General features: G+C 63.5%; 54 protein-coding genes, 1 tRNA gene and 1 pseudogene (1 of these 56 only partly in view). 30 read left to right on the top strand and 26 right to left on the bottom strand.

The window, feature by feature from the left end; genetic code table 11:
* Positions 1-166 precede the first annotated feature (166 nt).
* A pseudogene (locus ACN2XU_RS06995) lies at positions 167-876 on the bottom strand (IS5 family transposase); the annotation flags it as partial.
* 291 nt (positions 877-1,167) lie between these two features.
* On the opposite strand from ACN2XU_RS06995, the gene ACN2XU_RS07000 reads away from it, so the two are divergent.
* From ACN2XU_RS07000 to ACN2XU_RS07025, 6 genes are all read left to right on the top strand, one after another.
* Positions 1,168-2,091 (top strand): LysR family transcriptional regulator, encoded by a 924-nt coding sequence (locus ACN2XU_RS07000; RefSeq protein ID WP_419409703.1) that lies wholly within the window; start codon positions 1,168-1,170, stop codon positions 2,089-2,091.
* 106 nt (positions 2,092-2,197) lie between these two features.
* A complete protein-coding gene (gene arfA, locus ACN2XU_RS07005; RefSeq protein WP_419409704.1) occupies positions 2,198-3,718 on the top strand; it encodes an arabinosylfuranosidase ArfA in 1,521 nt (506 codons plus the stop codon).
* Positions 3,719-3,745: 27 nt separating this feature from the next.
* Complete coding sequence (locus tag ACN2XU_RS07010; RefSeq protein WP_419409705.1) at positions 3,746-4,831, top strand: ABC transporter ATP-binding protein; 1,086 nt, start codon at positions 3,746-3,748, stop codon at positions 4,829-4,831.
* A 29-nt stretch (positions 4,832-4,860) separates the two neighbouring features.
* The gene (locus tag ACN2XU_RS07015; RefSeq protein ID WP_419409706.1) at positions 4,861-6,138 is read left to right on the top strand and encodes an extracellular solute-binding protein; all 1,278 of its coding nucleotides are present in this window, start codon (positions 4,861-4,863) and stop codon (positions 6,136-6,138) included.
* 65 nt (positions 6,139-6,203) lie between these two features.
* Positions 6,204-7,091 carry a carbohydrate ABC transporter permease gene (locus tag ACN2XU_RS07020; protein ID WP_419409707.1) on the top strand — a complete coding sequence of 296 codons (888 nt, stop codon included), beginning with the start codon at positions 6,204-6,206 and terminating at the stop codon, positions 7,089-7,091.
* Positions 7,088-7,912, top strand: coding sequence for a carbohydrate ABC transporter permease (locus ACN2XU_RS07025; protein ID WP_419409708.1), 825 nt, complete (start codon positions 7,088-7,090; stop codon positions 7,910-7,912). The genes ACN2XU_RS07020 and ACN2XU_RS07025 overlap by 4 nt, the downstream gene beginning before the upstream one ends.
* 334 nt (positions 7,913-8,246) lie before the next feature.
* Here the strand turns inward: ACN2XU_RS07025 and ACN2XU_RS07030 are convergent, their stop codons facing one another.
* From ACN2XU_RS07030 to araD, 4 genes are read right to left on the bottom strand one after another with little or no spacing between them, the layout of a single operon-like run.
* The gene (locus ACN2XU_RS07030; protein WP_419409709.1) at positions 8,247-9,761 is read right to left on the bottom strand and encodes an aldehyde dehydrogenase (NADP(+)); all 1,515 of its coding nucleotides are present in this window, start codon (positions 9,759-9,761) and stop codon (positions 8,247-8,249) included.
* Positions 9,762-9,784: 23 nt separating this feature from the next.
* Entirely contained in the window at positions 9,785-10,702 is a 918-nt protein-coding gene (locus ACN2XU_RS07035) for a dihydrodipicolinate synthase family protein (protein ID WP_419409710.1), read from the bottom strand.
* 10 nt (positions 10,703-10,712) lie between these two features.
* Positions 10,713-11,627, bottom strand: a complete 915-nt coding sequence (locus ACN2XU_RS07040) for a Gfo/Idh/MocA family protein (RefSeq protein WP_419409711.1) — start codon at positions 11,625-11,627, stop codon at positions 10,713-10,715.
* Entirely contained in the window at positions 11,627-13,369 is a 1,743-nt protein-coding gene (gene araD, locus ACN2XU_RS07045; RefSeq protein WP_419409712.1) for an L-arabinonate dehydratase, read from the bottom strand. The genes ACN2XU_RS07040 and araD overlap by 1 nt, the downstream gene beginning before the upstream one ends.
* A 147-nt stretch (positions 13,370-13,516) precedes the next feature.
* Here araD and ACN2XU_RS07050 point away from each other — a divergent pair, with 147 nt between their 5' ends.
* From ACN2XU_RS07050 to ACN2XU_RS07060, 3 genes are all read left to right on the top strand, one after another.
* Positions 13,517-14,428 (top strand): RHS repeat domain-containing protein, encoded by a 912-nt coding sequence (locus tag ACN2XU_RS07050; protein WP_419409713.1) that lies wholly within the window; start codon positions 13,517-13,519, stop codon positions 14,426-14,428.
* Complete coding sequence (locus tag ACN2XU_RS07055; protein ID WP_419409714.1) at positions 14,429-15,082, top strand: hypothetical protein; 654 nt, start codon at positions 14,429-14,431, stop codon at positions 15,080-15,082.
* Positions 15,083-15,381: 299 nt separating this feature from the next.
* Complete coding sequence (locus ACN2XU_RS07060; RefSeq protein WP_419409715.1) at positions 15,382-15,579, top strand: hypothetical protein; 198 nt, start codon at positions 15,382-15,384, stop codon at positions 15,577-15,579.
* 126 nt (positions 15,580-15,705) lie between these two features.
* On the opposite strand, the gene ACN2XU_RS07065 is transcribed toward ACN2XU_RS07060, so the two are convergent.
* From ACN2XU_RS07065 to ACN2XU_RS07090, 6 genes are all read right to left on the bottom strand, one after another.
* On the bottom strand, positions 15,706-16,392 hold the full coding sequence (locus ACN2XU_RS07065) for an ABC transporter ATP-binding protein (RefSeq protein ID WP_419409716.1): 687 nt from the start codon (positions 16,390-16,392) through the stop codon (positions 15,706-15,708).
* Entirely contained in the window at positions 16,389-17,138 is a 750-nt protein-coding gene (locus ACN2XU_RS07070; RefSeq protein ID WP_419409717.1) for an ABC transporter ATP-binding protein, read from the bottom strand. The genes ACN2XU_RS07065 and ACN2XU_RS07070 overlap by 4 nt, the downstream gene beginning before the upstream one ends.
* Positions 17,131-18,114, bottom strand: a complete 984-nt coding sequence (locus tag ACN2XU_RS07075) for a branched-chain amino acid ABC transporter permease (protein WP_419409718.1) — start codon at positions 18,112-18,114, stop codon at positions 17,131-17,133. Before ACN2XU_RS07075 ends, ACN2XU_RS07070 begins: the two co-directional genes overlap by 8 nt.
* Positions 18,115-18,187: 73 nt before the next feature.
* Positions 18,188-19,108 carry a branched-chain amino acid ABC transporter permease gene (locus ACN2XU_RS07080; protein WP_419409719.1) on the bottom strand — a complete coding sequence of 307 codons (921 nt, stop codon included), beginning with the start codon at positions 19,106-19,108 and terminating at the stop codon, positions 18,188-18,190.
* Between the two features lie 125 nt (positions 19,109-19,233).
* Positions 19,234-20,367, bottom strand: coding sequence for an ABC transporter substrate-binding protein (locus ACN2XU_RS07085; RefSeq protein ID WP_419409720.1), 1,134 nt, complete (start codon positions 20,365-20,367; stop codon positions 19,234-19,236).
* A 37-nt stretch (positions 20,368-20,404) separates the two neighbouring features.
* Complete coding sequence (locus ACN2XU_RS07090) at positions 20,405-20,641, bottom strand: Lrp/AsnC ligand binding domain-containing protein (protein WP_419409721.1); 237 nt, start codon at positions 20,639-20,641, stop codon at positions 20,405-20,407.
* 162 nt (positions 20,642-20,803) lie between these two features.
* Here ACN2XU_RS07090 and ACN2XU_RS07095 point away from each other — a divergent pair, with 162 nt between their 5' ends.
* From ACN2XU_RS07095 to ACN2XU_RS07155, 13 genes are all read left to right on the top strand, one after another.
* On the top strand, positions 20,804-21,652 hold the full coding sequence (locus ACN2XU_RS07095) for an SMP-30/gluconolactonase/LRE family protein (RefSeq protein ID WP_419409722.1): 849 nt from the start codon (positions 20,804-20,806) through the stop codon (positions 21,650-21,652).
* A gap of 50 nt (positions 21,653-21,702) precedes the next feature.
* Complete coding sequence (gene tsaA / locus ACN2XU_RS07100; RefSeq protein ID WP_419409723.1) at positions 21,703-22,143, top strand: tRNA (N6-threonylcarbamoyladenosine(37)-N6)-methyltransferase TrmO; 441 nt, start codon at positions 21,703-21,705, stop codon at positions 22,141-22,143.
* A gap of 85 nt (positions 22,144-22,228) precedes the next feature.
* On the top strand, positions 22,229-23,149 hold the full coding sequence (locus ACN2XU_RS07105; protein ID WP_419409724.1) for an urease accessory protein UreD: 921 nt from the start codon (positions 22,229-22,231) through the stop codon (positions 23,147-23,149).
* Positions 23,150-23,163: 14 nt separating this feature from the next.
* Positions 23,164-23,466 carry an urease subunit gamma gene (locus ACN2XU_RS07110; protein ID WP_419409725.1) on the top strand — a complete coding sequence of 101 codons (303 nt, stop codon included), beginning with the start codon at positions 23,164-23,166 and terminating at the stop codon, positions 23,464-23,466.
* A gap of 43 nt (positions 23,467-23,509) precedes the next feature.
* Complete coding sequence (locus ACN2XU_RS07115) at positions 23,510-23,686, top strand: hypothetical protein (RefSeq protein ID WP_419409726.1); 177 nt, start codon at positions 23,510-23,512, stop codon at positions 23,684-23,686.
* Positions 23,683-23,988 carry an urease subunit beta gene (locus tag ACN2XU_RS07120; protein WP_419409727.1) on the top strand — a complete coding sequence of 102 codons (306 nt, stop codon included), beginning with the start codon at positions 23,683-23,685 and terminating at the stop codon, positions 23,986-23,988. Before ACN2XU_RS07115 ends, ACN2XU_RS07120 begins: the two co-directional genes overlap by 4 nt.
* Before the next feature lie 59 nt (positions 23,989-24,047).
* Positions 24,048-24,365, top strand: a complete 318-nt coding sequence (locus ACN2XU_RS07125; RefSeq protein WP_419409728.1) for an antifreeze protein — start codon at positions 24,048-24,050, stop codon at positions 24,363-24,365.
* A gap of 23 nt (positions 24,366-24,388) precedes the next feature.
* Positions 24,389-26,149, top strand: a complete 1,761-nt coding sequence (gene ureC / locus ACN2XU_RS07130; RefSeq protein WP_419409729.1) for an urease subunit alpha — start codon at positions 24,389-24,391, stop codon at positions 26,147-26,149.
* A 71-nt stretch (positions 26,150-26,220) separates the two neighbouring features.
* Complete coding sequence (locus tag ACN2XU_RS07135) at positions 26,221-26,805, top strand: hypothetical protein (protein ID WP_419409730.1); 585 nt, start codon at positions 26,221-26,223, stop codon at positions 26,803-26,805.
* Between the two features lie 31 nt (positions 26,806-26,836).
* Positions 26,837-27,328 carry an urease accessory protein UreE gene (locus ACN2XU_RS07140; protein WP_419409731.1) on the top strand — a complete coding sequence of 164 codons (492 nt, stop codon included), beginning with the start codon at positions 26,837-26,839 and terminating at the stop codon, positions 27,326-27,328.
* Complete coding sequence (locus ACN2XU_RS07145; protein ID WP_419409991.1) at positions 27,318-27,965, top strand: urease accessory protein UreF; 648 nt, start codon at positions 27,318-27,320, stop codon at positions 27,963-27,965. The genes ACN2XU_RS07140 and ACN2XU_RS07145 overlap by 11 nt, the downstream gene beginning before the upstream one ends.
* Before the next feature lie 13 nt (positions 27,966-27,978).
* Positions 27,979-28,614, top strand: coding sequence for an urease accessory protein UreG (gene ureG, locus ACN2XU_RS07150; protein WP_419409732.1), 636 nt, complete (start codon positions 27,979-27,981; stop codon positions 28,612-28,614).
* 1,000 nt (positions 28,615-29,614) lie between these two features.
* The gene (locus ACN2XU_RS07155; protein WP_419409733.1) at positions 29,615-30,196 is read left to right on the top strand and encodes a VPLPA-CTERM sorting domain-containing protein; all 582 of its coding nucleotides are present in this window, start codon (positions 29,615-29,617) and stop codon (positions 30,194-30,196) included.
* A 387-nt stretch (positions 30,197-30,583) separates the two neighbouring features.
* Here the strand turns inward: ACN2XU_RS07155 and ACN2XU_RS07160 are convergent, their stop codons facing one another.
* From ACN2XU_RS07160 to ectA, 4 genes are all read right to left on the bottom strand, one after another.
* Positions 30,584-32,008: an aspartate kinase gene (locus ACN2XU_RS07160; protein ID WP_419409734.1), complete on the bottom strand. Its 1,425-nt coding sequence runs from the start codon at positions 32,006-32,008 to the stop codon at positions 30,584-30,586.
* A gap of 61 nt (positions 32,009-32,069) precedes the next feature.
* Positions 32,070-32,474: an ectoine synthase gene (locus tag ACN2XU_RS07165; RefSeq protein ID WP_419409735.1), complete on the bottom strand. Its 405-nt coding sequence runs from the start codon at positions 32,472-32,474 to the stop codon at positions 32,070-32,072.
* A 6-nt stretch (positions 32,475-32,480) separates the two neighbouring features.
* Entirely contained in the window at positions 32,481-33,749 is a 1,269-nt protein-coding gene (gene ectB / locus ACN2XU_RS07170) for a diaminobutyrate--2-oxoglutarate transaminase (protein WP_419409736.1), read from the bottom strand.
* A gap of 78 nt (positions 33,750-33,827) precedes the next feature.
* On the bottom strand, positions 33,828-34,358 hold the full coding sequence (ectA, locus tag ACN2XU_RS07175) for a diaminobutyrate acetyltransferase (RefSeq protein WP_419409737.1): 531 nt from the start codon (positions 34,356-34,358) through the stop codon (positions 33,828-33,830).
* A gap of 279 nt (positions 34,359-34,637) precedes the next feature.
* On the opposite strand from ectA, the gene ACN2XU_RS07180 reads away from it, so the two are divergent.
* Positions 34,638-35,144: a MarR family winged helix-turn-helix transcriptional regulator gene (locus ACN2XU_RS07180; protein WP_419409738.1), complete on the top strand. Its 507-nt coding sequence runs from the start codon at positions 34,638-34,640 to the stop codon at positions 35,142-35,144.
* An 81-nt stretch (positions 35,145-35,225) separates the two neighbouring features.
* Here ACN2XU_RS07180 and ACN2XU_RS07185 read toward each other — a convergent pair whose 3' ends face one another.
* Entirely contained in the window at positions 35,226-37,829 is a 2,604-nt protein-coding gene (locus ACN2XU_RS07185) for a hybrid sensor histidine kinase/response regulator (RefSeq protein ID WP_419409739.1), read from the bottom strand.
* A gap of 335 nt (positions 37,830-38,164) precedes the next feature.
* Here ACN2XU_RS07185 and ACN2XU_RS07190 point away from each other — a divergent pair, with 335 nt between their 5' ends.
* Positions 38,165-38,764 (top strand): response regulator transcription factor, encoded by a 600-nt coding sequence (locus tag ACN2XU_RS07190; protein WP_419409740.1) that lies wholly within the window; start codon positions 38,165-38,167, stop codon positions 38,762-38,764.
* A 722-nt stretch (positions 38,765-39,486) separates the two neighbouring features.
* Positions 39,487-40,449, top strand: coding sequence for an aldo/keto reductase (locus ACN2XU_RS07195; RefSeq protein ID WP_419409741.1), 963 nt, complete (start codon positions 39,487-39,489; stop codon positions 40,447-40,449).
* A gap of 142 nt (positions 40,450-40,591) precedes the next feature.
* Here ACN2XU_RS07195 and ACN2XU_RS07200 read toward each other — a convergent pair whose 3' ends face one another.
* Entirely contained in the window at positions 40,592-40,975 is a 384-nt protein-coding gene (locus tag ACN2XU_RS07200) for a 5-carboxymethyl-2-hydroxymuconate isomerase (protein ID WP_419409742.1), read from the bottom strand.
* Between the two features lie 87 nt (positions 40,976-41,062).
* On the opposite strand from ACN2XU_RS07200, the gene ACN2XU_RS07205 reads away from it, so the two are divergent.
* Positions 41,063-41,527, top strand: a complete 465-nt coding sequence (locus ACN2XU_RS07205) for a MarR family transcriptional regulator (RefSeq protein ID WP_419409743.1) — start codon at positions 41,063-41,065, stop codon at positions 41,525-41,527.
* Positions 41,528-41,563: 36 nt separating this feature from the next.
* Here ACN2XU_RS07205 and oiaX read toward each other — a convergent pair whose 3' ends face one another.
* On the bottom strand, positions 41,564-42,808 hold the full coding sequence (oiaX, locus tag ACN2XU_RS07210; RefSeq protein WP_419409744.1) for a 3-oxo-isoapionate-4-phosphate decarboxylase OiaX: 1,245 nt from the start codon (positions 42,806-42,808) through the stop codon (positions 41,564-41,566).
* Positions 42,809-42,911: 103 nt separating this feature from the next.
* On the opposite strand from oiaX, the gene ACN2XU_RS07215 reads away from it, so the two are divergent.
* The 3 genes from ACN2XU_RS07215 to nanR are packed head-to-tail and all read left to right on the top strand — an operon-like array spanning position 42,912 to position 46,359.
* Positions 42,912-43,931, top strand: a complete 1,020-nt coding sequence (locus ACN2XU_RS07215; protein WP_419409745.1) for a Gfo/Idh/MocA family protein — start codon at positions 42,912-42,914, stop codon at positions 43,929-43,931.
* Positions 43,928-45,643, top strand: a complete 1,716-nt coding sequence (locus ACN2XU_RS07220; protein ID WP_419409746.1) for a D-apionate lactonase family protein — start codon at positions 43,928-43,930, stop codon at positions 45,641-45,643. The genes ACN2XU_RS07215 and ACN2XU_RS07220 overlap by 4 nt, the downstream gene beginning before the upstream one ends.
* Positions 45,640-46,359 (top strand): transcriptional regulator NanR, encoded by a 720-nt coding sequence (gene nanR, locus ACN2XU_RS07225; protein WP_419409747.1) that lies wholly within the window; start codon positions 45,640-45,642, stop codon positions 46,357-46,359. The genes ACN2XU_RS07220 and nanR overlap by 4 nt, the downstream gene beginning before the upstream one ends.
* A 15-nt stretch (positions 46,360-46,374) precedes the next feature.
* Here the strand turns inward: nanR and ACN2XU_RS07230 are convergent, their stop codons facing one another.
* Complete coding sequence (locus ACN2XU_RS07230; protein WP_419409748.1) at positions 46,375-47,724, bottom strand: four-carbon acid sugar kinase family protein; 1,350 nt, start codon at positions 47,722-47,724, stop codon at positions 46,375-46,377.
* On the opposite strand from ACN2XU_RS07230, the gene ACN2XU_RS07235 reads away from it, so the two are divergent.
* The gene (locus ACN2XU_RS07235; protein ID WP_419409749.1) at positions 47,723-48,664 is read left to right on the top strand and encodes a phosphogluconate dehydrogenase C-terminal domain-containing protein; all 942 of its coding nucleotides are present in this window, start codon (positions 47,723-47,725) and stop codon (positions 48,662-48,664) included. The genes ACN2XU_RS07230 and ACN2XU_RS07235 overlap by 2 nt on opposite strands.
* A gap of 241 nt (positions 48,665-48,905) precedes the next feature.
* Here ACN2XU_RS07235 and ACN2XU_RS07240 read toward each other — a convergent pair.
* The 7 genes from ACN2XU_RS07240 to ACN2XU_RS07270 form a co-directional block, all read right to left on the bottom strand.
* Positions 48,906-48,982, bottom strand: a tRNA-Met gene (locus tag ACN2XU_RS07240).
* Positions 48,983-49,148: 166 nt separating this feature from the next.
* Positions 49,149-50,462: a DUF8689 domain-containing protein gene (locus ACN2XU_RS07245; protein ID WP_419409750.1), complete on the bottom strand. Its 1,314-nt coding sequence runs from the start codon at positions 50,460-50,462 to the stop codon at positions 49,149-49,151.
* 189 nt (positions 50,463-50,651) lie between these two features.
* A complete protein-coding gene (locus ACN2XU_RS07250; protein WP_419409751.1) occupies positions 50,652-51,968 on the bottom strand; it encodes a M16 family metallopeptidase in 1,317 nt (438 codons plus the stop codon).
* A complete protein-coding gene (locus ACN2XU_RS07255) occupies positions 51,965-53,335 on the bottom strand; it encodes a M16 family metallopeptidase (protein WP_419409752.1) in 1,371 nt (456 codons plus the stop codon). Before ACN2XU_RS07255 ends, ACN2XU_RS07250 begins: the two co-directional genes overlap by 4 nt.
* Before the next feature lie 123 nt (positions 53,336-53,458).
* Positions 53,459-53,980, bottom strand: coding sequence for a DUF3035 domain-containing protein (locus tag ACN2XU_RS07260; protein ID WP_419409753.1), 522 nt, complete (start codon positions 53,978-53,980; stop codon positions 53,459-53,461).
* Between the two features lie 53 nt (positions 53,981-54,033).
* Positions 54,034-54,513, bottom strand: a complete 480-nt coding sequence (lspA, locus tag ACN2XU_RS07265; RefSeq protein WP_419409992.1) for a signal peptidase II — start codon at positions 54,511-54,513, stop codon at positions 54,034-54,036.
* Positions 54,514-54,628: 115 nt separating this feature from the next.
* Positions 54,629-55,716, bottom strand: partial view of a serine hydrolase gene (locus ACN2XU_RS07270; RefSeq protein ID WP_419409754.1) — the 3' portion only. It continues 67 nt past the right edge of the window; only the last 1,088 of its 1,155 coding nucleotides appear in the window; its start codon lies off the right edge, out of view; the stop codon is at positions 54,629-54,631.

Consider the following 55,716-nt stretch of genomic DNA (forward strand, 5'->3'; position numbering starts at 1 on the left):
ATCACGCCAATTTGCGCGATCCGCGTGATGGCTCCCATCATGCATCGGAAGCTGTCGAAATCATAAGACAAGAGGGGTGCTTGATGGGCGTCTTTCGGCTTTTTCGGCCCGGGGTGAAGGGCGTCGAGATTTGATCCGGGGGATCAGATCAGCCCTGAACGGCCGTTATCTTCTTGTCCTGTAACATTTCTCTGAACCAGTCACCGTCATAGCCTCGGTCGGCCAGAAGCCAGTTTGCCGATGGCAACGTGTCCGACAATGCCTGCGCGCCGCGGTAGTCGCTGACCTGCCCGGCAGTCAGAAACACTCGTATTGGGCGAGTCACGGCGCCGCAGATCGCGTATAGCTTGGTCCCTCCCGGGACATTTCCGGCGGACATGCTCTGCCGGGCAGTGGTTCATCCCGCTCTTGGTTCGACCGATCGCGCGACCACGCCCCCGTTCGTCGGGAAATTGATCCCCCAGATCAATTCCTGACCCTCCTTACTTGCCCGCAGGCTGGAGGCCGTGCGGTGCGCCTTGAGAGGGCTTGCGTCCAGTGCCCGGCAGGGCATCACGGAGAGGGGATCATGACGGTGCTCGTCTCGGTGCCCCTCATCGGCCAGTTCGACCAGGATCCTGGCGAAGACGCCCATCTCGCTCCACCTGCGCCAGCGGTTGTAGAGCGTCTTGTGCGGGCCGTATTCCCCGTTCGGGTCGGCCTCGAACCGGTGGCGGCTCGACCCTCACCATCAAGCCAGCGCAAACCATTGCGATTAATGAAGATAATCCCGCCAAGCACGCGCCTGTCATCCACCCTCGGGCGACCACGGCTCTTGGGAAAGAAGGGACGCAGACGCACCATCTGCGCCTCCGTCAGCCAGAACAAATCGCTCATGATGCAGGTCTCCACGACACCCCGGCATCACCTTTTCTGTCAAATCTCAATGAAGCCGGAGCCTAATGTCCCGCGCGCCATAGGCCGGGCATGGGGTTGGCGGCCGCGGATGGAACGCGTGGAACGCGAAGGAAAGGCCGATACGTTCGGCATGTCTGGCATTTCCGGCGGCATCAACGCGGCGACGGAACTGAGGTTGCAGCAAACATTTCTTGCCGCACGTCTCGACAAACCAACGGCGTGGGCCGACGGTGAAGGCCTGAAACACCAAGAGAGAGAAGCACCGCCGATATGTATCTACGTTCGCTCAGGCCAGTCCAGTTGCGGCTGCTCGCGTCGCTTGCACAATTGGGAAAACTGCGGCTGGCGGCGGATGCCTGTGGCATGACCACCCCCGCAGCCTCGCGCATGCTGAACGAGATCGAAACCCAGCTCGAAACCGAGCTGTTTGAACGGCGACCCAAAGGGATGGTCGTGACCCCCGCGGGCGAGGTGTTGGTGCGCCATGCAGCGAAACTGGTGCATGACATTGATCAGATGGCGGCGGAATTCGACGCCCATCTGGCGGGGAAGGGGGGCGCGGTGCGCGTCGGCGCGGTTACGGGCGGTGCGCTGGCGATCATGATTCCCGCCATTCTTGAGATGAAGCGCACCGCGCCGCTGGTGGATGTCTCACTGGACGTGTCGTCGACCGCGCAGCTCATGCATGGGCTGGAACGCGGCGAATTCGATTTCACGCTGAGCCGGGTCGGGTCCAACGACTATTCGCGCGATTTCGACATCATCCCGGCGCAGACCGAATCCGTTCTACTGATGGTGCGGCGTGGCCATCGTTTTGCAGGAGCCGGGCCAGTCACGCTGGCCGATCTGAAGGATGAGCTCTGGACTATGCAGGATCGGGGCGCGCCGATCCGTCATGCGCTGGAAATCGCCTTTCACGACGAAGGGATAGACCTGCCCGAAAACCTGATCAAGACCGCCTCGGTGGTCGCGATCATGGCACTGCTGCGCGATTCTGATGTCATCGCCGTGATCACCCAGGAGGTGGCCGATCTGCTGCTCTCGCCGCCCTACAGTGCCGATCTGGTGCTGCTGGAGACGAAAAAACCGATCGCGATCGAGCCTTACTACGTGCTGTGTCCCCGCGACAGGATGATGTCGCGGGCCGCAAGGGATCTGCTTGACCGTGTCCGGGCGCGGGTCGGTCAGGGCTAGTCCGTGTATTACCAATGCTGTCAACGCGAGTGAAGAAAATGTAAATTTATGTTAACGATGAAGGCGCGTAGGGTCTCGGTAAGCAAGATTCGTACCGGGAGGGGACATGAAAGGCCGCGCAACACTTCACCGCGATTTTACCATCGCGCGCATCGACGACCGGCTCTATTCGGCGTTCATCGAACACATGGGCAGAGCCATCTACAGCGGGATCTACGAGCCGGGCCACCCCACCGCGAATGCGCAGGGGTTTCGCAAGGACGTGATGGATCTGGTGCGTGGACTGGAAATTCCCGCGATCCGTTATCCCGGCGGCAACTTCGTGTCGGCCTACAAATGGGAAGACGGCATTGGCCCCCAGGAAGACCGACCCGTGCGGCTGGACCTTGCCTGGCGGTCCAAGGAAAGCAATCAGGTCGGGATCAACGAATTCGCCGGATGGGCCAAGGACGTGGGCATCGAGATGATGCTGGCGGTCAACCTGGGCACACGCGGCATCGAAGACGCCCGGAACTTCGTCGAATACTGCAATCATCCCTCGGGCACCTATTGGAGCGATCTGCGCCGCAGCCACGGTGTCGCCGACCCCTACGACGTGAAAATGTGGTGTCTGGGCAATGAAATGGACGGTCCCTGGCAGATCGGCCACATGGAAGCCAAGGAATACGGCCGGTTGGCCGACGAGACATCCAAGGCGGTCAAGGCTTTTGGCGGCGGCATAGAAACCGTGGTCTGCGGGTCCTCGAACGACGAAATGCCGACCTATCCCGATTGGGAACGGCAGGTGCTGGAGGAATGCTACGAGAACGTCGACTACATCTCGCTGCACAAGTATTTCGGAAACTCCAGCCACAACACGCTGAACTACTTTGCCAAGATCGAGGAAACCGGGCGCTACATCCAGTCCATCGCCGGGGTCATCGACTATGTGAAGGCCAAGAAACGCGCCAAGAACGATGTCTTCATCTGCTTTGATGAATGGAACGTCTGGTATCACAACCGCGAGCAGGACAGCAAAAACTGGCACAGCTGGGATTGGCCCGAAGCGCCCGCGCTGCTCGAAGAAGACTACAACCTCGAAGACGCGATCTTTGTGGGCGGGCTGCTGAACGAGTTCATTCGCCGCTCCGACCGGGTCAAGATCGCCTGTATCGCGCAACTAGTGAACGTCATCGCCCCGATCCGCGCAGAGCGGGGCGGCAGGGCCTGGGCCACGACGATCTACTATCCTTACCAATTCGCCAGCCTGTACGGGCGTGGGACGGCATTGAACGTGTCGGTTGACGGTCCGCGCTATGATGCCGATGCGGCGCAGGATGTGAACTATCTCGACGTGGCGGCGGTGCTGGCACCAGACGGTCGGTCGATCACCGTGTTCGCGATCAACCGCAGCCTGGATGAGAGCATGGACCTGGACTTGTCCCTGCTCGGTTTCGACGGTCTCGACCTGCTCGACCATCAGGTCATGGGCGGCAACAGCGGCGATGCGCGCGTCGCCAACACCAGCGAGCAGCCAGACCGGATCACGCCGCGCAAGGGCGAGGCACTGGGCGTCGTGGACGGGGCGGTCAAGGGCACATTGCCCGCCTTTTCCTACAACGTCATCCGGCTGTCGGTTGGCGCGTAAGGCAGGGCAAAACGGGGAGGAGCCGCAATGGAGGACAAGGGCGTACACCTGAGAGAGGTCAAGAAGAACTTTGGCGGGCTCGACGTCATTCGGGGTGTCGACATGGACATTCAGCGCGGGCAGTTTGCCGTGTTCGTCGGGCCGTCGGGCTGCGGCAAGTCTACCCTCTTGCGGATGATTGCCGGGCTGGAAGACACCAGCGCCGGCCAGATCGTGATCGGCGAGCGTGACGTGACTGATGTCGACCCGGCAAACCGCGGTGTTGCGATGGTGTTCCAGTCCTACGCGCTCTATCCGCATCTGTCGGTGTTCGAGAACATGGCATTCAGCCTGCGTCTGGCGAAACGGCCCAAGGCGGAGGTCACCGAAAAGGTCCACGCGGTCGCCCAGATCCTGCAAATGACCGAACAGTTGGACAAGAAGCCTTCGCAACTGTCGGGCGGGCAGCGTCAGCGCGTCGCCATTGGCCGTGCCATCGTGCGCGACCCGGATGTGTTCCTGTTCGACGAGCCGCTGTCCAACCTTGACGCCGAGTTGCGCGTGCAGATGCGTCTGGAACTGGCGCGCCTGCATCAAAAGCTGGGCGCGACGATGATCTACGTCACCCATGACCAGGTCGAGGCGATGACACTGGCGGATGTGATCTTTGTCCTGCAGGGCGGATACGTTCAGCAATCCGGCGCGCCGCTGGACTTGTACGACGATCCCGGCAACCGTTTCGTCGCGGGCTTCATCGGCTCGCCTTCGATGAATTTCTTCAATGGCACGGTCGAGGCGCGGACGGACACCGGATTCCGGGCGCGGCTGGACAGTCAGCCCGATGCGGTGTTTGACGTGCCGCTGTCCTCACCGCCCGACGCCGGGACGCCCGTGGTGCTGGGTATGCGCCCGGAACACCTGATCGTCACCGAGGGCGATGGCATGCGTGTCACCGTCGACGTGGCCGAGGAACTGGGCGGTGTGTCCTACCAGCACGGCAGTCTGGAAGGCGGCGAGCCGGTGATCTTTCAGCAGACCGGCGCACGCCACAACATGCACGGCACGGTGCAGACTGTTACCGCGCAACCGGGCCGGATTTTTGCGTTCACCCCGGAGGGAGACCGCATTCGCTGACACGACTGAAAACAAGGAGGAGGACTGAGATGAAATATAGAATGTCCAAGCTGGCGGCCACCACCGCCCTGATCACCGGCCTGTGCAGCCCCGCGTGGGCGCAGGTCGAAGTCGAATGGTGGGATTTCCTCGCCGGGGGCGACGGCGTCCGGATGAAGGCGCTGATCAGCCAGTTCAACGAGGAGCACCCCGACATCCAGATCGAAGGCACGACGCTGGAATGGGGGCTGCCCTTCTACACCAAGGTGCGGACTTCGGTTGCCGTGGGCGAAGGTCCCGACATCATGACCTATCACCTCTCGCGCCTGCCGCTGGCGCTGGAAGAGGACGTGCTGTCGCCAATTTCAGACGCCGACATGGAAACGGCGGGTCTGTCCAAGGATGACTTCTTTGAAGCGTCGATCACCGCCGCGTCCACTGATGACGGGCAATTGATGGCGGTTCCTTTCGATATCCATGCGGTCGTCGTGCACTACAACCGCACCGCGCTGGAAGGGACGGAATGGCTGGATGACGACGGCAACCTGACCAACATCAACTCCATCGAGGACATGACCAACCTGCTGACATGGGCCAAGGAGCAGGGCTTTTCCGATCCGCTCAGCTTTCAGTCCGAAGGCGGCGGCGGCACCTGGCGGATGTTCTACACATTGTTCAGCCAGCAGGGCGGCGAGATCCTGACCGATGGCGAAGTGCTGGCCGGCGACAACATGGACAAGGCCGTCAAGTCGATCCAGACGCTGGCCGACTGGCGGGCCGCTGGCCTGATCCCGGAACAGGCCGCCTACGAGGCGTCGGTCGCGCTGTTCTCGGGCAAGAAGTCCGTGCTGCACATCAATGGCGTCTGGGAGGTTCCGACCTTCAAGGACCAGACCGAAGACGGGTCCCTGGGCTTTGAATGGTTCGCCAACGAGGTGCCGCAGATGATGGACATGCCCGCCACATGGGCGGACAGCCACGCCTTTGCCATCCCCAACGATCCGGAGATGACGCAGGAAAAGCGTGACGCGGTCTTGACCGTGATCGGCTGGATGCAGGAGCATTCGCTGGCTTGGGCGGGCGCGGGTCATATCCCGGCCTACAAGCCCACGGTCGACAGCGAGGAATATGCAGCGCTGCAACCCAATGCCACATATGTGTCGCTGGCGGACAACGCGGCCTTTGACCCCCGGTCCAAGATCGCCGGAGTCGCCTCGCCGATCTATGACGCGGTGGACAACCTGATCGCACCCGCGGTGCACGGTTTCCTCAGCGCCGAGGACGCTGCCGCCCAGATGAAGGAGCAGCTTCAGGGTCTTCTGGACTGATCCGACACGACCGGGGGCGCGTCCTGTGCCCCCGGCCACGCCCGAAGAGACAAAGAGAGCTGAACATGTCCATCGCCACGCGCCGCCGCCGGGAAGTGCGGGATGCGATCCTGCTGGTCGCCCCCTTCGTGATCATCTTTGGCGTCTTCTTCCTGTATCCGACATACAAGGTCATCGCGCTCAGCTTTACCGACGCGCCGCTGATCGGTGAAGGCAACTGGATCGGGCTCGACAACTATATCAAGCTGTTCAACGACCGGCTGTTCTATACCTCGGTCTGGAACAACTTCTACTTCGTGCTGCTGACGGTCATCCCGACCACCATCATCGCGCTTTTGATCGCGCTGGCGGTGGGCAAGCTGCAGGGCCGGATGCAGGCGCTGGTGCTGACGCTGTTTTTCCTGCCTTACGTGCTGCCGGTGTCGGTTGTAACGATGATCTGGGCGTGGATGCTGGATTTCCAGTTCGGCATTCTGCAACCGCTGATCGAGGCGGTGACGGGCAAGCCGGTGCCCGTATTCAAGAATCCTTATTGGGTCATGCCGATGATCGCGGTCGTGACGATCTGGTGGACCAACGGCTTCAACGTGCTGCTGTTCATCGCCGGGCTGCGCAACATCCCCGACGACCTGTACGAAGCCGCGGCATTGGACGGAGCAACCGTATGGCAGCGGTTCTGGCGGGTGACATGGCCGCTCTTGTGGCCGATCACGGCGCTGGTGCTGACGCTGCAGCTGATCCTGCAACTCAAACTGTTTGACCAGGTCTACCTGCTGTCGAACGGGGGTCCGTTCAACTCGTCCTACGTGGTCCTGATGCAGATGTACCGCGAGGCCTTCCAGTTGAATAACGGCGGCTATGCCTCTGCCATCGCGATGGTACTGTTCGGTATAATCATCGTCGTCTCCGTTCTTCAATTCCAGCTGCTTCGCATCGGGGGAGGCCGCAAATGACCGCCAGACAGGGCCGCAACATCGCCTTTACCGCGCTTGTGCTGATCGCTGCCGCGATCTGGATCTTTCCGCTGTATTGGGCGCTGACCACGTCGCTGCGCAGCGAAAACAGGATCGTGGCCGACGCGGGCGTCTGGATGGACGAGCTGAATTTCTCGGCCTATATTGACGTGCTGTCCACATCCAAGCTGCCGATGTGGTATCTCAACTCCGTGGGCACCTCGGTGATCATCACCGTGATCGTCCTGATCACCGGCATGATGTGCGCCTATGCCCTGTCGCAACTTCGCTTTCCGGGCCGCAGGCTGCTGTACCTGGTCGTTGTCGCGAGCTTCATGGTGCCGGTGCCCGCACTCTACGTCGCGCAGTTCGTGTTGATGAGCGATCTTGGGCTGATCAATTCGTGGTGGGGGATCATCCTGCCGCAGTTGATCGTTCCGGTTGTGGTGATCGTCTACAAACAGTTCTTCGACGCGATTCCTAAAGAGATGCGCGAAGCTGTCCTTCTGGATGGCGGCGGCGAGTTTACCCTGCTGTTCAAGCTGTACCTGCCGCTGAACTGGGGCATCACGGCGGCGCTGGCAATCATCACCTTCATCAGCGCGTGGAACAACTTCTTCTGGCCGTTCCTTGTGGTTACCAGCGAAAGCATGATGACCATTCCGGTCGGCATCACGCAGGTCAACGACAGCTTTGGCGTGTTTTATGCACGCATGATGGCGCTCGCGCTGCTGGCAGCCGCGCCGGTGATCGTCGGGTACCTGATCTTCCAGAAGCGCGTGACCGAGGCGGTGATGATCTCGGCCGGGGTCAAAGGCTAGGCCGCACTCCGGTCAAGGCGGGGTACATCCGGTGTCTGAAGGCCACCTGCCGGCCAAAGCAAACCTGTCGCCCCCCCTGGTCGTTGAAACGAGCAAAGCCTGACAGTGCCGTGTTGCAATCCGCGACGGCAAACGCCCGAGCGGATTGCTGTCAGCCAACGCTTAACCGGCAAAGGCCATCGTCTGCTCCTTAAAACGGACCTTGGGCACACGATGCGGGCAAGACCTTTCATTCGGCCAGATGGTGGTTGATGTCACGGCCGTTCCAGCATCACTGCCGCAACGAAAAAGGCGCCCCGGAGGGCGCCTTTCTTTGTGTGGGTGGGTCGTCTTGTTAGGCGAGATCGCCGGGCAACAGCGCGTCGGGCATGTTCTGATAGCACACCGGACGCAGGAAGCGGCGAATGCTGAGCGTACCGACGGAGGTCGCGCCAAAGTTGGTCGAGGCGGGGTAGGGGCCGCCGTGGACCATGCTGTCTGCCACTTCGACACCGGTGGGGAAGCCGTTGACAAGGATGCGACCGGCCTTGCGCTCCAGCACCGGCATCAGGCGACGGCCAAGGTCCGTATCGCCGTCGTCCATGTGCAGGGTGCAGGTCAGCTGGCCTTCGAAGCCTTTCGCCAGTGTCTCCATGTCGTCCGGGCCATCGACGCGCACCACGAGGCCGAGTGGTCCAAAGACTTCCTCGCCCAGGGCGTGGTCCTGCAGGTAGTTGGTCGCGTCAGTCTCATAGAGGTTCGGCGAGGCGTTGCGGCCTTCGCTGTCGGTCACCAGTACCGGCTGTACCGCGTTGCGCCCGTCAAAGCGGCTTTTGCCGTCCTTGTAGGCGGAGGCGATGCCATCGGTCAGCATGCACTGGCTCGATGCGCCTTTGAGTGCCTCGGCAGCAGCGGCCACGAATGCGTCGCCCTCGGCGCCTTTCTGAACCACGGCGATGCCGGGGTTGGTGCAGAACTGGCCCGCTCCCATGGTGAGCGATCCCGCCCAGCCGGTGCCGATATCCGCGCCACGCGCCGAAAGCGCCTCGGGCAGGATGAACATCGGGTTGACGGAGCCAAGCTCGCCGAAGAAGGGGATCGGCTCCGGGCGCTGTGCGCACAGATCAAACAGCGCACGGCCACCACCAAGCGAGCCGGTGAAGCCGACGGCCTTGATCAGCGGGTGCTGGACCAGGGAGGTGCCGACGTCGCGCTTGCCGCCCTGGATCAGGGAGAAGACGCCTTTCGGCATGCCGCATTTCTCGATGGCGGCGTGGATGGCCTCGGCGACGATCTCGCCGGTGCCTGGGTGCGCGCTGTGGCCCTTGACCACAACCGGGCAGCCCGCAGCCAGCGCGGCGGCGGTGTCACCCCCGGCAGTCGAGAAGGCCAGCGGGAAGTTCGATGCGCCAAAGACCGCGACAGGGCCGATGGGGCGCTGAACCATTTTCAGGTCGGGCCGGGGCAGGGGCGCGCGGTCGGGCAGCGCTTCGTCATGGCGGCGGTCGAGATAGTCACCGTCCATGATATGCGTTGCGAACAGGCGCAGCTGACCGGTGGTGCGGCCGCGCTCGCCCTGCAGGCGGGCCTCCGGCAGGCCGGTTTCCTCGGAGCCGATCTGCGTGATCGCATCGGCGCGCGCTTCGATCTCGTCAGCAATCGCGTTGAGGAAGTCGGCGCGTTGCTGGCGTGTGGAATAGCCGTAGGTCCAGAACGCCTCTTCGGCGGCCTCAACGGCCTTGTTTACCAGCTCAACAGTGCCGACGGAGAATTCATGTGCCTCGCCGGTGGCGGGCTCAGACTTGAAGGTCTGGCCGGAGGCGAGCCATTCGCCGGCAACCAGATGTTTGCCATGGGGTTTGAAAGTCATTTGGGTCTCTCCCTTATGTCTGCTCATTTGCCCCAGCGGAGGGCAACGAGGTCCATTTCTCTTGCGAGGCTCAGCAGGCGATCCTTCGTCCGCTGGCTCATCGACTTCAGGGGATGACGTACATGGTCGGAGCCGATGACTCCACCCTCCATCATCACCGTCTTGGCCGCGCGCAGCCCGCACTGGCGGTTCTCATGATTGATCAGTGGCAGGCACAGTTTCCAACGCTCAAGGGCCGCGTCCTGGTTCCCGGCGAGGTATTCGGTCACGATCGGCCGGATCATGTCGGGCTGAAGCGCGGAGGTCATGGTGCCGGTGCAGCCCGCGTCGAGGTCGGCCAGCAAAGTCACGGCTTCTTCGCCATCGAAGGGGCCGACGATATGCTCGCCGCCTTCCTCGATCAGCGTGGCCAGCTTGTCGGCGGCGAAGGGTGTTTCGATCTTGAAATAGGAGACGTTCTCGATCTCCTTGGCCATCTTGACAAGCAGCGGCACGGGGAGCGACACGCCGGACAAAGGTGCATCCTGCACCATGATCGGGATGTCGATCGCATCGCTGACCATCTGGAAATGCTCGAAGATGCCGTCCGGGCCGGGCACGAGGCCGACGCCGTGATAGGGCGGCATCATCATGACCATGCTTGCGCCGAGATCCTGCGCGTCCTTCGCGCGTTTGGCGACGATGGGCGAATGGAAGTTGCTCACGGTGACGATCACCGGCACGCGGCCTGCAACCTGTTCGAGGCTGATGCGCATGACAGTGTCGCGCTCCTCGTCCGAGAGCAGGAACTGCTCGGAATAGTTGGCGAGAATGCAGATGGCGTCGACGCCCTGATCGACCATGCAATCCATCACGCGAGCGCAGCCCTCTTCATCAAGCGAGCCATCGGCGCGGAACGGAGTCGGGGCGACCGGCAGGATTCCGGTAAGCGGGGTTTTCATAAGTGTCTCCTCAGAAGTCAAAAGCGGCGACGGTTTCGCGCCGGCCAAGCATGTGCGCGTCGGCCACATGCACAAAGGGGCTCAGGTCCATGTCGATGGCGCCCTGTTGGACAAGCTCCGACATGCGGGCGTAAAGGCGGGGATATTCGCCGGACAGCGGCGCATCATCACCGGTGTGCTCCGTGCCGTTCAGCACCATGCGCGCGCCGCCCTCGTGAAGCGACAGCGTGCCGTCCGGGGTCACGATCTCGATATCCCAGATGTCCCGCTCTTCCTCGCGCCAATCGAACTCGGCGGAGGTGTTTCCGGTAAAGGTCAGCCTGGCGGCGATCGGCGTCTGCCGGTTCGACGGGTATTCAAGCGTTGCCGCGCGCAGGTGCACCGGGGCAGGCAGGATTTCCGTCAGGATCGACAGGGCGTTGATGCCCGGATCGAACACCCCCATGCCGCCGGGTTCGAACACCCAGTCCTGACCGGGGTGCCATTTACGCACGCTCTCGCGCCAGGTGATGTGGGCGCGGGTGATCGTCTTGTCCGACAGCCAAGCCTTGGCGGCCGGGACCTTGTCGGCACAGCGCGAATGCCAGGTAGCAAAGAGGCTGGCGCCGGAGGCGCGGGCCATGGCTTCGAGCGCGTGGCACTCCGCAAGGCTCGCCCCTGGCGGCTTTTCCAGCATCACATGGCGTCCGGCGGCAAGCGCTTTGGCTGCATAGTCAAAGCGCGGCACAGGCGGCATGCATAGAGAGACGACGCGGATGTCCGGGCGCGCCTCCAGCAGGGCGTCGAAGTCGGTAAAGGCCTCGACCCCGTCCACGGAGCCGTGACGCGAGCAGGTGGCGGCAAGCTCCCAGTCATCGCTGCCTGCGATGGCCGGGACATGCTGGTCGAGGGCGATCTTGCCCACGCCGATGAGTGCGATCTTCATCAATGCGAGTCCTTCCCGACCGGCGCACCGCGACAGCCCTTGAGGAAATCGAGATCGGCGCCGGTATCGGCCCCCTCCACGTGCTGTTGGTGCAGCCAGGCATAGCCGGACGCCGGCCGCTCATGGGTCGGCTCCCAGGCCGCGAGACGGTCGGTCAATTCCTGCTCGGAGATATCGAGATGCAGACGGCGGTTCGCCACGTCGACCTCGATCATGTCACCATTGCGGACCACGGCCAGCGGCCCGCCTGCGGCGGCCTCGGGCGAGGTGTGCAGGATCACGGTGCCATAGGCCGTGCCGGACATGCGCGCGTCGCTGATGCGGATCATGTCCTTGATGCCCTTCTTGAGCACCTTCGGCGGCAGGCCCATGTTGCCCACCTCGGACATGCCGGGATAGCCCTTGGGGCCGCAGTTCTTCAGCACCATGATGCAGGTCTCGTCAATGTCGAGAGCGTCATCATTGATCTTGGCCTTGTAATCGTCGATGTCCTCGAACACCACGGCGCGGCCTTTGTGCTGCATGAGCGCGGGCGTCGCGGCGGAGGGTTTGAGAACCGCCCCTTTCGGCGCGAGGTTGCCTTTGAGCACGGCGATGCCGCCCTGCTTCGTCAACGGCTTGTTCACTGGCAGGATCACATCCTCATTCCAGTTTTTCGCGCCCTTGACCTCGTCCCACATCGTCTCTCCGGAAACGGTCAGGGCGTCCTTGTGCAGCTTGCCGCCCTCGCCAAGGCGTTTCAGAACCACAGGCAGTCCGCCCGCGTAGAAGAACTCTTCCATCAGGTATTTGCCCGAGGGTTGCAGGTTCAGGATCGTCGCAACGTCCCGCCCGCAGCGGTCCCAATCGTCGAGCGTGATGTCGATGCCGACACGCCCCGCGATGGCGAGAAGGTGCACAACCGTATTGGTCGAGCCACCCACAGCCCCGTTACAACGGATCGCGTTTTCAAAGGCCTCACGCGTCAGGATGTCGGACGGCTTCAGATCGTCCTTGACCATCTGCACGATCCGTCGGCCCGACAATTGCGCCATGACCCGGCGGCGGCTGTCCACCGCCGGAATGGCCGCGTTGCCGCTAAGCGCCATGCCCAGGGCTTCGGCCATGCTGGCCATGCTGGACGCCGTGCCCATGGTGTTGCAGGTGCCGCTTGAGCGCGTGACGGCGGCCTCGGCGTCGAGGAACTCTTCTTGCGTCATCTCCCCGGCTTTCACGGCTTCGGAGAACTTCCACAGGTGCGTGCCCGCGCCGACCCGCTCGCCCTGGAACCAGCCGTTCAGCATCGGACCGCCGGTCACGACAATCGACGGCAGATCGCAGGAGGCCGCAGCCATCAGCAGGCTCGGCGTTGTCTTGTCACAGCCGACCATAAGCACACAGCCGTCCATCGGCTGGCCCCGGATCTGCTCTTCGATGCTGAGTGCCGCGAGGTTGCGGAACATCATCGCCGTGGGGCGGAAGGTGTTCTCGGACGCGCTGAACACGGGCACCTCGACCGGAAAACCGCCAGCCTCCCAGATTCCCGCCTTCACCTTCTCCGCAAGCTCCCGAAGATGGCCGTTACACGGGGTCAGATCGGACCAAGTGTTGAGCACGCCGATGACCGGGCGGCCATCGAACAGGTCATCGGGGTAGCCCTGATTCTTCAGCCACCCCCGGTGGTAAATCACATCGCGGCTGGTGCCGCCGTACCATTCCTGACTGCGCAGTTTGCGCGGCCAGTCTGCCGGTTTGAACGCCATGGCTCCCCCCATTGAATTGATTGACGAAGGGTTAGCAGGGCAGGCGCATATCAATCAAATCTGGATTTGGTGGAATTGGATAGCGTTTTTGGTATGCAGAAAGCGGACGGCCTACCGCCATGCTCCGCGACCAACCGGACGCGCGAGTTGGCGATCTTTGACGCTAGCGGCGACCGCATTGAAGGGGCCACCTACCGCCCGTTTGGCAAGAAAAGGCCAGTGATCGAATTGGCCGCCCCGCCTGTTGAGACCAAAGGCTGGATCGGCGAGCGCAATGACGCGGGCGCGGGCCTGCAATACCTCAACGCCCGCTACTACGACCCGGAACTGGCCATGTTCATCCAACCGGACTGGTTCGAGGTGACCAAGCAGGGGCTCGGGACGACCAGGTGTTCGTATTCCTTCAACGATCCGGTGAATTTGAGGGACCCGGAGGGGAACGCATATGTATGGGCCCTCTTCGGAAACTCCCCCTACAACCTGGTAAATGCTATCAGAACACACAATCAATTGAACATTCAAGGTGTTACGCAAGGCTTTGACTTCCAAGCTGAACCGAGTATTGCAATGGGACGGGGCGCTCGCTATGGAAGTATGGTTGACGAAAGGATCGCAGCGGTCGAAACATTCAATGGAGCACCCGATGCCCAAAGAATAGTCGGCCCCAAAAAGATCGAGTACTTCGATTATAAGCCTGCAACTCGGATGACGAAGCCTCATTTGTATGATGGGGATATAAGACAACAGAATCGTTGGAAGTTAACCGCCGCAATTCGTGGTATAGAAATGGTACCATACGACACTGGAAAGCTCGTTCCAGAAACAGGTTTGCGTACGGCTGTTCAGATCAATGGATCTGAGGGGCCGATATATGACGTCAATCTCTACCCAGGAAAGTTTCCAGGAGTCATGCTTTATTCGCTTGATTACGCGGGGGGGGGGCGGCACAATGTCGAAGCTATTCATGACTTAATTAGGAGAGGAATCGCGGTGTTCTTACCGCCGCCTCAGCCAACCACTCCGGATGAACCTGAAGTTCCGGAAACGGAAGTAGACTAAATGTGGATAACTCCAGAACTTCAAACCTGCATCGAAAAAATGCTCCGTGATATTGCCTTTAGAGAGGGAGAGTTTCGAGGTGCTCCTTTGGGCAATATCGCCGAAAGGGCTGCCAAATATGAGCATTCAAACGATTTACCGCGCCATCATGTATCTAAAATTGCGTCTGACTATCTGAATAGAGCATTGATTTCGACTGCTCCTGATGATGTCCGGGAACATCCGGGTGAATGGGAAGTTGTCCACGAGCTGTTGGCGCAAAAGAACAAAGAGGAGAATTTTTCCAATAGGAAATTCTCAGGAAAACGCAAAGACATTCTGTCTGCCCTGCATTTCCTACAATTTTCTTCTTCGAGTTTCGTTGGTTATGAGATTGAAACGCAACGTCGCTCGGTATGGTGGAATGGTCTCTTCTCATTTCGGTCTCGACAGTTGCAGGTTGGCGTACATGTCGGATCGGCAGGTGGGCTCGTGTTGAACAGCAATTTGCGCTTGCTCGACTGTTCGAACATCGAACAGGGACATATTTTGTTAGAAAGCGCTTTTCTTCAAATTGGGACGCCCCCGATCATCTCCCTTGAAGAACTGAAGACAGAGCTCACCAAACGCCAAGATTGGATTAACGCAGTAGTGTCTTTCGTAACCCGTACTTAGCCTTTGCGGCGATGAAGTGTTCTTCAAGAGTTGATAGCTATCCAAACTGTAGCATTCGCTACCGCACCACATCCGAAACCGTATGCCGCGGCGCCCCCAGCCCTGTGCTCAGAATGGAATTCGCCCCACCCAGCTTATTCCGCCAATAGGCCGTCACATCCCCGGCCTGCGCGGCGTTGTGGCGGGCGGAGGGGGCGGATCATGATGATGAGTTCCGTGCGGTCTTTCGAGGAATCTTTCGCCCGGAACGGGCCATGGGCCACCGGCGCGCGCGATGGTTCGTGACGGATGAGAGCATCGTGCAATATCTCAAGCCAAACCTGCGCGTTGGCGGGAAAACCGTGAATGGCATCACTGATGTGCACACCGACGTCCTGCACCGCGATTTGCTCGACTCGGTAAAGGCGCGCTTTGTCGGTACGCGCGCGCATCGAGCGGGCGTCGGTCGTTCATTCGGCGACAAGAGCGACTGGCTTGCACCGACGGCTTTGGAGTAAGGCCTCTTTGCTTTGCGATTCAGATCGCGGTTCGCTGGTCGGTCTTTAGCCGTGAAGCACGGAGGCGACGTGTTTTTGCCGGACAACGGAGGCGGACCGTCTGCAACGCAGCCCGGTTCAAGCCGCTCAGACCCCCAGATATCGCTCAGCGATTTCTTCCGTGATCTGCTCGGGCGTGCCGTCCCAGACAGACCGCCCGCGCTCTACGATCACTGCCCGGTCCGCCACCGTCCCAAGCTCGCGCAGCGACTTGTCGATGATCAGCATCGCCATGCCGGTCTGCTGTTTCAACCGCGTCAATGCCGCCCAGATCTCCTGCCGCACGATCGGCGCGAGCCCCTCCGTCGCCTCGTCCAGCACCAGAAGGCGCGGGTTGGTCATCAAGGCCCGTCCTATGGCAAGCATTTGCTGCTCCCCGCCGGACAGGCTGCGCGCCACCTGATCCCGTCGCTCCGTCAGCCGGGGAAACAGCGCCCCGACACGCGCCTCATTCCAATGTCCTGGCCGCGCTGTGGCGATGAGGTTTTCCAGCACCGTCAAATCCGCAAAGCACCGCCGCCCTTCCGGCACCAGGCCGATCCCGAGCTGCGCGGCCTGGTGTGATTTCAGCCCGTGCAGATCCCGGCCGGCAAAGATCAGGCGGCCCTGCGCGGCCATCATCCGGCAGATGCATTTCACCGTGGTCGATTTGCCCATGCCGTTGCGGCCCATCAGGGCGACGACCTCACCCTCCGCAATGTCGAGGTCAACGCCGAAGAGCGCCTGCGACGCGCCATAGGTAGCGGTGAGCGACTGGACCGACAGCAGCGTCATGTCTCTTCCCCGAGATAGGCCTCGCGGACCGCCGGGTTGGCGCGTATCTCGTCCACCGTGCCGGTTGCGATGATCCGGCCATAGACCAGCACGCTGATCCGGTCCGCGAGCGCAAAGACAGCGTCCATGTCATGCTCGACCAACAGGATGGGGGCCTCCAGGCGCAACGCGTCCAGCAGCCGGGTCAGCTGTGCGCTGCCCTCCGTGCCAAGCCCTGCCATCGGCTCGTCCATCACAAAGACCTTCGGCTTCAACGTCAGCGCCACGGCGACCTCAAGAAGCCGGCGTTCCCCGTGCGAGAGCTCGGCGGCGACGGTCGCGGCATGGTCGAGCAGGCCGACACGGTCCAGCGCCGCCTCCGCCGATCCGCGCAGGGCGCGGTCCCTGAGAGCCGGGCGGAAGAACCGCCAAGGCGAGCCGTCAGCGCCCAAAGCACCCAGCACAGCGTTCTGCAACACCGTGTCTTCCATGGCGAGCTGGCTGATTTGAAAACTGCGGGCCAGTCCCCGCCGTGCGCGGATCTGCGGCGGCAGCGCCGTGACGTCTTCACCGTCCAGGAACACCTGCCCGCTGTCGGGTCTGAGCGCGCCACAGATCTGCGCGATCAGGGTGCTTTTTCCCGCGCCATTCGGCCCGATGATGGCATGGATTTCACCGGGACGCAGGCCGAGTGAAACGGAGTCGGAGGCCGTCAGCGCGCCGAAGGATTTGCTGAGCGCGCGGGTTTCGAGCACCGGTTCAGTCATGCGCGCGACCCCGTCCTGCGATCAGACCGATGATGCCGCCCTTGGCGAAGAGCACGATGATCAGCAAAAGCAGCCCGAGGAACACATGCCAATAGTCCGACAGCCCGCCGAGCCAGTGCTCCAGAAGGACAAAGAGCGCCGCCCCGACAACCGGGCCGAACAGCCGCGCCGTGCCGCCCAGGATCACGAAGACCATGAGCTCGCCCGAGAGTTGCCAGCTGAACATGGTAGGGCTGACAAAGCGGCTGAGATCCGCGAACAGCGCACCCGCCAGTCCGGTGATCGCCCCGGACAAGACGAACGCAACAAGCCGCAGGCGGAACGGATCGAGCCCCACCGCCCGCACCCGCTCCGGTGCCTGCCGTGCCGCATTGAGTGCCAGACCAAAGGGCGCGCGGGCCAAAGCGGCACTCAGCAAGAGCGCGAGGCAGAGCAGGGCAAGGCACAGACCGTAAAACTGGATCGGCACCAGCGTGTTTAGGCCGGGAAACCCGTTGCGCACGTAGATCGACAGCCCGTCCTCGCCGCCGTAGGCCGCCCAGCTTATGGTGAAGAAAAAGAGCATCTGTCCGAAGGCCAGCGTGATCATGATGAAATAAACACCCGAGGTGCGCAGCGACAACGCCCCGATGATCAGCGCCGCGAGCGCAGAGGCCAGCACGGCCACAAGCCAGATCACCGGCATGGACTTGGTGCCTTCGAGCACGAATGGCCAGGTCAGGATCGGCGAATAATCCTGCGCATGGGAGGCGAGAACCCCCATGGCATAGCCACCGATGCCGAAGAACACCGCGTGTCCGAGGCTGACCAGCCCGCCAATCCCGAGGGCAAGGTTCAACCCCACGGCGGCCAGCGCGAGGATCACCGCACGGGTGGCCAGCGTGATGGTAAAAGGCTCATCGGCATGAACCGCCCAGAGTGGCAGCAGCAAAAGCCCGGCCAGAACGAGTGTGTTGAGCGATCTCTCTGCGGTCATGGTCGGATCTGCCCGTCTTTGGTCCCCAAATACCTCGGGGGTTTGGGGGCTGGCCCCCATTGCCTGAACCCGGTCATGCCTGCGCTCCGTAAAGGCCAGTGGGCTTCCAGATCAGAACTGCCGCCATCAGGATATAGATCGCCATGGAGGACAGGGAGGCCCCGGTCTGGGTGGCGGCCGCGGGGGCCATGACCAGCTTGAACAGCTCCGGCAGAAAGACCCCGCCGAGGGTGTCCGTCAGCCCGACCAGCAGCGCCCCGATCAGCGCGCCCTTGATCGAGCCGATGCCGCCGATCACGATCACCACGAAGGCCAAGATCAACACCGGCTCGCCCATGCCCACTTGTACCGATTGAATCGCCCCGACCATCGCTCCGGCGAGCCCCGCCAGCGCTGCGCCAAGCGCAAAGATCAGCGTATAGAGCCGGTCGATGTCCACGCCGAGCGCCGCGATCATCTCGCGGTCGTTTTCTCCTGCGCGGATGCGGATGCCGAGACGCGTGCGCCCGATGAGCCAAAACAGCCCGAGCGCAACGATCAGCCCGGCACCAATGAGCGCCAGGCGATAGGCGGGATAGGCAATGCCGAAGGGAAGGGTGACGGGCCCGGCCAGCGCGGCGGGCACGTCGAGGTACAGCGGAAAAGAGCCAAAGAGCCAACGCGTGCCTTCGGAGAAGATCAGGATCAGCGCAAAGGTGGCGAGCACCTGGTCGAGGTGGTCACGGGCATAGAGCCGCCGGATCACCAGCAGTTCGATCAGCGCACCCGCCGCCGCAGCCCCCGCCAGCGCAGCCACGAGCCCAAGAACAAAGCTCCCGGTCAGCCCCGCCGCCGCTGCAGCGCAGAAGGCGCCGATCATGTAGAGCGATCCATGGGCGAGATTGATCAGCCCCATGACGCCGAAGATCAGCGTCAGGCCAGCCGCCATCAGAAACAGCATGATGCCCGATTGCAGCCCGTTCAGGACCTGTTCAAGAAGGAGTGTCGCGGTCATTTGTCAAAGGAGGGCGCCGGGGCACAGCCCCAGCCTACGGTCACTCCGGCCAACGTCTCTGTGGCGAACAGGGACGAATGGCGCGGGCAGCCGTAGGGCGGGGCTGTGCCCCGCACCCCCGTCGCTCACATCTTGCAGTCGTCGACGTAGGCGTTTGCACGGTCTTCCATCGCCGTTGCGACAATCTTGTTGGTGAAGATGTCGCCCTCCTTGATGACCTCGCGCACATAGACGTTCTGGATCGGATGGTTGTTCGCCGCGAAAGAGAACGTGCCCCGGACGGAGTCGAAATCCGCGGCCTTAAGCGCCGCGCCGAAGGCCGCGTCATCGTTCACGTCCGCCTTGTCGATGGCGGAGAGCAGCAGGTTCGCCGTGTCATAGCCCTGCGCCGCGTAGATCGACGGCAGGCGGTCGTACTTTTCCTCAAAGGCGCTGACAAAGGCGGCGTTGGCCGCATTGTCCAGATCCTTCGACCAAGTGGAGGAATTCTTGACCCCGAGGGCGGCCTCGCCCACGGCCTGCAGGATGCCCTGATCGAACGAGAAGGCCGGTCCGACAAGCGGCAGGTCCACGCCGGACGCGGCGTATTGCTTCAGGAAGGAGATCCCCATGCCCCCCGGCAGGAAGAAGAACACGCTGTCCGCGCCAGAGGCGCGGATCTGGGCGATTTCGGCGGCGTAATCGGTCTGGCCCAGTTGGGTGTAGACCTCTCCCGCCAGATCGCCTTCGTAGAAGCGCTTGAAGCCGGTCAGGCTGTCTTTGCCCGCCGGGTAGTTCGGCGCGAGGATGAAGGTGTTCTCGAACCCCGTCTGCGTGGCGTAGGCCCCGGCGCCTTCGTGCAGGTTGTCGTTCTGGTAGGACACCGCGAAGTAATTGGGGTTGCAGCCACGACCGGCAAGCTGCGCCGGGGCGGCATTGGTCGACAGGTAGAACAGCCCCTGGCCGGTGGCGGCGGGCACCACCGCCATGGCAAGGTTGGACCAGACGATGCCGGTCAGCACGTCGACCTTCTCGGATTGGATCATCTTGTCGGCCAGTTGCACGGCCACGTCGGGCTTGCGCTGATCGTCTTCGATCACCACCTCGACGTCGTCGCGCCCGGCGCGGTCCAGCGCCAGCATGAAGCCGTCCCGTGTGTCGATTCCGAGTGACGCACCGCCGCCCGACAGCGTGGTGATCATTCCGACCTTCACATCGGCCTGCGCCAGCGTCGCGGCGGCAGCCAATGCAGTCCCGAGCATCAATCCTTTGAATGTCATGGTGTTCTTGTCCCTGTTGTTTCTTGTTTATTGATCGTCAGAACGCGCGGAAGGTGAGCGTCGTCAGCGTGCGCTCGATCCCGTCGATGTCCAGAAGCGTGTCGTTGATGTATTTGCCCACATCTTCTCCCTCGGGGATGTAGAGTTTGACAAGCAGGTCGAATTCGCCGCTCGTCGAGTAGAGTTCCGAGTGGATCTCGCGCAGGACGATATCGCCTGCCACGCGGTAGGCTGTGCCGGGTTTGCAGCGGATCTGGACGAAGACGCAGTTCATCGGGTGGGGCGCTCCTGAAAGCCTGTGTTCTGCTGCGGAGCCTTGCGCATATCGCTGGGCTTTTCCAGCCCCAAATCGGTGGCAACACGTGGCAGCAACCGGGGCTTGCCCCGCGCGGGGCGATGTGGACAGGTAGGGGCGTATGGTCAGGGGAGAATGCCAATGGGCGCGGACGTGATTTCGCAAACGACATGCGAACTGGGCGAGGGGCCGCTGTGGCACCCGGAGCGCGAGACGTTTTTCTGGTTCGATATCAAGGGTCACAGGCTTTATGAGTACGATGGCGAGGTCGAGCGGCACTGGCAGTTCGATCGCCCCGTATCGGCGGCGGGATGGGTTGACCGTGATACGCTTCTGATCGCGACGTCGCGCGATCTGATCCGGTTTGACCTGACGGACGGCAGCCATGCGCATCTGGCCGAGCTTGAGGCCGACAACGACGCGACACGCTCCAATGACGGGCGCGCGGATCCGCAGGGGGGCTTCTGGATCGGCACCATGGAGAGCCAGGGCGCGGACGGACAGGGGGCGATCTACCGCTATTACCGGGGCACGGTGCGGCGGCTCTTTCCCGACATCTCCATCCCCAACGCCATCTGCTTCACGCCGGATGGGCGACATGCGCATTTTGCCGATACCGGCGTGGGCAAGGTCTGGCGGGTGGCGCTGGACGCTGAGGGCTGGCCGCAGGGCACGCCGGAGCTTTGGCTGGACTTGCGATCCGAAGGTTTCAACCCCGACGGCGCGGTGATCGACGCCGATGGAAACTTCTGGAACGCGCAATGGGGCGCGGGGCGGGTGGCTTGCTACGGGCCGGACGGGCGTTTTGAGCACGCGTTTCGGCTGCCTGCCAGCTTGACGACCTGCCCGGCCTTTGGCGGGCCGGGGCTGAACCGGTTGTTCGTCACCTCCGCAGCGGGCGGCGCACCGGCGGGCGAGGCCGCAGCGGGCCGGACCTTTGCCATCGACACGCTGGCGCGCGGCCAGCGTGAACATCAGGTGATCCTGTGACGCCCGATCCTGCGCCGCATCCGCGCGACAGTTTGCGCCGGGGAGAAACGGTGCTTGACACCGCGCTGCACCACGATGTCGGGCTCAGCTTTATCGGCACCATCCACACGCCGTTCAAGGCGCGTGGGCAATGCCCCCGGCAAGGCGATGCCACGGACGGCCCGGACTGCCGGATCGTGGTTCTGTCCGAGCTGGAACCGGCGCTGGAGGGGCTTGAACGATTCGACTCTGTCGAGGTGCTGTACTGGCTGCATCTCGCGCGGCGCGACCTGCTGAGCCAGAGCCCGCGCGGCGATGGTGCCCTGCGCGGCACATTCTCCCTGCGCTCGCCGCTGCGCCCGAATCCCATCGGAACGTCGCGTGTGCGTCTACTGCGCCGCGAGGGCGCCGCGCTGATCGTGCGTGGTCTGGACTGCCTTGATGGCACGCCGCTGATTGATCTCAAACCGGATCGATGCGGCTACACGGTGCAAGCGCGGCCGAAAGGGTAAGGGTGACTCTGTTTCGCTCAATTTTTGCGCAAATCGCCCATCTTTTGTGCGGTCGAAACAGTGATGCCGCATTTTTCATCGGGAAATGGCCGATAGCCTGCCGCGATGGCTTGAGGCTTTGAAGGGCGCGTCGGAGGCTCCGGACAAGCCGCCCATGGAGCCTGCCATTCCCTACGATCTGACATCCCCGGCGAAGCCTGCCACGATTGCGCCCCAGCGGGCGCGGGGGGCGGCATTCTTGTCGGTCAGGCCACGGGACGGGCGGTCGGTGATTGGCGATTTGTCCATGTCCGGCAGCAGCAAGCTGCTGTTTCCGCAGGGGCGGGGAACCATGCTGGACGCGGTCTATCTCAATTCGTCCGGTGGTGTGACCGGGGGAGATGATTTATCGCTTGGAGCCGACGTGCTGCCGGGCGGTGCGCTGCGCATGACGACGCAGGCCGCCGAGCGGATTTACCGGGCGGCGCCCGGTGCGCCGGGGCGGGTTGTGACGCGGCTGACCGCAGCGGCCGATGCGCAATTGATCTGGCTGCCGCAGGAAACCATCCTGTTCGACGGCGCGGCGCTCGACCGCAGCCTGTCCATCGACCTTGCGCGGGGTGCGCGCTTGCTGGCTTCTGAAGTGCTGATCTTTGGTCGTGAAGCCATGGGCGAGCGGGTCCGCAGCCTGCATCTGCGCGACCGGATCGACCTGCGCATTGGGGACGCTCACGTGTTTGCCGACCGTCTCCGGCTGAACGGGGATGCGGCCCGGATCCTCGACTGCAGGGGCACGGCCTCCGGCATGATCGCCGTGGCCTCCGTGCTGTGTGCGGCGCCCGGCGTCGCCTCGCGGCTCGACGCCTTGCGCGCCGGTTTGCCGGAGACGGCCGGCGCTTCTGCGCTGCATGACGACCTTGTATTTATGCGCCTGCTGGCGCCTGATGGATTCGAACTGCGGCGCAGTCTTGTGCCGCTCCTCACCGACCTTGCCGGGACCGCATTGCCTCGGCCCTGGATGCTGTAAGAGACTGAAACGACATGAATCTGACCCCAAGAGAAAAAGACAAACTGCTCATCGCCATGGCGGCGGAAGTGGCTCGCAAACGGCTGGCGCGGGGTGTCAAGCTGAACCATCCCGAGGCCATTGCACTGATCACCGACGCGGTGGTCGAAGGGGCGCGGGACGGGCGCTCCGTTTCGGACATGATGCAGGCTGGCGCGCAGGTGATCACCCGCGATCAATGCATGGAAGGCGTGCCGGAGATGATTCACGAAGTGCAGGTGGAGGCCACGTTCCCGGACGGCACCAAACTGGTGACGGTACATCAGCCGATCCGCTGAACGTTTCGATTTTGGACCAAGAAAAAGCTGGAAGGACAGGGAAATGATCAAACATGGGATGATGGCGGCAACGATGCTCGCGGCAGGTCCGGCCTTGGCGCATCCCGGTGCGCATGTGCATCCGCATGATGGCGCGAGCTGGATGGTGGTTGCCGGAGCGCTTGCCGTACTGGCGGTTGCGGGCGGTGTGGCCGTGGCACGGGCGAGGGCGAACCGGTGATCCCGGGCGAGCTCTTTCCGGCGGCTGGCGATCTGATGCTGAATGGGGATCGCACTGCGATCACGGTCATGGTGGCCAACACGGGCGATCGCCCTGTTCAGGTCGGCAGTCATTACCATTTCGCCGAAGCCAATGCTGCGCTGGATTTTGACCGCGACGCGGCGCGCGGCATGCGGCTGGACATCGCGGCGGGCACCGCTGTTCGTTTCGAGCCGGGGCAACGGCGGGAAGTGAATCTCATCCCCGTTGCCGGGGCGCGAAAGATCTATGGCTTCAATCAGGCCGTGATGGGTGATCTGTGACAACCCGTGCCGGATGTCTTTGGTTCGGGCGGTATTTTCTTTGTGAAACAGAGGTTTGAATGACACAGTCCGACGCGCCCGATCCCTTTGAGCTGCTGCGGCTCAGCCATCAGCTGTCGCTGATGGCGGTGGAGGCGGGTGGGGTGATCTGGATGCGCACGCTTGGGATGATGGGTCTCTGGCATGTGCCCGAATCCGAATCGCTGCGCATGATCACGGAAAAGCAGGACGCCTTTGCCGAGGCCGGGCGCGCGGCCTTTTCCGCCACGTGGCGCGGCAAGGCACCCGGCGCCGCGTTGTCGGCGGCTGTTGAACCGCTCCGCCGTACCACGCAGGCCAATTCCCGCCGCCTCTCGCAGCGCGGCTCCCCAAACTAAACTTCGAACATCAAGGACTGTCCATGCCCGCCACGATTTCCCGTTCCGACTATGCCGCCATGTTCGGCCCCACCACTGGCGACAAGCTTCGGCTTGCCGATACCGACCTGATCATCGAGGTCGAGCGCGACCTGACGGCAGAGGCCGTGGGCCGTGCGCAGTCCGGTGGCACCGGCGCCAATGCCGCGATCTATGGCGAAGAGGTCAAATTCGGCGGCGGCAAGGTGATCCGTGACGGCATGGGGCAATCTCAGGCAACGCGGGCGGATGGTGCCGTCGATACGGTCATCACCAATGCGCTGATCGTGGACTGGACTGGTGTCTACAAGGCCGATGTGGGCCTTCGGGACGGGCGCATTCACAAGATCGGCAAGGCGGGCAACCCCGACACCCAACCCGGCGTGAACATCATCGTCGGGCCGGGGACAGAGGTGATAGCCGGTGAGGGGCGCATCCTGACCGCTGGCGGATTTGACAGCCACATTCACTTTATCTGTCCTCAGCAGATCGATGATGCCCTGCATTCCGGTTTGACCACGATGCTCGGCGGTGGCACCGGCCCCGCGCATGGCACCTTGGCCACGACCTGCACGCCCGGGCCTTGGCACCTTGGGCGGATGTTGCAGGCGGCGGATGCCTTTCCGATGAACCTTGCCTTTGCTGGCAAGGGAAATGCCTCGCTGCCGGCGGCCTTGGAGGAGCAGATCCGGGGTGGCGCCTGCGCGCTCAAGCTGCACGAGGATTGGGGCACGACCCCCGGCACCATCGACTGCTGCCTGTCGGTGGCCGATGCCTGGGACGTGCAGGTGATGATCCACACCGACACTCTGAATGAATCCGGCTTTGTCGAGAACACAGTGAAGGCCATGAAGGGTCGCACCATCCACGCTTTCCACACCGAAGGGGCGGGGGGCGGCCATGCGCCGGATATCATCAAGATCTGCGGCGAGCAGCACGTTCTGCCCTCGTCCACGAACCCGACGCGGCCCTATACGGTCAATACGCTCGAAGAACACCTCGACATGCTCATGGTCTGTCACCACCTTGATAAATCCATCCCCGAGGACGTGGCCTTTGCCGAAAGCCGCATCCGGCGCGAGACCATCGCGGCAGAGGATATCCTGCACGACATGGGCGCGTTTTCGATCATCGCGTCGGACAGTCAGGCCATGGGCCGCGTCGGCGAGGTGATCATTCGCACCTGGCAAACCGCTGACAAGATGAAGAAACAGCGCGGCAGCCTGCCGGAAGAAACCGGTGACAACGACAACATGCGCGTGCGTCGTTACATCGCGAAATACACCATCAACCCGGCCATTGCCCACGGCATCAGCCACGAGATCGGCAGCATCGAAGAGGGCAAGCGCGCCGATCTGGTGCTCTGGAACCCGGCCATGTTCGGGGTGAAGCCCGAAATGGTGCTGATGTCCGGCACGATTGTCTGCGCGCAGATGGGCGATCCCAATGCCTCGATCCCGACGCCACAGCCGGTGTATTCCCGTGCGATGTTCGGGGCCTACGGGCGCAGCGTGGAGCATTCCGCCGTGACTTTCGTCTCGGAGGCGGCACAGTCCGAAGGCATCGGCAACCGGCTCGGACTTGCCAAGCAGACCGTCGCGGTCCGCAACACGCGCCACATCGGCAAGAAGGATCTGAAGCTGAACAATGCCACACCGCATGTGGAAGTGAATCCGGAGACCTACGAAGTGCGCGCCGACGGCGAGCTGCTGACCTGTGAACCGGCCGAAGTGCTACCCATGGCGCAACGGTATTTCCTGTTTTGAGGCCGGAATACCGCCGTTGACCTCCGCGGAGGGATAAGGCTTTGTGCGGGGATCTGACGAAGGAGACACCCATGCGTATGACTGTCCTGATCGCCGCCCTCTGGGCTCCTGCCGCGTTGGCCGACTGTCCGGTGGCGGGGGATCTCGAAGCGGGGCTCCGCTTTTCGACCAGTGACGGAAATGTGGAGGTGCTGGAGGCGTTTACGCCGGGCGTCGTTGCGTCCTTCTACTACGAGGCGGGCACGCTGGACTCGCGCGTTCTGCTGGCGCAGGGGATCTACATGATCGAGTATATGCCCTATGACGGCACCGCGCTCGAAGCCAGCGCACGCGACACCTACATCTACGAACACAGCCCGCAAGACATGCCGGTCCCGACGACCGGGGACATGCTGACCTTGCCGGTGACGGTCAATGAAGGGGGCGAGCTGTCGCGTGCAACGGATGTTTTCGTCGCCGATGCGGAAACGACCATCACCTTTGGTGACTGCAGCTACCGGATGCTGCCGATCCGTATGTATTTTGACACGGAAGATCAGCAAACCTACGATATCCTGAACTATCTTCCGGAGCTGGGCGTGGCCTACCTTGCGCAATCGTTCTACCCGGACGGGTCGGACACCTATGACTATACCACGCTCGAAGTGGTGAATTGATTGGCGCACCCCGCGCCCGGAAGGAGCCAAGATGCTGACAGCACACGATTATCACCCGCATGGCCACAAGGGCGCGTCCGACCGGCTGATCCTGTCCTACGAGGACCGTTTTTTGCGCCGCAAGGTGCTCGTGCTGGCCTCTGGTGGGACGTTGTTGGTCGATCTGGCGCAGACGACCTCGCTTGATCATGGCGGCGTGCTGATCACCACGCAAGGCGATGAGATCGCGGTGGAGGCGGCGGCGGAGCCTTTGCTGAGCATCACGGGCGAAGACATGACCCGGCTCGCCTGGCATATCGGCAACCGCCACACGCCGTGTCAGATCGAACCGCTGCGCCTGTTGATCCAGCCTGATCATGTGATCGCGGACATGCTCGTGCGGCTCGGTGCGCGGGTCGAGGAAGTCGAAGAGCCGTTTACGCCCGAGGGCGGCGCTTATGGCCATGGCCGCACGCATGGGCATGACCATTCCCATGTGCATGGTCCGGACGGGCACGCGCATTCGCACAGCCATGACCACTGAGGCGATCGAAGACCCGCTGCTGGTGCTGCACCAGCTGTTTTCGCCATCCTTTCCGGTGGGGGCGTTTGCCTGGTCGCACGGGTTGGAAACCGCGATTTCCCAAGGGCTTGTCCACGATGCCACCTCTGCCGGGGATTGGCTGCGGGTGGCGCTGGAGCATGGCGCCGGGTGGTCCGATGCGGTTCTGTGCGCACGGGCCGCGCTGGGCGATGACGTCGCTGATCTGAGCGCGCTTGCGACGGCGTTGTCGCCTTCGTCGGAGCGGCGGGCAGAGACGGTGGAGCAGGGGGCGGCCTTTGCGCGGACGGTGCGCGATGTCTGGGGCGTGCCGGTGCCGGACGCGCCATATCCGGTGGCTGTTGGCGCAACGTTCAGGGCCTTGGACCTGCCGGTGCAGGAGGGCGTGAAGCTCTATCTTCAGGCCTTTGCGGCGAACCTGACGGGCGCTGCGGTGCGGTTGGTGCCGCTTGGGCAAACCGACGGGCAGCGGATCACGCGCGGGCTTGTGCCGCTTTGCATGGCATTGGCGGAAAAGGCTTTTTCCGCAGACTTGGACGAAATCGGCGGCTTTGCCCCGATGCTGGACATTCAAAGCCAGCAGCATGAGACACTGTATTCGCGGGTTTTCCGCTCTTGAACAGGAGGATGCCATGGCATCGGTGAACGGGCCTTTGCGGGTCGGGATTGGTGGGCCGGTCGGGGCGGGGAAGACGAGCCTGACGGCGGCGCTGTGTTCGGCGTTGCGCGATCGCTGTTCCATGGCGGTCGTGACCAACGACATCTACACGCGCGAGGATGCCGAGGAGCTGATGCGGCGGCAGGTCCTGCCGCTGGAGCGGATCAAGGGGGTAGAGACGGGCGGCTGTCCGCATACCGCGATCCGCGAAGACGCTTCCATCAACCTCGCCGCAATTGCCGAGTTGAATCAACGGTTTGACGATCTCGATCTGATCCTGATCGAAAGCGGCGGCGACAATCTTTCGGCGACGTTCAGCCCGGAACTCGCGGATGTGACGGTCTATGTGATCGACACTGCGGCGGGTGAGGAGATCCCGCGGAAGGGGGGACCGGCGATTACGAAATCGGATATTCTGGTGATCAACAAGACCGATTTGGCGCCCTATGTGGGGGCCTCGCTGGAGGTCATGGAGCGTGATGCCGACCGGATGCGGGCGGGGCGGCCGTGGCTCTTTGCTCAGGTGAAGAATGGCAAGGGAATTCAGGAGGTTGTCGATCTGCTGGTGAAGGTCGGCGGGCTGGCTTTGAAGGAGCCGGTGGCAGGTTAACCTTTTGCGCGGTTAAATTTGCGTTCGGGCGGCGCACGCGGGGATTACCGCAGCGCGCGCTGTCCGGCTGGACCAGATGTTGTGGCGGGCCATGGGCCGAGGCCCAAGGGGTTAACGGTGGTTAACCAATTGCCGTGACGCGTTAACCCGCGTTTGGTACGATTCTGGCCGAGTTTGGTACAGAACGCAGTCTGCCTGCCGGGATCGCGGGTTTTCCGGCGTTCAGAGACCATTAATGTGGTAAACGGGCGGTCGTGTCGCGGCGATCGGCCCCCCGCGATCGGCCAGCGTGCCGGAGGCGTTTTCCGATTGGCCAAGTGAACGCCGAGTGTGGAAGACGCCCAGCGAAGGGCGCCCAGGAAAGACCGGCTTTGCCCGATGCCTGGGAAGGAGGCGTGGCAGCCCCGCCCGGAAGGGAATTGCGAAGATCTGAAAACCGTGGCCATCTCATGGAACGAGAGATGGTTCGCATCCGCCGTTTGGTCCGGTCCGGCGAGGGGGGAGCGATGTGGCCCGAATGGTGCGCGGCCTTTTGTCGTTCGGTCAGGACAGCCGGATCGACCAGACAAGGGTTTCGCCAGGCGTTCACCAAGCATGAATTTGCAGGAATTGCGACAGCGCGCCAACCCGCTCCGGACCCGGTGGTGTCCGCCAAGCCCGCGCCATTCCCTTCCGGCGCGCCGAGGGACTGTCAGGGGGTTGGTCCCGCGCATCATCGCGGCCATCCAGCAGCGGCTCGCAGCGTCGATTCGAGCAGGGCCGTATTGGCTCTGAAATCGGCGCAAGACCGGCGGGCCCGGGCCGTCCAATCGCGGTCCTATCGGATTGAAACCCCTGTCGACGCTGCCAAAGAAGCCGGATGTCACCTTCAGATTGCGCCAGATGGACGTGGTATCGAACCGAGCGCTCAACAAGCTTGATCGCGGCGCAGAGCGGCGATAATCCTAACGGGGACTGCCCGGCCTGTGAAATGCCGGTTTGTGATTTTTTGGAGAGACAGATGAAACGTTTTATTGCCGCCGCAGGCCTTGGCCTTTTGACACTCCTGTCGGCACCCACCGCACAGGCGGCGACCGTTCTTGAAGCAGGCAGCAATTTCCAGTTCACCCTGTCGCCTTCGATTTCCGATGCTTCGTCCGGCTTTGGTGTCGTGAGACCCAACACAGGGCCCAATGGCACCCGGGCCTCTGGCGCAGAGATTGACGGCTGTCTCGGCGGTTGCGGTTTTTCCATCGACTTTGGCGCCGGTCCGGATGGCGATCAGTTTGTCATGGCCATTTCGGCTTTCGGAAACATCGCGAAACCGCGAAACACGATTACGTTCAGTCTGTTTAACCTGCCCTTTGTCGGCGGGCCTGCCCCGTTCAAGGTCAACATCCTGTCCAGCGATTACGCTGGCGCGCAGATCTCGAACCTCACGACAAGCGGGTTCTCGCTCTCTTTCAGCGGCGAGACGCCGCTCAACGGTAAAATCACCGGCCAGTTCGCAGAGATATCAGCCGTACCGCTGCCCGCCGGTGGGCTGTTGCTCGCAACAGCCCTGTTCGGTCTCGGCGTGGCGCGCCGCAGGCGTTCCGTCTGAGCGCGGCGGACCGCGACAAAATTGCGCTGACTGCGCGGAGACGCCGGGACTGTTCCACCGTTTTCGACAGACCACCGAAAACGGCCCCTCGCGCCATCGCAGCAACACGTGATGTTGTCCCGCACCCCGGAGATCGCAATCCATTTCGCCCTCGCAGACCGCTGCGGGGGCATTTTTTTGCCTGCGCTGCGGGGGTTGATGGGCCCTTGCGTCATGCGGATTCGGGCTGAACCCATGGTTTGGCAGGCTTTGGCGGAAGGCGCGCTGTTCCGTGCGTTCCTGGTCATTGCCGCCCGGATCTGCGGTCCGGGGAGGGCGCGGGGGGCAGTACGCAAAACGCCCCGTCCTGAAAAAGGCCGGGGCGTTTCGTGTTTGTGCCAGGGTCTGTCAGGCGGCGGACTTTAACGCGGTCTCTGCCTTGCCCATGAAGGTGTCGTGCAGGGTCTTGACCGATTTGTTGAAATCCTCGCGCGGGATGACGAACTGGGCGTCCACGGTGCGCGTGGTTTGATGGGCGCTGATCACATCCACGCCCGCCTTGCGCAGGGCACCGAGGCCGCGTTCGAGCACGTGCAGGCCGCGCAGATCGCGCCCGATGACCGAGACGATGGCGGCGCTGCGGATGTGCGCTTCGGCGTTCGGGTAGCTCTCGTTCAGCTTGGCCACCAGCTGCCGCACACGGCTGAGCGGCGCGTCGAGGTAGTGGGTGATCGTGTTGGCGTTGGAGGTCTTGGACACGATGCGGATGTCGAAGCGCTTGAGCAGGTCCAGCGTTCTGGCGTCGTAGCCTTTGACGCCGACCATGTCCTGTTCAAAGAGTTCCAGCGCGTAGACCTCAAGGCCGGTGACCATCTCGGCGACGCCCTTTTCGGCCTCTGCCTCGTCGATCAGCGTGCCGGGATCTTCCGGCTCGAAGGCGTTGGTCACCCGCAGGGGCACCTCGGCCTGGCGCAGGGCCTTGGCGGCGGTGGGGTGGATGGCTTCCATACCCATGTTCGCCAGCTGATCGGCCACGTCGTAGTTGGTGTGGCCAAGCTTGCGCACGTTCTCTGCTCCGACGAGTTTGGGATCGGCGGAGGAGAGGTGGAATTCCTTGTGGATGATTGCCTCGCGGGCCTTCGACAGGGCGGCGATCTGGCTGAAGGTCACCTCGGAATAGCCCCGGTCGAATTCGTTCATCAGCCCCTCGCGGCACTGGGCGTAGCCGGTGACGATGGGCATTTCCGTTGTCAGGTCGACATCGGCGAGACCGTCCTTGATGCGCTCTTCGAGCGAGAGTTCGCGGTCATCGCGCCAACCGGAGAGGTCGACGAAGCGGGCGTTCACCCCGGCGCGGCGCAGGCGCAGGGTGGTGACGAAGGCGGAGTGTGCCTCTCCGAGGCCGGAGAGCAATTCGCGGGTCTGGCCCATGTGCTGCGACAGGCGGAAATGGCCGTAGGAGCACAGGCGCTGCAGGTCGATGAGGCAGGAGCGCGCGCCTTCCATGCGTTCGCGTAGGAAATCGCGGGCTTCGGTGCGGTCGGCGGAGTGGTCGAGCACGGCGTCCTGCGCCTCGCGCATCGCTTCCTCGACCTTCGACAGGGCGCCGTGCCAGCCGTGTCCCTCGGTTTCATCTGCGAAATGGGCGTAGACGCCCGGCTTGCCGGATTTCTTGTGTTCGAGCAGCAGGTCGGTGATGCCGCCGAAGGCGGAGACCACGAAGATGCGGTTGTAATCGGGGGTCGGGGCGCGGAACAGCGGCTCAAGCAGCTCGCTCACCCGGCTCATGGATGTGCCGCCGATTTTCTCGACTGTGTGGTTCTGGAAATTCATGTCAGGAGTCCTCTTGGGGCTCGTGTAAAGACGGGGGGCGGGCGGCGCCCCCCGGCAGGGATCAGGCGTCTTCGAGGTCCGCGGGCGCGGCGTAGGAGCCGTCCTCGCGGTGCACTTCCTTGCCGGTCACCGGCGGGTTGAAGCAGCAGGCCATGACCAGCTCTTCCTCGGCGCGCAGGATGTGGCGGTCGTGCTCGTTCAGCGCATACATGACGCCGGGCTTGATCTCATGCGTCTCGCCGGTGGCGATGTCGGTGATCGAGCCCTTGCCCTGCATGCAGTAGACGCTCTCGAAGTGGTTCTTGTATTCGAAGGTGTGCTCCGAGCCCGCTTCGAGAAAGGTGATGTGGAAAGAGAAGCCCATGCCGTCATCGGCCAGCAGCATCCGGACCGAGGTCCAGTTGGCGTCGGACACGACGCGGGTCTTCTCGTCTTTCACGATCTTGTTGAAATCACGTACGATCATTGTCTGTTACTCCGCTGCAATCTTCATGTTCTGTGTGGCTTCCTCGGTGGCGGCGAGGAGGGTCACGAGGCCTTCGCGCAGGAGCGCTTCGGAGGTGGTGAGCGGCGCGAGCACCTTGACCACTTCGTCATGGGCACCGGAGGTTTCGATCACGAGCCCTTTCTCGAAGCAGCGCGCGCAGATGTCGGAGGCCAGCGCGCCGCTGCCCACGTCGACGCCCTGCATCAGGCCGCGCCCCTTGAGGGTGGCACCGGGGATGTTGGCGGCAATGGCATCGAGACCGGCGGTCAGCTGCTCGGCCCGCTCTGCCAGCTCTTTTTCGAAGGTGTCTGTCTTCCAGAACTTTTCAAGCGCGACGCGCGCCGTGACAAAGGCGTGGGTGTTGCCGCGGAAGGTGCCGTTGTGCTCTGCCGGTTTCCAGACGTCGAGCTCGGGCTTGAGCAGCAGCGCGGCAAAGGGCAGGCCCATGCCGGAGAAGCTCTTGGCCATCGGGATCATGTCCGGCGAGATGCCGGATTTCTCGAAGCTGAAGAAGGAGCCGGCGCGGCCGCAGCCAGCCTGGATGTCGTCCGCGATGAGCAGGGCGCCGTGCTTGCGGGCCAGCCGCTCGATGCCTTGCATCCATTTGTCAGAGGCCGCGTTGAGGCCGCCCTCGCCTTGGATCGGCTCGAAGATGAAGGCCGCGGGGGCGTCGATGCCCGAAGACGGGTTGTCCAGCATCTGTTCGATGAGGTCGAGCGTGTCGATATCGCCAAGCGAGCCTTCGAAGGGCAGGTGGGTCACGCCGTCGAGATCGGTGCCCGCGCCGCCACGCTTGCCGGCATTGCCGGTGAGCGACAACGAACCAAGCGTCATGCCGTGGAAGCCGTTGGTAAAGCTGACGATGTTCTTGCGGCCGGTGATCTTGCGCGCCAGTTTCATCGCGGCCTCGACGGCATTGGTGCCTGTCGGGCCGGTCATCATGACCTTGTGGTTCATATTGCGCGGCTTGAGGATGATGTCCTCGAATGCGGTCAGGAAGGCTTCCTTTGCGTCGGTGTGCATATCCAGACCGTGCGTGATGCCGTCTTTCTGGATGTGCTCGATCAGCGCAGCCTGCATGTCATCGTCGTTGTGGCCGTAGTTCAGCGAGGAACATCCGGCGAGAAAGTCGATGTAGCGGTTGCCGTCCGCGTCCCAGAGCTCGGAGCCCTTGGCGCGGATGAAGGATGTGGGAAAGCTGCGGCAATAGCTGCGCGCTTCGCTTTCACGGCGTGTGTAGATGTCATTGGTCATGGTGAAACCTCGTTTCAGGCAAAAGGGAATGGGCGCGCCGGGGCGTGGCGCAGCCCGAATAACAGGAAAGGGGCGGGTTCAGGCGACGCGGCGCAGGGCGGCGGGCATGTCGATCGTGACCATGTGTTCGGTCGCGTGCAGGCCGTCGAAGTGCGTGTCGCGGGTAAAGTGCGCCTGATCGTCGATCAGCCCGTCTTGCCGCTCGGCAAATCCGGTGAACAGCGCCCAGGATGCATCATTGTCGCGGGTGATGGTGGTCTGGATCCGGCGGACGCCTTCGCGCTCCACCCGGTCGAAAAGATGCGAGAGCATACGCCCGCCAACGCCGCGCCCGCGCGCAGCGGACGAAACCGCGACCTGCCAGACAAAAAGCGTTTCGGCATCATTCGGCAGCAGGTATCCGGAGACCCAACCAACGATCTCACCGTCCAGTTCAGCCACGACACAGGTGTCGCGGAAGTGGTCTGCCTGCAGCAGGTTGCAATACATGGAGTTTTCATCCAGCGGCTTGCAGTCGCTGATCAGCGACCAGATTGCAGCGCCATCCTCGCGGACGGGCTTGCGGAAGGTCAGGGTGCCTTTCGGCGGGGTGTTGGAAAGGTCTTTCACGTCGGGCCTCTCAGGTTGCTTCGTTACACTAAGTATATTGGTTAGCCCTCATACTTCAACACACTAAGTAATATTTTCTCGATTAATCCACTCATACCATTGAAATATAACGAAAAGATGTCTGTGCAGTGATTTTTTGCTTCGTGTGAGTTGAGTTTATCACTTGGTGATGCTAAGTATTGTGCTGTTATGAATGTACAAGCCAAGAAAAGTTTATCGCACGGGTGTCACCGGGGCGTCTCTCGCAGTAAGTTGGGATTCCCAAGCCCGGAGTTCATTGTGGACCGCACTGACGAAAGCCTCGTGGCCATCAGGCGCATCATGCGCGCAACCGAGTTGTATGGGCGCAAGCTTGCGCAGGAAGCCGGTCTGACCGCGGTGCAGCTTCGGGTTTTGCAGATCGTCGCCGAGAAGGGCTATGCCACGCCGACCGCCATTGCCGCCCGGATGGGCGTGACGCAGGCGACGGTGTCGGCGCTGATCAAGAAGCTGGAAAAGGCCGGTGTGGTCGAGCGCAGGCGGTCCGATGTGGATCGACGCCAGACCGACCTTTTTATCACGCAGGCCGGACGCGACCGGCTGAGCGGAGCGCCTGATGCGCTTCAGCAGCGTTATGTCCGGCAGTTCGAAGCGCTGGCCGATTACGAACAGGGCATGATCGTCGCGATCCTGGAGAAGGTCGCCGCGATGCTCGACGCCGAGGAAATCGACGCAAGTCCGGTGCTCTCGGTGGGGGAGATCGTAGCGCCTGCCGCTCCGGCGGGGCAGGCGCTCAAAAAGCAATAGCTGCCTGAGGGCACGCCGGTTCGGCGCCCTCGAAGCAAGACCAAAGGCCGCCCGGCGTGATGCGCCCGGCGGCCTTTTTCGTCATTCGGCGGCGCGATGCGCTGGCAGGGGAATGCTGCAGGCCTCGGCAAGCGCCTGCCGCGTGTCGCTCCAGCAGGTCCGTGCGGTTGCCATGAGCGTGTCGCGCTCTGCCTCGTCTGCGGTCTCTGCGGCGGCGTCGATCCGTTGCAGGCAGCAGGTCAGGCGCGGGGCGCCGAAGACCCCGGCGGAGCCTGCAAGCCGGTGCGCCTCTCTTGCCAGTGCGGCGCCGTCGCGCGGCTGATTGCCGGGGCCGAGGAAGGTTTCGATCTCGTCGATGAAGCGGCGCAGGCGGTCGCTGCGCTCGTCCTGGCTCAGGGTTTCTTTCAGGGTTTGCAGGTGCTCGGGGTCGAGCAGCGGTGGCCGGGCGTCGCGACAGGGATCGCGGGCGCCGTCCCGCGCCATGCTGTCGGCATCGCCCACCTCCAGCAGAACCCGGCGCAGCGCCTGCCGGGTCAGCGGTTTGAGCAGGACGCCGGTCATGCCGGCCTCGGCAAAGGCCTGCTGTTCCTCCGGGAGGGCATGGGCGGTGGTCGCGACGATGCGGGTGTCATGGTTGGCGGCTCCGGAGGCGCGGATGCGGCGGGTGGCGGTTATGCCGTCCATGCCGGGCATGGAAATGTCCATGAAGATCACGTCGAAGCGCTCCGTCTGCGCCGCCCGGATGCCCTCCGCTCCGTCTGTGGCCTCCGTGACGCGGTGGCCGTCCTGTTCCAGCATCCGGCGCAGGATCAGCCGGTTGACCGCGTTGTCCTCGACGATCAGCGCCGAGAGGTGGGGGCCGTCGGGCGCGGCGTACTTGTCGACCGGTTCGGCGGCGGTCTCGACGGCGGGAAGGTCGGCGGGCAGGGCGAGCGGCAGGCGCAGCCAGAAGACGGAGCCATCGCCGGGCTCGCTTTCGGCGCCAAGTTCCCCGCCGAGCGCGCGGGCGAGACGCCGGGCGATGCCGAGCCCGAGGCCGGTGCCCTTGTTGCGGCGCTGGTAGGAGGCGTCCAAGGTGACAAAATCCCCGAAGATGCGGTCGAGGTCTTCGTCGGCGATGCCGATACCGCTGTCGATCACGCGGATCTCCACCTCATCAAGGCCGGAGGCGCAGTCCAGCTCCAGGGTGATATGACCGTTGTGGGTGAATTTTATGGCATTGCTGAGCAGGTTCAGCAGGATCTGGCGCAGCCGGTCGGGATCGGACCAGACATCGTGCAGCGCCGGATCGGGCGGGGCGAGGCGCAGGGTGTTGCCGCCCGCAGCGGCCGCGCCAAGCTGGCTGTCGATGACTTCCCGGGTCAGGGCGATGAGGTCGAAGCGGCGTTTGTCGGTCTGCATCTTACCCGAGTCGAGGCGCGAGAGATCGAGCACGTCGTTCACCTGATCGAGCAGGATGCGCGCGGAGTTGCGGATAATGTCGATATAGCGGCTCTGGCTTTGGGAGAGGCCGCGCGTGCCCATGAGGTCGAGCGTTCCCAGGATGCCGTTGAGGGGCGTGCGCATTTCGTGGCTCATGACAGCGAGCAGCCGGGCCTTCGAGCGCTCTCCGGCGATGGCGCGGTCGCGGGCCTTGCGCAGTTCCGTTTCGGCGGCCTTGCGGTTGGAGATGTCGCGCAGAAAGCCGACGACGCGCTCGCCCTCTGGCGTGGTGGCGGTGGCGATGGAGGTCTCGACCGGGAAGCGTTCGCCGTTCTTGCGGATCGCTTCTATCCCGGCGACGAAATCGCGCCGGCGTTCGCGCGGCTGTTCCGCGAGATAGCCCCTCCAGGCCTGGTCCTGCGCGTCGCGGTCCTCAGGCGGAATGATGAGTTGGGAGAAGGGAGCGCCCATCGCCTCTTGCCGGGTATAGCCGAAGATGTCCTCGGCGGCGCCGTTGAATTCCACCACGCGTCCGTCGGTGTCGGTGACGATGATCGCATCAAGCGAGGTGGCGATGATGGTTTCGAGCCTGCGCCGCATGGCCTGATTGCGCCGCGACTGGTTTTCGCGCAGCCGGGCCAGCCGAAAGAGGATGACCAGAAGGCCGATGAGCACGCCAATCAGGATCGCGGTCAGCCAGGCGATGCGGGTCAGGGTTGTGGCGATGCTGTTGCGGTGCGCCGCGCTGCGGACCGCATGGCGGGTGATGCCGTCGAGGGACAACACGCGGGTGTTGCGCCGCATCTCGGCGGCGGCCAGGATCAGATCGGGCAGGGCCGCGCGCAGGGTGTCGTCCGGTCCGTCAATGATTGGAACCCACGTGTTGAAGAAGGTGTCGACGGCCTCAAGCGCCGCCCTGCTTTCGGGGGTTTCGCGCAGCTCGTCGTAGTTTTCGTTCTGCTGGATGATGGCCATGCGGCTGTAGAACACGTCGAAGCGTTTGCGCAGATCGGCGAGGCTTGGCTGCTCTGCGTCGCGGGCCTTCAGGGCGCTGGCCTCAAGGCGGCTGGATTCCAGTTCGGCCTGCGTCAGCGACCAGAGCACAGCCTCGGAGGCGGAGACCTCAAGGCGCTCCAGCTGGCGCCCGACGTGCAGCGCGAGCGCCGCGATCACGGACAGGCAGAAGATCAGCAATAAAATGGCAATGGCGGGCGGCAGCGCGACCTGGCGCCGTCCGCCGCCGAAGAGCCCCGGCGCACTCACGATGCGGGTGCCATGCCGCGATGAGCGGCAGAGTGCGGGAGCGTGATCAGGTGTTTGCGCATGCGTGGTCTCTGTTGGCTGGACTGTCCTTGTGCGGCGGTGTGGCCATGGATCGGGCACCGGAAGGTCGCTTGGTCCCTGGTTTCTACGCGAAAGCGGCCAGTGCGTCCACGCGCAAGGAAATGGCCGAAATCGGCGCGGAGTTGCGTCGGTTATACGGTTCGTTCAGGTATTTCCGATAGGTTTTGTTCTCTGTTCATCCGGTTCGGGGATGGTGTATGAGGACGGTTTCGGGATAAAACCCAAAGATTGAGGCATGAAATGGTGCAGCCATTATGAGAATACTTGTGGCCGACGACCACGATCTGGTGCGTGAAACCATCGCCGCCTATTTCGATGCCTCCGACATCGATGAGGTGATGACCGTTGCCTCGCTGGATGAAGCGGTGCGCGCGGCGGAGGAAACCGGCACGTTCGATCTCGTGCTGCTGGATTACTCCATGCCCGGGATGAACGGTCTGGACGGATTGGCGGAGATGCGCCAGGCCAATCAGGGGCGTCCGGTGGCGATCCTGTCCGGCACCGCCTCTCCCAGCGTGGCCGATGCGGCGCTGAAGGCCGGGGCGCAGGGGTTCATCCCCAAGACGCTGGCGGCGCGCAGCCTGCTGACCGCGGCCCGTTTCATGGCAGCCGGAGAGGTCTATGCCCCGCTGGAGTTCATGCGCGGGCGCGATCAGGCCAGTGGCACGTTGACCCGGCGGGAGATGGACGTTCTGCGCGGCATTTGCGAGGGCAAGGCCAACAAGGAAATCGCCCGGTCGCTGGATCTGCAGGAAGTGACCGTCAAGCTGCACGTCAAGACGCTGAGCCGGAAGCTCGAAGCGCGCAACCGCACCCATGCGGCGATGATCGCCCGCGATCGCGGTTTGCTCTGAGGCCTGAGGCGCGTATGCGCCCGACTTTGCCAGATCTTTCACAGGGGGATGTGCGGCCTGCGCGCGGGGCGATGCAGGGGCTTTTGGGTGATGCAGGGCCGGTAAGGCCGATGTCATCGCCACCGGCCGTGCGGGTCTGTCCTTTGGAATAATGCGAAACGGCCTCTCGGGGAGGCCGTGTTGACAGCGCTCCGGTGTGTACGGATCGTGGCAGACGGCGGCACCGGCGGCGGCCTTGCAATGGCATCCGTCAGGAATGTCCGGGCCATGAGCGTGCGTGGGCCGAGCGGCTGTGCCTGCGTCGGTCGGTGGGTCGGGGTTGCTCTTTCGCTGGGCCGTTGCGGCCGGTGGCCTTCGAAGGTCTTTGATCCGGGCCTTGGGCCCGGGAATGCGGCCCCTGTTGCGGCCACGGTCTGTCCCGGGCGTGGGATTCGCAAAGACCTGCCCGCGGTGTGCTGCGCGGGTTTCACGGCCAACGTCGCCACCTGTGCGGCACGTCTTTTCCAAAGGTGTCTTGATGGGTGGGGCGCAGCGCTGTTTTCCCTGATCCGATGGCGAAGGGCCGCCGTCCCGCCGCTCTGCCGACCTCGTTGAACAGGGGCGCGGGCGGCTGGCGGGCGCGCGCGGTGCATGGTAGTTGCGGGGCAGACGGCGGTGCCCGGGTCGGGCGCGCGGCTTTGACGGCCCAAGCTGGAATTTTCCCGCAATTGGAGGAGCATGAGATGAAACAGGTCAAGATCGGTGATACGGGGCTTGCGGTTACGGGGCTGTGCTTTGGCACGTCCGGGCTGGGCGATATGCCAGACACCTACGGCTATTCGGTGGATGAGGAACGGGCCTATGCAACGGTGCGGGCGATTTTCGACGGGCCGGCGAATTTTCTCGATTCGTCCAACATTTACGGCATGGGCCGGTCCGAGGAGCGGATCGGTGCGGTGATCCGCGAGCGCGGCGGACTGCCGGAGGGATTCGTGCTGTCGACAAAGCTCGACCGGGACATGGAGACCGGGCGGTTCGACGCGGCGCGGGCGCGGCAATCGCTGGAGGAGAGCCTGACGCGGCTCGGGCTGGACAGCATTCCGGTGCTGCATCTGCATGATCCGGAGCATGCCCGCGATCTGAGTGAGATCACAGCCGACGGCGGCGCACTCGATGAGCTGTTCAGGATGCGCGAAGAGGGGCTGTGTCAGGCCGTTGGGCTTGCCATGGGCCGGGTCGACGTGATGGAGCCGATCCTGAAGGCCTATCCGTTCGACACGCTGATCAGCCACAACCGCTATACGCTGATCAACCGCGCGGCCTCTGATATGTTCGATTACGCGGTGGGGCAGGGCATGGCGGTGTTCAACGCGGCACCCTATGCGGGCGGCGTCTTTGCCAAGGGCAGCGCGGCGATGCCGCGCGTGACCTATATGGAAGGCACGGAGGAGACCCTTGCGCCGGTCAAGGCGGTCGAGGCGATCTGTGCCGAGCATGGCGTGGCGCCCGGCCCCGTGGCGCTGCAGTTTTCCATGCGCGATGCGCGGGTGTCCTCGACGATCATTGGCGTATCGAAACCGGAGCGGGTGCAGCAGACGCTGGACTGGGCGGCGGCGGAGATCCCGCAGGCCGTTTGGGACGCGCTGGCCGGGCTGGAGTATTCCAGCGAAGATCCGGAGGCGAGCCGGGTTTATCGCCCCGGGTGACATCGGCCGGTGATCCGGAGCGTCCCACGTGTCCCGGCCTTTGGGCTGGGGCCGGCCCGCGCCGGCCTTCTGTGTCATTGAGTGAACGGGAGGCCATGACGGCGTCGGGCCGTCTTCGGGTGCGGTCCGGCGCGCGCGTGTGTCAGCCTGCCATGTGATCGCGGATGGTGCCGGTTTTTGGCGAGAGATCAGGGTCGATGTCGCGCATTTCCACAGAGAGGGCGAGAGAGCGCGTGGCCATGACCGGTTGCAAGAAGGTCTGTGCGGCGTCGAAGATCGCTTGGGTTGCTGCTTGCTTGACGGCCTGCGGACGACCGGCGCGCAGTCGGATCGACAGGTCGATAAAGCCGTGTTCGGGATCGCCGTCGGCGATGGCGTAGTGATCGACGCGGGTGGCCCGGACGCGGATGCCGGGGAGCGGGAAGGTCTCGATCCGGGCCGCCGCCGCGCGGATGACCTCGCAGAATTGCCCGAAGTCGACGACCTCTTCGAGGTTGCCGGAGTAGTCGATCTGGAAATGCGGCATGGGCGGGCTTTCTGTGAAAGGTGCGGTGCTGTCAGGTGAAATCACAGCGCTTGCCCGAGTCAATGATTTTAATTAACATGTCAACTAATGAGAGATTTGCGCGCCAAGGTCGGACTGCCCGAAGTGCCGTGCACCGCGCGGTCCCTGCCGATTGCCTTGATGCGGGCGCGGGAAAACGTCATGGGGCCGATCCGTGCCATGCTGGCCGATACGGGCGTTACGGAACAACAATGGCGGGTGCTGCGGGTGCTGGCCGAGGAAAGCCCGCTGGATGCCAGCCAGGTGGCCGCGCGGTCCTGTCTGCTGTTGCCGAGCCTGACGCGGATTGCCCGTTCGATGGTCGATCGCGGACTGATCACGGTGACGCCGGACACCGGCGACCGGCGGCGGCATTTGCTGCGCATCAGCGACGCAGGCGCGCGTGTGATTGCGCAGAACGCGGAGGCTGCTGCGGCTATTGTCGAAGGTTTCAAGCAGCGCCTGGGCAGTGAGGATTACGAGCTGTTGCTGGACCTTCTGGCGGTGCTGTCGGACGATCCCGGCAGGCCGTAAAGCGCCGGTTACCGGGGCGGCACGGTCACGCCCGCCTCAGCCCCATTTGGCCAGCGCCGCGGCCAATTCCGCGTGGTCCTTGGCATAATCCTCCAGAGAGGCCCCCGCAGCGGCGGCGTCCCAGGCTTGCCGGATGGCGCGCACGCCGCTGCCGAGGCCCATGGGATGGCCGTGCACGCCGCCCCCGGCGAGATACATCAGGTCGAGCGTGCCGCCGGTGCGATTCCACGTATCGACCGCCTGACCGCCCCATTGCCCGGAGCAGACCACCGGCAGGCAGCAGTCATCGGGCGAGAAGATCGGGGTGCGCACGTCGCCGAAGGATTTCACGAAACTGTCGTCCGGCTCCCAGTATTTCGCGCGGATGCCGTTGATCTGGAACTGATCCACCCCGAGCAGCCGCCAGATTTTCTGATAGGCGCGGAATTCGAGGCCAAGGCCGGGATGCCGGGTCAGCGCGTCCCAGCCATTGCGGTGCGCATGCAGGCACAGCGTCGAGCGTTTGCGCAGGAAGGCCATGCCGCCGTGGCCGACCGAGTTGATGTTGATCACCGCCGCATTGCCGCCGTGGGCCGCGACGATGTCATGGCCGCGCATCATCTCGTCCGGGTCAGCGGCGGAGATGCCGAAGGCGTACATGACCCGTTTGCCGGTCTTTTGCTCGTGGGCGTCGATCACCGGCATGATGGCCTTGACCCGGGCTTCGAGCGGCGAATAGCCGGGGCTCATCAGCTTCTCATCGTCCTTGATGAAGTCGACCCCGGCCTCGCAGAGCGATTTGATCACCTCTGCGGTTTCCTCGGGCAGCAGGCCGAGCGAGGGTTTGATGATCGAGCCGATGATCACGCGATCCTGCACGCCCATGAGGCGGCGCGAGCCTTCCAAGCCGAATTGCGGTCCGGGGTGGCAGGCCCATTCGGGTGGCAGGTCGATGTCCATGACGCGCACCCCGGTCAGGCCGCGCACGGCAAAGACGCCGCCGATGCAGATGGTCATCAGCGCGGCGATGTCGGTGCCGACGGCCTCCAGCGGGTAGGCAATCACAACGTCGGCACGGTTGTAGGGGCCGCTGCCCTCCGGATCGGGGATCGAGGGCACGGTGAGGGGCGGAAGGGGCGTGACCTGTTCGACCACGGCGGCGCAGCGCGCCTGCACTTCGGCGGTCTCGCCCGGCAGTTCGGTGAAGGTGCCGGTGGACTGATCCGAGGCGATCTTGGCCGCGAGGGCTTCGACATTGCCGGAAGTTTCGAGCCGGTAGGTGACTTTGATCGTGCTGGCCATTGCGGGTGCCCTCTGTTCCGATGCTCTTCCATCTGTAATGCTCATCATACCTGTTGACAACGGGCCATCGCTTCGGGACGCTGGCGGGAAAAAGGGGCGAGACATGAAGATTGCTTTGATAGGCTGCGGGTTCTTTGCGCAGAACCAGTTGCACGCGTGGCGCGATATCGAGGGCGCGGAGGTGGTTGCGGTTTGTGACCGCGACGCCGCGCGGCTGTCGGAGACGTCGCAGGCTTTTGCAATTGCCCGCAGGTACACGGACGCGGAGGCGATGTTCGCCGAGGGCGGTTTTGACGCGGTGGATATCGCGACGACCGTGGCCTCGCACCGGCCGCTCGTCGAGCTGGCGGCGCGGCACGGGGTGCATGTGATCTGCCAAAAGCCCTTTGCGCTCAATATGGCGGATGCCCGTGCCATGGTCGCCGCCGTCGAGGCGACGGGCAAGATCCTGATGATCCATGAGAATTTTCGCTGGCAGTCGCCGGTCCGCGCGGCGATCGAGGCGCTGCGCGGGGGGGCGATCGGCACGCCGTTCTTTGGCCGAGTGAGCTTTCGCTCGGGCTATGACGTGTTCAGCGGACAGCCCTATCTGGCCGAGGGCGAGCGCTTTATCATCGAGGATCTGGGCATTCACATTCTGGACATTGCGCGCGCTTTGTTCGGGGATGTCACGCAGATCACCGCGACGACACGGCGGATCAATCCGAAGATCAGGGGCGAGGATGTGGCGACCATGCTGCTGCACCATGCGAGCGATGTGACCTCCGTGGTGGATTGCTCCTATGCCACGCAGCGGCAGCCGGAGACCTTCCCGGAGAGCCTGCTGGAGATCGACGGAACGGAGGGCACGCTGCGGCTGGATGCGGGGTATCGTCTGACGATCCAGCGCGGCGGCGAGAACGTGGTGCGCGATGTGAGCCCGCCGGTTCTGGATTGGGCGTCGATGCCGTGGCACAACATTCAGGAGAGCGTCTTGCTTATTCAGCAGCATTTTGTGGACTGTGTGCGGGCGGGGCGGGTGCCGGAGACCTCCGGGCAGGACAACCTGCAGACCTTTGGCCTTGTCGAGGCGGCATATCTTTCGGCGCGCGCCCGCCGCAGCGTGAGGATGGACGAGATATGAGCGAGGCGATGCGTCTTTACGGCACCGAGGTGCCGGACATGGCCGCCGAGCGGATCACGCTCGGGGCGCTGAGCTTTACGCTGCAGAACGGGGCGCTGAGGCATATTCGTCTGGGTGATCAGGAGCTTGTCCGCAGTGTGGCGTTTCTTGTGCGGGATCGCGATTGGGGCACGCTTGCGCCGGTGCTGACGGAGGTGTCGCGCGAGGTGGGCGCGGCGCTGCGGCTTCGGATGGAAGCGGTGTATGAGACCGGCACGGCGCGGCTCGACGTCGATCTGCTGGTGACGGCAGAGGCCGGTCGGCTGCGGTTTGAGGCGTCGGGCCGGGTTCAGGGGGATTTCGAGACCAACCGTGCCGGATTTACCGTGCTGCATCCGGCCAGTGCGGCGGGTGCGCCGGTGCGGGTGCGGCATTCGGACGGGCGTGACGAGCAGTCCGCCTTTCCGGAGTTGATCGCGCCATGGCAGCCGTTCATGGATATCACCGAGCTGACGCATCGCGCCGGAGGCTTGGACGTGCGCTGCGCCTTCGAGGGCGACACCTTCGAGATGGAAGATCAGCGGCAGTGGGGCGACGCCTCGTTCAAGACGTACAACCGGCCCCTGGCGCTGCCATGGCCCTATACGCTCGAAGACGGGGCGGTGCTGCGGCAGGCGGTGGACCTGACATGGTCTGACGCGGAAAGCCGTTTCGAGCCGATGCCGCCCGAGAGCGTCGCAGGGGCGACCTTCCCGGAGATGGCGCTTGTCGTGACCGCAGAGGAGGCGAGGGCGCTCGCCGTCGATCCCGAGGCCCTCGTTCTGGCCGGTCCGCAGCGGGTTTTGTGCTCGCTTGATACGGCGCTTGGCGATACGGCGGGGCAGCTCGCGGCCTTCGCGGCGCTGCAGGCGCGCGGCCTTGGGATGGCGCTGGACCTGGAATTGATTGCGGTTTTCGATGGCCCGCCCGGTGCGGTTCTGGGCAACCTTGCGGATGAGATGGCGCAGGCGGGGTTTGTGCCCGACAGCGTTCTGGTCTGTCCCTCTGTTGACCGGCAATCGACGCCGCCGGGCAGTGACTGGCCCGAGTGTCCGCCGCTGGAGGAGATCCACGCGGCGGCGGCGGCGGCGTTTCCTGACCTGCCGAGGGGCGGCGGAATGGTCAGCTTTTTCCCGGAGTTGAACCGCAAGCGGCCCCCCGTCGACAGGCTCGATTTTGTCAGCCATGGGCTTTGCCCGATTGTCCACGCCGCCGATGATGTCTCGGTGATGGAGACGTTGGAGGCGATCCCGCATATCACCCGCTCGGCGCGGGCGATCCTCAAAGGCACGCCGTATCGCATCGGCCCTTCGACGATTGCCATGCGGCACAACCCCTATGGCTCGCGTACGATCCCGAATCCGGAGCAGGGCCGGGTGTGCATGAGCGATGACGATCCGCGCCATCGCGGGGCGTTTGGCGCGGCCTATGTCATCGGGCTTGCCGCGGCGCTGGCCCCGGCGGATGTGACTGTGTGGACACCGGCAGCAGTTCTTGGCCCGCGCGGGCTGGACGAGGACTGGCCGATCGGTGATGCGCTTCTGGTGCTTGCCGACCTTGCGGGGCAACCGGTCGAGCATGCCTCTGTCAACGATGGGCTGGCGCGGCTGACGGTTGGGGGGACGACGCTGACCGCGAATTTGACAGCGTCCGGGAGAGAGGGCCTTGGCCCCTATGAGTGGAGTGTGACATGAGCGCGGACGAGATCCCGGACAAGATCACCCGGCGCAAGCTGTCGGATCAGGTGTTGGATCGGTTGCAGGGGCTGATCTCGACCGGTGAGCTGAAGCCCGGCGATGTCATGCCATCGGAGCGCGCCCTGATGGCGCGCTTTGGCGTGGGGCGGCCAGCGGTGCGCGAAGCGTTGCAATCGCTGCACAACAGCGGGCTGATCACCATCAACCACGGCGAACGCAGCCGCGTGAATGCCATCGACGCCGGCACCGTGCTGAGCCAGAGCGACGCGATTGCGCGGCTCTTGCTGAGCTCGGCTCCGGGGAATTTGCAGCATCTCAAAGAGGCGCGGCAGATGTTCGAGCTGGGCATGGTGCGTCTCGCCGCGCAGCAGGCCAGCGAGAGCGATGTGGCGGGCTTGCGTGCGTTGGTCGAGGAGCAGCGGCGCAACCTCGGCAATGCCAAGGCCTTCGTGTCGGCGGATATGGCGTTTCACACCCGGCTGGCGCAGATGTCTGGCAATCCGATCATGGCGGCGGTCTCCGGTGCGATGCTTGCCTGGCTCTTTGAATATCACGGTGGCTTGCTGCATTGGTCCGGGAAAGAAGACATCACGCTGGCCGAACATGGGCGGATCGTCGATCTGATCGCGGCGCATGACGAGGAGGGGGCGGTCGCCGAGATGGCCAGGCACCTGACGCGCGCCGAAGGGGCGTTCGAGCCGCGTCAGGGGTAGGCGTTGCAGGGCGGCTCAGCGCGCGCCGCCGCCCTCGCGAATCCATCCGAAGAAGTCGGCGCTGCCCATCTGGCCGCCCTTGAGCGCGATTTCCAGCCCGTAGTGCGGGCCGGTGCCATAGGCCTTGCACAGGGATACGCCGGGAATCGTCGGGGCCAGCGCCTGCAGGGCTTCGAGGCCGAGAGCGCGCATGCCGTGGCCGGAGGTGTCGCCGCCGGAGATCACCGCGCGGCGGATGCCGGTGGCCGTGAGGATTCCGTCGAGGATCCGCCCGAGCGCCTTGCCGATCATTTCATTGGCGTCTTCGGGCCGGGTCCCGGTCAGTGACAGCGCCTTGCGCACCGCCGCGACGGCGGGATCGTCCGGCCCGGTGGCCGAACAGATCAGCGGGCTGGCCCCCTGCGCGGCGGCCTGCACCCCTGCGGCGATGGCTTTGTCGATTTCATCGCTCAGCACGGCGGGATCGGCGATGGCGCGGGCGGCATCGAAGCGGATGATCTCGAAGCCATTTGCGGCGGACCAGTTGATCTGTTGCGCGGTGATCGGCGAGACCGAGCCGGAGACGGCGGCGATTTGCGCCACGGGTCCGGCGCTTGGCACGGTGGCGGGTGGCGGGATCAGGCCGGTCTCCTGCCAGTGCCGCACCAGCGCGTATTCGATGCCCTGCGAGCCGACGGCAAAGCCGAGACGCGCCACGTTTTGCCAGATCAACCGCCCGGCGGCCAATTCGCTGGCCGGGTCCATGCTGTCGATGGACAGGATGCGGGCGCCGTCGCGCAGGGCGTCGTCCAGTGCCGGCTCTGGCCCGCTCCACAGCGCTTCGAGATCAATCAGCGCAGAGGGCAGGTCGGTCTGCGCCGCGAGGTGACGCAGCAGGTCCGATTCGTCCATCGGCGTGACGGGATGGCGCGCCATGACCGGATGCCGGTCGAGCCGGAAGACCCCGTCGAAGGTCCCGGCAAAGAGATGACCGAAGGCCTGATAGCGGCGCATCTGGGGCGCGCCGGTGATCATCGGCGCGGCCTTTGCCCCGGTGACTTTGAGGCCGATTTCGATGGCGGTGCCGATGTTTCCGGAGTGCGGCGCGGAATCGAAGGTGGAGCAGACCTTGTAATGCAGCAGCGGCGCGCCAAGCCGATGCAGAAAGGTGAAGGGCGCGGGCAGGTTGGCCCGCATCCAGTCCGGCCCATGGGTCCGCGCCGTAGAGGCGATGCCGATGGCCTGCGCATCCGTGAAACGCTCCAGAAGGGCGGGCGATGGGATGTCCGAGAACAGAACCGTTTCCAGCCCGGCGAAGGCAAGTACCTCCATGGTCGCGGCGGAGCCGGTGAAATCATCGCCAAACCAAGTGATGAGTGGGGCCATGTCTGTTCTCTCCTGCCTGCACCCGGAAGGCACGTTGACTCTTCGGTGTGATTATTATCTTATCATACCAGTTGTTCAAGCCCAAGACAGGGCGGAAGAGGAGAGACCTGAAATGACCACTGTTGCGCTGCTGGGGGCGGGCGGAAAGATGGGCGTGCGCCTGTCGCTGAACCTTGCCAAGACCGATTTCACCGTGCGCCATGTCGAAGTGAGCGAGGCCGGCCGCGCGCGCCTGAAGGAGGCGGTGGGCGTGGATTGCGTCGAGCAGACCGCAGCGCTGGATGGGGCCGAGGTGGTTGTACTGGCGGTGCCGGATACGGCGATCGGCAAAGTGGCGCAGGGCATCGTGCCGACGCTGAAACCCGGAACGATGGTTGTGATCCTCGACGCGGCGGCGCCCTATGCCGGACACCTGCCGGAGCGCGAGGACATCACCTACTTCGTCACGCACCCCTGCCACCCGATGATCTTCAACAACGAAGACACAGAGGCCGCGCGCCTCGACCGCTTTGGCGGTGTGGCCCATCCGCAGGGCGTGGTGAACGCGCTGATGCAGGGGCCGGAGGAGCACTATGCGCTGGGCGACAAGGTGGCCAAGGCGATCTATGCGCCGGTGCGCCAGACCTACCGCGTGACGGTGGAGCAGCTGGCCTACCTTGAGCCGGGTCTGTCGGAAACGGTTTGCGCCTCGCTGCTGGTGGTGATGAAGCAGGCGATGGATGAATGCGTGAAGCAGGGCATCTCCGAGGAATGCGCCAAGGACTTCCTGCTGGGTCACATGAACATCCTCGGCGCGGTGATCTTCGGCATTCAGGAAGGCCAGTTCTCCGATGCCTGCAACAAGGCCATCGAATTCGGCATTCCGGCCCTGATGAAAGACGACTGGAAACGCGTCTTCGAGCAGGACGAGATCATGGCGTCGATCAAGCGGATCACCTGAGGCCCCGGGCGAGCATACTCGGCAGATTGGCCCGTCGGAGCGATCCGGCGGGCTTTTTCTTGACCGAAGCGGTCCGAAAATTGTGCCGGAACAAATTTCTGGTTGGAGCGCTGCCCCTCCGCGCGCCCTTGGGCGCGCATCTGTCGGCTCGTGGCCAGCTTTTCGCAGAAAAGCGAAGACAGGAGACGAAACATCCCATCGACAAAGCACGTAAATTTGGCCATTTCAGGGGATTTAACAGTGGTGGCGTGGGGGAGACTTGAACTCCCGACCTATCGATTATGAGTCGATCGCTCTAACCAACTGAGCTACCGCGCCGTCCACTGTGAGGCCGCTGATTACTGAACAGGCAGGCGAGGGTCAAGCCCCAAATCCGCAGAAAATTTGCCCCGAGCAGGGAGGCGTAAATTCGTCTCGGATTTCCTGTTGTGTTGCGGCCTCAAGGTCTGTCGGATGCGCGGTGGAGGGGCGCGCATCCAAAGGGTTATTTGACGATGACCTCATCCTTGACGAACATGTTGCCCCAGGCGCGGTCCACCAGGTCCGGTGTCATCTTGTAGGGAATGCCTTCGAAGTCGCACACGGCGATCATCTGGTCGATCAAAAAAACCGGCTGGTAGTTGGCATAAACGTTGTTGATCGTTGGATACTTGTTCTTGAGCAGGTGCACGAGGCTGGCCTCGTCGAGCTGCATCTTCTTCTTGCGCGCCACCAGCGCAAAGATCTTCAGGAAGTCTTCCTGCGAGGGGCCGCCGATCTTGATCTTGAAGAAGATCCGGCGCAGGGCGGCCTGGTCGAAGATTTCATTGGGGTGGAAGTTGGTGGAGAAGATGACGAGCGTGTCGAAGGGCACCTCGAATTTCTCGCCCGATTGCAGGGCAAGGATGTCCTTGTTCTCTTCAAGCGGCACGATCCAGCGGTTGACCAGCTTCTGCGGCGGCTCTGCCTGTCGGCCAAGGTCGTCCACGATGAAGATGCCGCCGGTCGATTTAAGCTGCAGCGGCGCTTGATAAGTGCGCGCGGTGGGGTTGTAGACCAGGTCGAGCATGTCGAGCGACAGCTCGCCGCCGGTGATCACCGTGGGGCGCGCGCAGAGCACATAGCGCCGGTCAAATCGGGCGGTGCGGCGCAGGGCGCTGGCGTTTTCGGCATCATCCTCGGCTTTGGAATGCACGATCGGGTCGTAAACCGTGATGACCTGTCCGGAATATTCGATGGCGCGGGGCACGTAGATCTTGTCGCCCATGGCATCACGGATGCCGTTGGAGATCGAGGATTTGCCGTTGCCCGGCGGGCCATACATCAGGATCGAGCGGCCGGAGCTGACGGCGGGGCCAAGGTTGGCGATCAGATCGCTCGGCAGGATCAGGTGCCCCATGGCGCCGGTGAGCTGATCGCGGGTGATCTGGATGTTGCGGATCGACTGGCGCTTGATCTGCGCGCGGTACACATCGAGCGGTACCGGCATCGGGCCGAAGTACTCCGATTGCGCCAGAGCATCGAGCGCCCGTGCCTTGCCGCTGTCGGTCAGCTGATAAGGCATTTCGCTGCTGACGGTGCCTCCGGCGCCGAGCGTACCCATCGCCTCCAGAAGCCCCTGGGCGCGGGCCATGTCGATGATTTCCTGGGTGATCGGCACCGGGAGGCAGATCGCCCGCGCCAGTTCGGTCACGACATTGGTGTTTTTGCGAAACAGCGTCTTGAGCACGATATCTCGGATCATCACGTGCGACAGGCCGACATCGGCAAGGGTTTTGGGAGACGGGGGCGCCATGACGGCGCTGGTCTGCATGTTCATAACGCGGATCTGCCCTGATTGTTTGAGTGAACAATGTCCGGGCAATGTGGCGGATTGTTGGCTGAGGGGGGGAAGGTTAGAGGCATGCGGGCGCGATCTGCGCCCCCGGCGCGCAGGGTTCCAAACATGACGAAGCCCCGGGCGGGGCCGGGGCTTCGAAGGCCTTCTGGATGGCTTGGGCGCGTACGCTCAGTTGCCGACCGTGGTTTCCAGCCCGTCCGGTTGACCCACCACGACGAAATGCAGCGCCTCGGGCTTGAGGATCTCCGACGCCACGCGTTTGACATCGTCCAGTGTCACCGCCTCGATCATGGCATTGCGGGTGTTCACATACTCCGGTTCAAGCCCCTCCAGCTGCATCCCGACGAGGATTCCCGCGATGCGGCCATTGCCGTCAAAGCGCAGGGGATAGCCGCCGGTCAGGTACGTCTTGGCGCGATCAAGTTCGTCCTGGGTGACGCCGTTTTGCGCGACATCGGCCCAGACATCGCCGATCACCTGGGTCGCCTCCGCGATGCGGTCATTGGCCGATGCGACCCGCCCGACATAGAGGTTCGCATGGTCCTTGGTGGCCAGGTAGGAGTAGACGCCGTAGGTCAGCCCGCGTTTCTCGCGGACCTCGTTCATCAGCCGCGCTTCGAAACCGCCGCCGCCGAGCACCACGTTCATCACATAGGCGGGGAAGAAGTCCGGATCGTCGCGGGCGATGCCCTCATGGCCGAAGATGGCAACCGATTGCGGGGTGTCGAAGGGCACGACGGTGATGCCGCCTTCGGTTTTGACATCGACATCCTGCGGCAACGGTGCGCCGGTGTCCGGCAGGTCGGACAGCAGCGTGTCCATCAGGCTGGAGAGTTCCTCCGCGGTGATGTCCCCGGCGGCGGCGATGTAGACGCGATCCTTGGCCAGGGTCGCGGAATGGGCGGCGATCAGATCGTCGCGGCTCAGCGCCGAGACGCTTTCGACGGTGCCGTCGGAATTGCTGCCGTAGGGGTGGTCGCCAAAGACCATCTTGTCCCAGGTCGCGCTGGCGATGGCGTCGGGGTCGCGCTGATCGGAGCGGATGCCGGAAATGATCTGCGCCCGCACGCGTTCGATCGCGTCGGCATCGAAGCGCGGTTCGATGATCGACTGGCGCAGCAGGGCGATGGCCTCGTCGCGGTTCTCGCTCAAGACACGGGCAGAGATCGTCAGGGTGTCGTCCCCGACATCGTAGTCAAAGCTGGCGGCCAGCGATTCGGTGGCTTCGGTGAAGGTCTGCGCGTCCATATCGCCCGAGCCGTCCTCAAGCAGGGCGGTCATCAGGTTGATCGCGCCACGTTTGCCGGGGGCGTCGAGTGACGCGCCCCCCTTGAAGCTGAGTTCCAGCGCGACAAACGGGATCTGCGGCTCTTCGACAAGCCAGGCCTTGAAGCCGCCGGGGCTTTCGACCTGCTGGATGTCGACTTCGGCGCGGGCCATTGCGGCGCTGAAAACCAGCGCGATGAGGGCGAGCATCCGGGTCATTGCGAGACCTCCTCTTGCATGTCGTCTGCGGCGGCGGTCTCTTCTTCCATCAGATAGCCGGTCACGGAGTGACGCGGGTCAAAGACCTCGCGGGCGGCCTGAAGGATGTCTTCGGCGGTGACGGCCTGAAGCACGTCGGGCCAGTCCTGCACGTCCTGCACCGTCAGCCCCGCCGTCAGGGCGCCGCCGTAGGTGCGCGCGAGGCTCTGGACATTGTCACGCTGGTAGATCTGGCTGGCCTTGAGCTGAAACTTGATGCGGTTCAGGGCCTCGGGGTCGACGCCCTCCTGCATGAACTCGGCCACGGCCTTGTCCATGGCCGCCTCGGCCTCTTCGAGGCTGATACCGGGGGCAGGAACCACGATCATGCTCAGGCTGGTGTCGTCAAGCGCGGTATCATCGTAAAAGACACTGCTGTAGACGGCGGTTTGCGTGTCGAACTGCAGTTTCTGGCTCAGGACAGAGGTCTGCCCGCCGCCCAGCAGTTCAGAGAGCAGGGTCAGCGCGGCGGCCTTTTCCTGCGCGCCGGGATCGCGTTCGGGGGCAAGGTAGCTGCGGATCACGTAGGGCTGCGCGACGCGCGGATCGCGATAGATCAACCGCCGTTCGGCAAGGTGGCGCGGCTCTTGCGCGCGGTTGCGTTGCTCAAGGTCAGGGTTGGCAGGGAGCGGGCCGTAATGCTCCTTGGCCATGGCCAGAACCTCTTCGGGCTGCACGTCCCCGGCGACGATCAGGATGGCATTGTTGGGTGCGTAGTACTGTTTGTAATAGCCAAGCGCATCCTCCAGATCGAGTTGCTCCATCTCGTGGCGCCAGCCGATGATCGGTGTGCCGTAGGGGTGATTGAGATACAGCGCGGCCTGCCGCTGTTCGCGGAAGAGCGAGCCGGGATCGTTTTCCACCCGGCTGTTGCGTTCCTCGATGATGACTTCGCGCTCCGTGGCGATGTCATCCGGCGAGAGGCGCAGGTTCACCATGCGGTCCGCTTCCATCTTCATCATCAGATCGAGCCGGTCGACCGCGACGCGTTGATAATAGCCGGTGTAATCGGTGCTGGTGAAGGCATTGTCGGTGCCGCCATTGGCCGCCACGACCTTGGAAAACTCACCGGGGGCCAGGGTGTCGGTGCCCTTGAAAAGCAGGTGTTCAAGAAAGTGGGCAATGCCGGAGCGGCCACGCGGCTCGTCCGCCGATCCGGCACGATACCAGACCATGTGCACGGCGACGGGGGCGCGGTGATCCTCGATCACGACGACATCCATGCCGTTGTCGAGCTGATAGGTGGTGACCTGGTCGGGCAGATCCTGCGCCCGAATTGGCGTTGCCGCCAAGAATGTAAGGATCAATAACAGCGCTAGCCGAGGCATCGCAGCTCCCCTCCGGAAATGTGGTTGCAACCAACCTACGACCGAAAAGGTTAAGTTCAAGCGTTCACCTGCTGTCCCGTGATCACAGGATCGCGACAGGGCGCGATCCCGTTCACGATGCGCTTATTCCGGGGGCGCAGCCGGGGTGCGCGCGCCGCGCTGGCGGAAGATATCGAGCCAGCGCTGCGGATCGAGGGCCTGACGGCGGTAGGCGCGGTAATATTCATCCGTCGGCACGATGCTCCAGGTGAACAGCGAACGGCGCTTGCGGAAGGCGAGGTCTTCGGCGGCGAGCGATTGGCGGATCGCCGGATCGCGACCAAAGCGGCTGGCGGATCGGATGATCGCGGTGTCGGCGGCGGGCACAGCGGTGCCGACATCAAGTCGGTCCGGGCGACCGCCCAGAACCGCGACCGCGTCTTTCAGCGGCTGCTGATCGGTGCGATTGGCACCGCCGGGCGTCGGCGCGGGCAGCGCGGCATAGCTTTCGGGCTGTTCAAGGGGCTTGCTCGGAACGATGGCAAACTCTTCGGGCTTGCCGCTGTTCGTCCGCAGATCATGCAACGTAATGTCGCGATCCTTGCCGATACCACAGGCCGAAAGACCGATAAGCGCAAAAAATCCAACAAGATGCGCGGCTCGCATCGCAACCCTCCAAGTTCAATCGCCCATAGCCTTAGCGCATATGGCGAGCGGCGTCACGCGCCCTTTTTATTGCCCGGAAAGACCACGAGTCCAAGGGCACCAACGAAAATAGCGATATCCGCCACATTAAAAGCAAACGGATTGTCGAAACCGCAACAGGACATGTTGAGAAAGTCCGCCACGGCGCCATAGAGCACACGGTCGACGACGTTGCCGATGGCCCCGCCAATCAACATGCCGGCGGCAATCAGCCCCGTCGTGCCGGGAGGATCGCGGCGCATCCAGACCAGAACGAACAGCACGATGCCAATCGCCACGGAAATCAGGATCCAGCGTGTCGCGGGCGCTTCGCCGGCGAGCAGGCCGAAGTTGACCCCGTAGTTCCACGCCATGCGAAAATTCAGGAATGGCGGCAACACGTCGATGCTCAGCCGCGTGGCGAGATCCATTACATGGACGACCCAGATCTTGGTCAGCTGGTCGATGATGAAGATTGCAAGGGCGGTGCCGCCCACCAGCCCGATGCCCTGCATTGCCTGTCGTTTTGCCACGGCGTTTTGCCTTGCTGCTTGTGCTTCTGGAGCGGTTTACAGGGATGGTGCGGGATTGCAAACCGGACTTTCCATGCCGAGACGCCGGAGTCTGCCCTCAGCGCAGAACCGCCAGCACGCCCCGATAGGCGGCGGCGGCACTGAGCATGTTGATCGGCTCCTTGCCGTTGAAGGTGACCGCCACGCAGATTTCCCGTCCCACATCATCGAGAAGCGCGGTGGTGAAGTTCGTCACCCCCGGTTCAGAGCCGCCCTTGTAGGCCACGCGCGCCCAGTTCTGCGGCTCGGCGAGGCCGGGATTGATTTGCATCAGCGGCAGATCCGCCAGCGGCATGATCAAAGCGCACAGGCGGCTGAGCGGGACGTTCCATTCGAGGCCGGGCACATAGGGCGGCACGGTGCTGACCTGCGGCAAGTTCTGCGCCGCCTTGGCGGCGATGGCGGGGCGTTCTTCCGGAGCGGCAAGGAGCCATTCGGCCTGCGTGGTTTCATCCAGTTTGAGCGCGAAAAACTCGCGGGTCGTCAGGATCGTGTCGAGCCCGATCGCCGCTGCGACGCGCTCGCGCCCAAGCACGTCGATGAGCAGATCCGTGGCGGTGTTGTCGGAGATCGAGATCATCAGCGCCGCCGCCGTATGCAGCGTCACCGGCGCGCCGTCGGGCAGGGTCTGCATCTGGCCGGTGGGCAGCGATTTGTGCCGCGCTTCCAGCTGAACCACGTCGGACCAGGCGCGATTCCCGGCCTTGATGTCCTGCTGCAGCACCGACAAGACGCCGAGTTTGAAGGTGGAGGCGACAGCCATCGGCGCATCGGCGTTATGCTGGTTGAGGATTTGCCCGTCGCGCATGACAAGCCACGACACCTGATCGGCCTGACCAGTGAGCTGGGCAAGGGCAGTGTCCATGTCGCGCGGAATAGGTTCGGGCGCGGCGAACCAAAGCGCTTCGACAAGGCCCTCTTCGTCGAGGCGGATTGTCCCGGAGGCGCGGTGCGTCGCGGTTTCGATGTAGAAATTGCCGTCTTCGACCGCGATCACCGTCGGCTCGCCGATCAGCTCGCGCACCTGCTTGATCACCATCCGAGCCTGTTCGACCGGGATCGAGGACAAAAAGGCAGGGGCAAAGTCTTCGGTCTCGGCGCCGCCATCGAGCAGATCCCGAAGGACCACATCGGCTTGCTGGGCGC

The sequence above is a fragment of the Pacificoceanicola niger genome (assembly GCF_048553275.1).
Lineage (GTDB): Bacteria > Pseudomonadota > Alphaproteobacteria > Rhodobacterales > Rhodobacteraceae > Pacificoceanicola.

Bases quoted from the DNA above. Each gene is read 5' to 3' on its own strand.
- ACN2XU_RS07015 (WP_419409706.1), top strand. From the start codon at position 4,861: ATGAAATATAGAATGTCCAAGCTGGCGGCCACCACCGCCCTGATCACC.
- ACN2XU_RS07195 (WP_419409741.1), top strand. From the start codon at position 39,487: ATGAAACAGGTCAAGATCGGTGATACGGGGCTTGCGGTTACGGGGCTG.
- ACN2XU_RS07075 (WP_419409718.1), bottom strand. From the start codon at position 18,114: ATGACCGCAGAGAGATCGCTCAACACACTCGTTCTGGCCGGGCTTTTG.
- ACN2XU_RS07165 (WP_419409735.1), bottom strand. From the start codon at position 32,474: ATGATCGTACGTGATTTCAACAAGATCGTGAAAGACGAGAAGACCCGC.
- ACN2XU_RS07040 (WP_419409711.1), bottom strand. From the start codon at position 11,627: ATGAAGATCGCACTCATCGGCGTGGGCAAGATCGCCCTCGACCAGCAT.
- ACN2XU_RS07025 (WP_419409708.1), top strand. From the start codon at position 7,088: ATGACCGCCAGACAGGGCCGCAACATCGCCTTTACCGCGCTTGTGCTG.
- ACN2XU_RS07190 (WP_419409740.1), top strand. From the start codon at position 38,165: ATGAGAATACTTGTGGCCGACGACCACGATCTGGTGCGTGAAACCATC.
- arfA (WP_419409704.1), top strand. From the start codon at position 2,198: ATGAAAGGCCGCGCAACACTTCACCGCGATTTTACCATCGCGCGCATC.
- ACN2XU_RS07035 (WP_419409710.1), bottom strand. From the start codon at position 10,702: ATGAAAACCCCGCTTACCGGAATCCTGCCGGTCGCCCCGACTCCGTTC.
- ectB (WP_419409736.1), bottom strand. From the start codon at position 33,749: ATGACCAATGACATCTACACACGCCGTGAAAGCGAAGCGCGCAGCTAT.
- ACN2XU_RS07235 (WP_419409749.1), top strand. From the start codon at position 47,723: ATGTCTGTTCTCTCCTGCCTGCACCCGGAAGGCACGTTGACTCTTCGG.
- oiaX (WP_419409744.1), bottom strand. From the start codon at position 42,808: ATGGCCAGCACGATCAAAGTCACCTACCGGCTCGAAACTTCCGGCAAT.
- ureG (WP_419409732.1), top strand. From the start codon at position 27,979: ATGGCATCGGTGAACGGGCCTTTGCGGGTCGGGATTGGTGGGCCGGTC.
- ACN2XU_RS07070 (WP_419409717.1), bottom strand. From the start codon at position 17,138: ATGACTGAACCGGTGCTCGAAACCCGCGCGCTCAGCAAATCCTTCGGC.
- ACN2XU_RS07200 (WP_419409742.1), bottom strand. From the start codon at position 40,975: ATGCCGCATTTCCAGATCGACTACTCCGGCAACCTCGAAGAGGTCGTC.
- ACN2XU_RS07125 (WP_419409728.1), top strand. From the start codon at position 24,048: ATGACACAGTCCGACGCGCCCGATCCCTTTGAGCTGCTGCGGCTCAGC.
- ACN2XU_RS07220 (WP_419409746.1), top strand. From the start codon at position 43,928: ATGAGCGAGGCGATGCGTCTTTACGGCACCGAGGTGCCGGACATGGCC.
- ACN2XU_RS07055 (WP_419409714.1), top strand. From the start codon at position 14,429: ATGTGGATAACTCCAGAACTTCAAACCTGCATCGAAAAAATGCTCCGT.
- ACN2XU_RS07140 (WP_419409731.1), top strand. From the start codon at position 26,837: ATGCTGACAGCACACGATTATCACCCGCATGGCCACAAGGGCGCGTCC.
- ACN2XU_RS07065 (WP_419409716.1), bottom strand. From the start codon at position 16,392: ATGACGCTGCTGTCGGTCCAGTCGCTCACCGCTACCTATGGCGCGTCG.
- ACN2XU_RS07010 (WP_419409705.1), top strand. From the start codon at position 3,746: ATGGAGGACAAGGGCGTACACCTGAGAGAGGTCAAGAAGAACTTTGGC.
- ACN2XU_RS07255 (WP_419409752.1), bottom strand. From the start codon at position 53,335: ATGCCTCGGCTAGCGCTGTTATTGATCCTTACATTCTTGGCGGCAACG.
- ACN2XU_RS07030 (WP_419409709.1), bottom strand. From the start codon at position 9,761: ATGACTTTCAAACCCCATGGCAAACATCTGGTTGCCGGCGAATGGCTC.
- ACN2XU_RS07020 (WP_419409707.1), top strand. From the start codon at position 6,204: ATGTCCATCGCCACGCGCCGCCGCCGGGAAGTGCGGGATGCGATCCTG.
- ACN2XU_RS07145 (WP_419409991.1), top strand. From the start codon at position 27,318: ATGACCACTGAGGCGATCGAAGACCCGCTGCTGGTGCTGCACCAGCTG.
- ACN2XU_RS07105 (WP_419409724.1), top strand. From the start codon at position 22,229: ATGGCCGATAGCCTGCCGCGATGGCTTGAGGCTTTGAAGGGCGCGTCG.
- araD (WP_419409712.1), bottom strand. From the start codon at position 13,369: ATGGCGTTCAAACCGGCAGACTGGCCGCGCAAACTGCGCAGTCAGGAA.
- ACN2XU_RS07135 (WP_419409730.1), top strand. From the start codon at position 26,221: ATGCGTATGACTGTCCTGATCGCCGCCCTCTGGGCTCCTGCCGCGTTG.
- ACN2XU_RS07160 (WP_419409734.1), bottom strand. From the start codon at position 32,008: ATGAATTTCCAGAACCACACAGTCGAGAAAATCGGCGGCACATCCATG.
- ACN2XU_RS07205 (WP_419409743.1), top strand. From the start codon at position 41,063: ATGAGAGATTTGCGCGCCAAGGTCGGACTGCCCGAAGTGCCGTGCACC.
- ACN2XU_RS07095 (WP_419409722.1), top strand. From the start codon at position 20,804: ATGGGCGCGGACGTGATTTCGCAAACGACATGCGAACTGGGCGAGGGG.
- ACN2XU_RS07110 (WP_419409725.1), top strand. From the start codon at position 23,164: ATGAATCTGACCCCAAGAGAAAAAGACAAACTGCTCATCGCCATGGCG.
- ACN2XU_RS07215 (WP_419409745.1), top strand. From the start codon at position 42,912: ATGAAGATTGCTTTGATAGGCTGCGGGTTCTTTGCGCAGAACCAGTTG.
- ACN2XU_RS07080 (WP_419409719.1), bottom strand. From the start codon at position 19,108: ATGACCGCGACACTCCTTCTTGAACAGGTCCTGAACGGGCTGCAATCG.
- ACN2XU_RS07250 (WP_419409751.1), bottom strand. From the start codon at position 51,968: ATGACCCGGATGCTCGCCCTCATCGCGCTGGTTTTCAGCGCCGCAATG.
- ureC (WP_419409729.1), top strand. From the start codon at position 24,389: ATGCCCGCCACGATTTCCCGTTCCGACTATGCCGCCATGTTCGGCCCC.
- ACN2XU_RS07115 (WP_419409726.1), top strand. From the start codon at position 23,510: ATGATCAAACATGGGATGATGGCGGCAACGATGCTCGCGGCAGGTCCG.
- ACN2XU_RS07085 (WP_419409720.1), bottom strand. From the start codon at position 20,367: ATGACATTCAAAGGATTGATGCTCGGGACTGCATTGGCTGCCGCCGCG.
- ACN2XU_RS07000 (WP_419409703.1), top strand. From the start codon at position 1,168: ATGTATCTACGTTCGCTCAGGCCAGTCCAGTTGCGGCTGCTCGCGTCG.
- ACN2XU_RS07230 (WP_419409748.1), bottom strand. From the start codon at position 47,724: ATGGCCCCACTCATCACTTGGTTTGGCGATGATTTCACCGGCTCCGCC.
- ACN2XU_RS07260 (WP_419409753.1), bottom strand. From the start codon at position 53,980: ATGCGAGCCGCGCATCTTGTTGGATTTTTTGCGCTTATCGGTCTTTCG.
- lspA (WP_419409992.1), bottom strand. From the start codon at position 54,513: ATGCAGGGCATCGGGCTGGTGGGCGGCACCGCCCTTGCAATCTTCATC.
- ACN2XU_RS07245 (WP_419409750.1), bottom strand. From the start codon at position 50,462: ATGAACATGCAGACCAGCGCCGTCATGGCGCCCCCGTCTCCCAAAACC.
- ACN2XU_RS07090 (WP_419409721.1), bottom strand. From the start codon at position 20,641: ATGAACTGCGTCTTCGTCCAGATCCGCTGCAAACCCGGCACAGCCTAC.
- ACN2XU_RS07155 (WP_419409733.1), top strand. From the start codon at position 29,615: ATGAAACGTTTTATTGCCGCCGCAGGCCTTGGCCTTTTGACACTCCTG.
- nanR (WP_419409747.1), top strand. From the start codon at position 45,640: ATGAGCGCGGACGAGATCCCGGACAAGATCACCCGGCGCAAGCTGTCG.